General features: G+C 57.5%; 61 protein-coding genes and 1 riboswitch (1 of these 62 cut by a window edge). Of the genes, 26 read left to right on the forward strand and 35 right to left on the reverse strand.

All coding sequences use genetic code 11. From position 1 onward, the window contains the following. Together ACEN2J_RS12720 and ACEN2J_RS12725 are read right to left on the reverse strand one after the other, a co-directional pair. A partial coding sequence (locus ACEN2J_RS12720) for a GTP-binding protein (protein WP_442106338.1) occupies positions 1-501 on the reverse strand: 501 nt, incomplete at its 3' end. Between the two features lie 89 nt (positions 502-590). After that, positions 591-1,160: a hypothetical protein gene (locus tag ACEN2J_RS12725; protein WP_442106340.1), complete on the reverse strand. Its 570-nt coding sequence runs from the start codon at positions 1,158-1,160 to the stop codon at positions 591-593. Positions 1,161-1,289: 129 nt separating this feature from the next. Here ACEN2J_RS12725 and ACEN2J_RS12730 point away from each other — a divergent pair, with 129 nt between their 5' ends. The 4 genes from ACEN2J_RS12730 to ACEN2J_RS12745 all read left to right on the forward strand — a co-directional run bounded on the left by ACEN2J_RS12730 (position 1,290) and on the right by ACEN2J_RS12745 (position 5,470). Beyond that, the gene (locus ACEN2J_RS12730; protein ID WP_442106342.1) at positions 1,290-2,669 is read left to right on the forward strand and encodes a cytochrome P450; all 1,380 of its coding nucleotides are present in this window, start codon (positions 1,290-1,292) and stop codon (positions 2,667-2,669) included. Between the two features lie 179 nt (positions 2,670-2,848). After that, entirely contained in the window at positions 2,849-3,739 is an 891-nt protein-coding gene (gene purU / locus ACEN2J_RS12735) for a formyltetrahydrofolate deformylase (protein ID WP_442106344.1), read from the forward strand. Between the two features lie 269 nt (positions 3,740-4,008). Then, positions 4,009-4,809 carry a hypothetical protein gene (locus ACEN2J_RS12740; RefSeq protein WP_442106345.1) on the forward strand — a complete coding sequence of 267 codons (801 nt, stop codon included), beginning with the start codon at positions 4,009-4,011 and terminating at the stop codon, positions 4,807-4,809. 1 nt (position 4,810) lies between these two features. Continuing rightward, positions 4,811-5,470, forward strand: coding sequence for a Fe2+-dependent dioxygenase (locus ACEN2J_RS12745; RefSeq protein WP_442106347.1), 660 nt, complete (start codon positions 4,811-4,813; stop codon positions 5,468-5,470). Between the two features lie 24 nt (positions 5,471-5,494). Here the strand turns inward: ACEN2J_RS12745 and ACEN2J_RS12750 are convergent, their stop codons facing one another. Beyond that, entirely contained in the window at positions 5,495-7,798 is a 2,304-nt protein-coding gene (locus ACEN2J_RS12750; protein WP_442106348.1) for a DNA topoisomerase IV subunit A, read from the reverse strand. Between the two features lie 185 nt (positions 7,799-7,983). On the opposite strand from ACEN2J_RS12750, the gene ACEN2J_RS12755 reads away from it, so the two are divergent. From ACEN2J_RS12755 to ACEN2J_RS12780, 6 genes are all read left to right on the forward strand, one after another. Next, positions 7,984-8,520: an SH3 domain-containing protein gene (locus ACEN2J_RS12755; RefSeq protein WP_442106350.1), complete on the forward strand. Its 537-nt coding sequence runs from the start codon at positions 7,984-7,986 to the stop codon at positions 8,518-8,520. A 53-nt stretch (positions 8,521-8,573) separates the two neighbouring features. Continuing rightward, entirely contained in the window at positions 8,574-9,410 is an 837-nt protein-coding gene (locus ACEN2J_RS12760) for an SDR family NAD(P)-dependent oxidoreductase (RefSeq protein WP_442106352.1), read from the forward strand. Between the two features lie 66 nt (positions 9,411-9,476). Next, positions 9,477-9,686 (forward strand): twin transmembrane helix small protein, encoded by a 210-nt coding sequence (locus ACEN2J_RS12765; protein ID WP_442106353.1) that lies wholly within the window; start codon positions 9,477-9,479, stop codon positions 9,684-9,686. Continuing rightward, the gene (locus ACEN2J_RS12770) at positions 9,686-10,258 is read left to right on the forward strand and encodes a cob(I)yrinic acid a,c-diamide adenosyltransferase (protein WP_442106355.1); all 573 of its coding nucleotides are present in this window, start codon (positions 9,686-9,688) and stop codon (positions 10,256-10,258) included. Before ACEN2J_RS12765 ends, ACEN2J_RS12770 begins: the two co-directional genes overlap by 1 nt. Positions 10,259-10,429: 171 nt before the next feature. Beyond that, entirely contained in the window at positions 10,430-11,191 is a 762-nt protein-coding gene (locus ACEN2J_RS12775) for an electron transfer flavoprotein subunit beta/FixA family protein (RefSeq protein ID WP_442106356.1), read from the forward strand. Next, positions 11,191-12,117, forward strand: a complete 927-nt coding sequence (locus ACEN2J_RS12780; RefSeq protein ID WP_442106357.1) for an electron transfer flavoprotein subunit alpha/FixB family protein — start codon at positions 11,191-11,193, stop codon at positions 12,115-12,117. The genes ACEN2J_RS12775 and ACEN2J_RS12780 overlap by 1 nt, the downstream gene beginning before the upstream one ends. A 50-nt stretch (positions 12,118-12,167) precedes the next feature. Here the strand turns inward: ACEN2J_RS12780 and ACEN2J_RS12785 are convergent, their stop codons facing one another. Continuing rightward, positions 12,168-13,001, reverse strand: a complete 834-nt coding sequence (locus ACEN2J_RS12785) for a DUF6473 family protein (protein WP_442106359.1) — start codon at positions 12,999-13,001, stop codon at positions 12,168-12,170. A 188-nt stretch (positions 13,002-13,189) separates the two neighbouring features. Between ACEN2J_RS12785 and ACEN2J_RS12790 the strand changes: the two genes are divergently transcribed. Next, positions 13,190-14,065 carry a 3-hydroxybutyryl-CoA dehydrogenase gene (locus ACEN2J_RS12790; RefSeq protein WP_442106361.1) on the forward strand — a complete coding sequence of 292 codons (876 nt, stop codon included), beginning with the start codon at positions 13,190-13,192 and terminating at the stop codon, positions 14,063-14,065. 1 nt (position 14,066) lies between these two features. Here ACEN2J_RS12790 and ACEN2J_RS12795 read toward each other — a convergent pair whose 3' ends face one another. From ACEN2J_RS12795 to ACEN2J_RS12820, 6 genes are read right to left on the reverse strand one after another with little or no spacing between them, the layout of a single operon-like run. After that, the gene (locus ACEN2J_RS12795) at positions 14,067-14,336 is read right to left on the reverse strand and encodes an HPr family phosphocarrier protein (RefSeq protein WP_442106362.1); all 270 of its coding nucleotides are present in this window, start codon (positions 14,334-14,336) and stop codon (positions 14,067-14,069) included. Next, entirely contained in the window at positions 14,317-14,736 is a 420-nt protein-coding gene (locus ACEN2J_RS12800; protein ID WP_442106363.1) for a PTS sugar transporter subunit IIA, read from the reverse strand. Before ACEN2J_RS12800 ends, ACEN2J_RS12795 begins: the two co-directional genes overlap by 20 nt. Before the next feature lie 6 nt (positions 14,737-14,742). Continuing rightward, positions 14,743-15,648 carry an RNase adapter RapZ gene (rapZ, locus tag ACEN2J_RS12805; RefSeq protein ID WP_442106365.1) on the reverse strand — a complete coding sequence of 302 codons (906 nt, stop codon included), beginning with the start codon at positions 15,646-15,648 and terminating at the stop codon, positions 14,743-14,745. A gap of 9 nt (positions 15,649-15,657) precedes the next feature. Further along, positions 15,658-16,092: an HPr kinase/phosphorylase gene (locus ACEN2J_RS12810; protein WP_442106367.1), complete on the reverse strand. Its 435-nt coding sequence runs from the start codon at positions 16,090-16,092 to the stop codon at positions 15,658-15,660. A gap of 30 nt (positions 16,093-16,122) precedes the next feature. Further along, positions 16,123-17,853 (reverse strand): sensor N-terminal transmembrane domain-containing protein, encoded by a 1,731-nt coding sequence (locus ACEN2J_RS12815; protein ID WP_442106368.1) that lies wholly within the window; start codon positions 17,851-17,853, stop codon positions 16,123-16,125. 9 nt (positions 17,854-17,862) lie between these two features. After that, positions 17,863-18,564 carry a response regulator transcription factor gene (locus ACEN2J_RS12820; RefSeq protein ID WP_442106369.1) on the reverse strand — a complete coding sequence of 234 codons (702 nt, stop codon included), beginning with the start codon at positions 18,562-18,564 and terminating at the stop codon, positions 17,863-17,865. A 394-nt stretch (positions 18,565-18,958) separates the two neighbouring features. On the opposite strand from ACEN2J_RS12820, the gene ACEN2J_RS12825 reads away from it, so the two are divergent. Next, positions 18,959-20,554, forward strand: coding sequence for a phosphoenolpyruvate carboxykinase (locus ACEN2J_RS12825; RefSeq protein ID WP_442106371.1), 1,596 nt, complete (start codon positions 18,959-18,961; stop codon positions 20,552-20,554). Between the two features lie 36 nt (positions 20,555-20,590). Here ACEN2J_RS12825 and ACEN2J_RS12830 read toward each other — a convergent pair whose 3' ends face one another. Continuing rightward, the gene (locus tag ACEN2J_RS12830; RefSeq protein ID WP_442106373.1) at positions 20,591-21,361 is read right to left on the reverse strand and encodes a sulfite exporter TauE/SafE family protein; all 771 of its coding nucleotides are present in this window, start codon (positions 21,359-21,361) and stop codon (positions 20,591-20,593) included. A 176-nt stretch (positions 21,362-21,537) separates the two neighbouring features. Between ACEN2J_RS12830 and ACEN2J_RS12835 the strand changes: the two genes are divergently transcribed. Further along, positions 21,538-23,208, forward strand: a complete 1,671-nt coding sequence (locus tag ACEN2J_RS12835; RefSeq protein WP_442106375.1) for an acyl-CoA dehydrogenase family protein — start codon at positions 21,538-21,540, stop codon at positions 23,206-23,208. Here the strand turns inward: ACEN2J_RS12835 and ACEN2J_RS12840 are convergent. From ACEN2J_RS12840 to folK, 13 genes are all read right to left on the reverse strand, one after another. Next, positions 23,205-24,440, reverse strand: a complete 1,236-nt coding sequence (locus ACEN2J_RS12840) for an MFS transporter (RefSeq protein WP_442106377.1) — start codon at positions 24,438-24,440, stop codon at positions 23,205-23,207. The two genes, ACEN2J_RS12835 and ACEN2J_RS12840, sit on opposite strands and share 4 nt — an antisense overlap. Positions 24,441-24,554: 114 nt before the next feature. Continuing rightward, positions 24,555-25,289 (reverse strand): DNA repair protein RecO, encoded by a 735-nt coding sequence (gene recO, locus ACEN2J_RS12845; RefSeq protein WP_442106379.1) that lies wholly within the window; start codon positions 25,287-25,289, stop codon positions 24,555-24,557. Positions 25,290-25,313: 24 nt separating this feature from the next. Further along, the gene (locus tag ACEN2J_RS12850) at positions 25,314-25,649 is read right to left on the reverse strand and encodes a DUF1491 family protein (RefSeq protein ID WP_442106381.1); all 336 of its coding nucleotides are present in this window, start codon (positions 25,647-25,649) and stop codon (positions 25,314-25,316) included. Between the two features lie 62 nt (positions 25,650-25,711). Then, on the reverse strand, positions 25,712-26,698 hold the full coding sequence (gene era, locus ACEN2J_RS12855; protein WP_442106383.1) for a GTPase Era: 987 nt from the start codon (positions 26,696-26,698) through the stop codon (positions 25,712-25,714). Beyond that, positions 26,695-27,381, reverse strand: a complete 687-nt coding sequence (gene rnc / locus ACEN2J_RS12860) for a ribonuclease III (protein WP_442106385.1) — start codon at positions 27,379-27,381, stop codon at positions 26,695-26,697. The genes era and rnc overlap by 4 nt, the downstream gene beginning before the upstream one ends. Then, the gene (locus ACEN2J_RS12865) at positions 27,378-27,578 is read right to left on the reverse strand and encodes a hypothetical protein (protein WP_442106387.1); all 201 of its coding nucleotides are present in this window, start codon (positions 27,576-27,578) and stop codon (positions 27,378-27,380) included. Before ACEN2J_RS12865 ends, rnc begins: the two co-directional genes overlap by 4 nt. Positions 27,579-27,599: 21 nt before the next feature. After that, positions 27,600-28,394: a signal peptidase I gene (lepB, locus tag ACEN2J_RS12870; protein ID WP_442106389.1), complete on the reverse strand. Its 795-nt coding sequence runs from the start codon at positions 28,392-28,394 to the stop codon at positions 27,600-27,602. Between the two features lie 55 nt (positions 28,395-28,449). After that, the gene (acpS, locus tag ACEN2J_RS12875; protein WP_442106391.1) at positions 28,450-28,872 is read right to left on the reverse strand and encodes a holo-ACP synthase; all 423 of its coding nucleotides are present in this window, start codon (positions 28,870-28,872) and stop codon (positions 28,450-28,452) included. Then, on the reverse strand, positions 28,869-29,630 hold the full coding sequence (locus tag ACEN2J_RS12880) for a pyridoxine 5'-phosphate synthase (protein ID WP_442106496.1): 762 nt from the start codon (positions 29,628-29,630) through the stop codon (positions 28,869-28,871). The genes acpS and ACEN2J_RS12880 overlap by 4 nt, the downstream gene beginning before the upstream one ends. Positions 29,631-29,660: 30 nt before the next feature. Next, positions 29,661-30,326, reverse strand: a complete 666-nt coding sequence (locus ACEN2J_RS12885; RefSeq protein ID WP_442106393.1) for a DUF2062 domain-containing protein — start codon at positions 30,324-30,326, stop codon at positions 29,661-29,663. A 27-nt stretch (positions 30,327-30,353) separates the two neighbouring features. Then, positions 30,354-32,471 (reverse strand): RelA/SpoT family protein, encoded by a 2,118-nt coding sequence (locus ACEN2J_RS12890; protein WP_442106395.1) that lies wholly within the window; start codon positions 32,469-32,471, stop codon positions 30,354-30,356. Positions 32,472-32,523: 52 nt separating this feature from the next. Beyond that, positions 32,524-32,877, reverse strand: a complete 354-nt coding sequence (gene rpoZ / locus ACEN2J_RS12895) for a DNA-directed RNA polymerase subunit omega (protein ID WP_442106397.1) — start codon at positions 32,875-32,877, stop codon at positions 32,524-32,526. 177 nt (positions 32,878-33,054) lie between these two features. Then, on the reverse strand, positions 33,055-33,630 hold the full coding sequence (folK, locus tag ACEN2J_RS12900) for a 2-amino-4-hydroxy-6-hydroxymethyldihydropteridine diphosphokinase (RefSeq protein WP_442106399.1): 576 nt from the start codon (positions 33,628-33,630) through the stop codon (positions 33,055-33,057). 149 nt (positions 33,631-33,779) lie between these two features. On the opposite strand from folK, the gene ACEN2J_RS12905 reads away from it, so the two are divergent. The 5 genes from ACEN2J_RS12905 to ACEN2J_RS12925 all read left to right on the forward strand — a co-directional run bounded on the left by ACEN2J_RS12905 (position 33,780) and on the right by ACEN2J_RS12925 (position 37,228). Further along, positions 33,780-34,364: a LabA-like NYN domain-containing protein gene (locus ACEN2J_RS12905; protein ID WP_442106401.1), complete on the forward strand. Its 585-nt coding sequence runs from the start codon at positions 33,780-33,782 to the stop codon at positions 34,362-34,364. Positions 34,365-34,496: 132 nt separating this feature from the next. Beyond that, complete coding sequence (locus ACEN2J_RS12910) at positions 34,497-34,934, forward strand: YqaA family protein (RefSeq protein ID WP_442106403.1); 438 nt, start codon at positions 34,497-34,499, stop codon at positions 34,932-34,934. Between the two features lie 130 nt (positions 34,935-35,064). Further along, the gene (ispH, locus tag ACEN2J_RS12915; protein WP_442106405.1) at positions 35,065-36,012 is read left to right on the forward strand and encodes a 4-hydroxy-3-methylbut-2-enyl diphosphate reductase; all 948 of its coding nucleotides are present in this window, start codon (positions 35,065-35,067) and stop codon (positions 36,010-36,012) included. Positions 36,013-36,116: 104 nt separating this feature from the next. Next, complete coding sequence (gene rnhA / locus ACEN2J_RS12920; protein WP_442106407.1) at positions 36,117-36,590, forward strand: ribonuclease HI; 474 nt, start codon at positions 36,117-36,119, stop codon at positions 36,588-36,590. Then, positions 36,587-37,228 (forward strand): trimeric intracellular cation channel family protein, encoded by a 642-nt coding sequence (locus ACEN2J_RS12925; protein ID WP_442106409.1) that lies wholly within the window; start codon positions 36,587-36,589, stop codon positions 37,226-37,228. Before rnhA ends, ACEN2J_RS12925 begins: the two co-directional genes overlap by 4 nt. A gap of 86 nt (positions 37,229-37,314) precedes the next feature. Here ACEN2J_RS12925 and trmB read toward each other — a convergent pair whose 3' ends face one another. Then, positions 37,315-38,022 carry a tRNA (guanine(46)-N(7))-methyltransferase TrmB gene (gene trmB, locus ACEN2J_RS12930; RefSeq protein WP_442106411.1) on the reverse strand — a complete coding sequence of 236 codons (708 nt, stop codon included), beginning with the start codon at positions 38,020-38,022 and terminating at the stop codon, positions 37,315-37,317. Between the two features lie 149 nt (positions 38,023-38,171). Between trmB and aroQ the strand changes: the two genes are divergently transcribed. Continuing rightward, entirely contained in the window at positions 38,172-38,609 is a 438-nt protein-coding gene (aroQ, locus tag ACEN2J_RS12935) for a type II 3-dehydroquinate dehydratase (protein ID WP_442106498.1), read from the forward strand. On the opposite strand, the gene ACEN2J_RS12940 is transcribed toward aroQ, so the two are convergent. Both ACEN2J_RS12940 and irr read right to left on the reverse strand, forming a co-directional pair. Next, a complete protein-coding gene (locus ACEN2J_RS12940) occupies positions 38,598-39,260 on the reverse strand; it encodes a DUF2161 domain-containing phosphodiesterase (protein ID WP_442106413.1) in 663 nt (220 codons plus the stop codon). The genes aroQ and ACEN2J_RS12940 overlap by 12 nt on opposite strands. A gap of 7 nt (positions 39,261-39,267) precedes the next feature. Then, positions 39,268-39,684, reverse strand: coding sequence for a Fur family transcriptional regulator Irr (irr, locus tag ACEN2J_RS12945; RefSeq protein WP_442106415.1), 417 nt, complete (start codon positions 39,682-39,684; stop codon positions 39,268-39,270). 153 nt (positions 39,685-39,837) lie between these two features. On the opposite strand from irr, the gene fabA reads away from it, so the two are divergent. The 3 genes from fabA to ACEN2J_RS12960 are packed head-to-tail and all read left to right on the forward strand — an operon-like array spanning position 39,838 to position 42,417. Continuing rightward, positions 39,838-40,347: a bifunctional 3-hydroxydecanoyl-ACP dehydratase/trans-2-decenoyl-ACP isomerase gene (gene fabA / locus ACEN2J_RS12950; RefSeq protein WP_442106417.1), complete on the forward strand. Its 510-nt coding sequence runs from the start codon at positions 39,838-39,840 to the stop codon at positions 40,345-40,347. 48 nt (positions 40,348-40,395) lie between these two features. After that, the gene (fabB, locus tag ACEN2J_RS12955) at positions 40,396-41,622 is read left to right on the forward strand and encodes a beta-ketoacyl-ACP synthase I (RefSeq protein WP_442106419.1); all 1,227 of its coding nucleotides are present in this window, start codon (positions 40,396-40,398) and stop codon (positions 41,620-41,622) included. A 3-nt stretch (positions 41,623-41,625) separates the two neighbouring features. Beyond that, positions 41,626-42,417 carry an enoyl-ACP reductase FabI gene (locus tag ACEN2J_RS12960; RefSeq protein WP_442106421.1) on the forward strand — a complete coding sequence of 264 codons (792 nt, stop codon included), beginning with the start codon at positions 41,626-41,628 and terminating at the stop codon, positions 42,415-42,417. Positions 42,418-42,522: 105 nt separating this feature from the next. On the opposite strand, the gene galE is transcribed toward ACEN2J_RS12960, so the two are convergent. After that, on the reverse strand, positions 42,523-43,509 hold the full coding sequence (gene galE / locus ACEN2J_RS12965) for a UDP-glucose 4-epimerase GalE (protein ID WP_442106423.1): 987 nt from the start codon (positions 43,507-43,509) through the stop codon (positions 42,523-42,525). Between the two features lie 204 nt (positions 43,510-43,713). Here galE and ACEN2J_RS12970 point away from each other — a divergent pair, with 204 nt between their 5' ends. Together ACEN2J_RS12970 and ACEN2J_RS12975 are read left to right on the forward strand one after the other, a co-directional pair. After that, positions 43,714-44,676, forward strand: a complete 963-nt coding sequence (locus tag ACEN2J_RS12970; protein ID WP_442106425.1) for a KpsF/GutQ family sugar-phosphate isomerase — start codon at positions 43,714-43,716, stop codon at positions 44,674-44,676. A gap of 9 nt (positions 44,677-44,685) precedes the next feature. Continuing rightward, a complete protein-coding gene (locus ACEN2J_RS12975; protein WP_442106427.1) occupies positions 44,686-45,468 on the forward strand; it encodes a 3-deoxy-manno-octulosonate cytidylyltransferase in 783 nt (260 codons plus the stop codon). Positions 45,469-45,489: 21 nt separating this feature from the next. Here ACEN2J_RS12975 and ACEN2J_RS12980 read toward each other — a convergent pair whose 3' ends face one another. Genes ACEN2J_RS12980 through ACEN2J_RS12990 form a run of 3 tightly spaced genes read right to left on the reverse strand, consistent with a single transcriptional unit; the run spans position 45,490 to position 47,431 of the window. Then, entirely contained in the window at positions 45,490-46,389 is a 900-nt protein-coding gene (locus ACEN2J_RS12980) for a DMT family transporter (RefSeq protein ID WP_442106429.1), read from the reverse strand. 42 nt (positions 46,390-46,431) lie between these two features. Continuing rightward, positions 46,432-47,034 carry a LysE/ArgO family amino acid transporter gene (locus ACEN2J_RS12985; RefSeq protein ID WP_442106431.1) on the reverse strand — a complete coding sequence of 201 codons (603 nt, stop codon included), beginning with the start codon at positions 47,032-47,034 and terminating at the stop codon, positions 46,432-46,434. Then, positions 47,027-47,431, reverse strand: coding sequence for an ACT domain-containing protein (locus tag ACEN2J_RS12990; RefSeq protein WP_442106433.1), 405 nt, complete (start codon positions 47,429-47,431; stop codon positions 47,027-47,029). Before ACEN2J_RS12990 ends, ACEN2J_RS12985 begins: the two co-directional genes overlap by 8 nt. 87 nt (positions 47,432-47,518) lie before the next feature. Between ACEN2J_RS12990 and ACEN2J_RS12995 the strand changes: the two genes are divergently transcribed. Continuing rightward, a complete protein-coding gene (locus ACEN2J_RS12995; protein ID WP_442106435.1) occupies positions 47,519-48,388 on the forward strand; it encodes a LysR family transcriptional regulator ArgP in 870 nt (289 codons plus the stop codon). 91 nt (positions 48,389-48,479) lie between these two features. After that, on the forward strand, positions 48,480-49,616 hold the full coding sequence (locus ACEN2J_RS13000) for an MFS transporter (protein WP_442106437.1): 1,137 nt from the start codon (positions 48,480-48,482) through the stop codon (positions 49,614-49,616). A gap of 114 nt (positions 49,617-49,730) precedes the next feature. Here the strand turns inward: ACEN2J_RS13000 and ACEN2J_RS13005 are convergent, their stop codons facing one another. The 4 genes from ACEN2J_RS13005 to metK all read right to left on the reverse strand — a co-directional run bounded on the left by ACEN2J_RS13005 (position 49,731) and on the right by metK (position 54,526). Beyond that, entirely contained in the window at positions 49,731-50,477 is a 747-nt protein-coding gene (locus ACEN2J_RS13005; RefSeq protein ID WP_442106439.1) for a YebC/PmpR family DNA-binding transcriptional regulator, read from the reverse strand. A gap of 83 nt (positions 50,478-50,560) precedes the next feature. Further along, positions 50,561-52,339, reverse strand: a complete 1,779-nt coding sequence (locus tag ACEN2J_RS13010; protein ID WP_442106441.1) for an SLC13 family permease — start codon at positions 52,337-52,339, stop codon at positions 50,561-50,563. 94 nt (positions 52,340-52,433) lie between these two features. Next, positions 52,434-53,246, reverse strand: a complete 813-nt coding sequence (locus ACEN2J_RS13015; protein ID WP_442106443.1) for a TIGR00282 family metallophosphoesterase — start codon at positions 53,244-53,246, stop codon at positions 52,434-52,436. A 113-nt stretch (positions 53,247-53,359) separates the two neighbouring features. After that, a complete protein-coding gene (gene metK, locus ACEN2J_RS13020) occupies positions 53,360-54,526 on the reverse strand; it encodes a methionine adenosyltransferase (protein WP_442106445.1) in 1,167 nt (388 codons plus the stop codon). Between the two features lie 7 nt (positions 54,527-54,533). Beyond that, positions 54,534-54,568: riboswitch (SAM-SAH riboswitch) on the reverse strand (it continues 14 nt past the right edge of the window).

Raw genomic sequence — 54,568 nt, forward strand, 5'->3', positions numbered from 1 at the left:
ACGGATGATCGGAATATCGTCGCCTGGGTAGTCGTACGAAGACAGAAGCTCGCGGATTTCCATTTCCACCAGTTCCAACAACTCTTCGTCGTCTACTTGGTCAACCTTGTTCATGTACACGACCATGTAAGGGATACCAACCTGGCGACCCAACAAGATGTGCTCACGGGTTTGTGGCATCGGGCCGTCAGCCGCGTTCACAACCAGAATCGCGCCGTCCATCTGTGCCGCACCGGTGATCATGTTTTTCACATAGTCAGCGTGGCCGGGGCAGTCGACGTGTGCGTAGTGACGTGCTTCGGATTCGTACTCAACGTGCGCGGTCGAGATCGTGATCCCGCGGGCTTTTTCCTCTGGCGCGCCATCGATCTGGTCATACGCGCGGAATTCGCCAAAATATTTCGTGATCGCAGCCGTCAACGTCGTTTTGCCGTGGTCAACGTGACCAATCGTGCCGATGTTTACGTGCGGTTTGTTACGTTCAAACTTTGCCTTAGCCATCGCGGAATGCCTCAAACATTGGGGGGGACCACAATGGACCCCGTTCTACATCGAGCGCGAGATAGCCATTTTAGACTGAAAAATCAAGGTCACTTTGTGGATTCTACAACCGGTTTCGGCTTTGGTGGCAAGCCAAACCATTCTGGGTTGTCCGAAAGCCACTGCTCAATACGTTTGGCGGCGTTAAAGCTTAGAACATCCATCTGCTGCTCGGGGGTGCGGGTCAGGCCAGACCCGATCAATGTATCGCCGTCAATGCCCTCAAAAACAGTGAACTGCGCACCCTTTTCATTCAATTTTGTACCGGCAGCATCGTCCCACAGCGTGGCGGTCACAACCAACGCAGATTTGGGCGACAACACCAAAGGAATACCAGGAGGGGCCAGCGCATAGGCATCGACCGAAACGCCAAGGTTATAGAACTTGTCACCGTCATACCGCCCCAGCCGCTCTTGCAGCGCTTTGGTCAGACTATCGTCCAAATCCTGCGGCTTTGCCTCACGCGAGATTGGAACCTTTTGCGGGTTGTCAGCCACGACGATGTTAAGGCCCATTTTGAAATCGCCCAGCTCAACCGGGGCTTCAACAACATTTTGCTTGGCACAGGCTGTAAGCAAGCCAGCAATCAGTATCAGGGCGGACAGTCGGGCGATGATCATGCGGCGTTCCTTTGGCAAACAACCCTTAACGCATAGCTGTTGCCAAGGCACTGCGCAACCATGCCGCCTTTCAATAGCGGCAAAGAGGCCTATAGTTTCAAAAGTGACGCGTAAAGATTGGAGCCTAAGATGCCAACGTCAAAAGCCGCCCCACTGACTATGCTCGAAAAGGTTCCGGTTCGGGTGCCGCTTCATAACACGCCACTAGGCATTCTTGCCTCGGCGCGGGCGGGGCAACGGAATGTACTGGAACTGATCCCCGAAATCGCGACACGGCAACCGATGCTTTCAGGGCGGACGGGCAAGCGCTGGCATATGATTATGGACCCCGAGGCGTTGAAGCGCGTGCTGCGCGACCGCGTCGAGGACTATCCGAAATCGACCGTGACCAAGCTGATCCTTGAGCAGGCGATCGGCGACAGCATGTTTGTGGCCGAGGGCGCGGAATGGCTGTGGCAACGGCGCACGGCGGCGCCGGTTTTCAGCCATCGCAATGTGGCGGCGCTGGCCCCCGTGATGACGGCGGCGGCCGAGCGGTCTAGCGCACGGATTGCGGCCTCGCACGGGCGGGCGGCGGATATGTTTACCGAAATGGTCGCCGCGACATTTGAGGTGATCTCGGACGTCACATTTTCAGGCGGTGAGGGGTTTGACCGAAGCGCGGTGCAACACGCGATAGAGGATTATATTTCCCACGCGGCCAAAGTCTCGGTTCTGGATTTGCTGGGCGTGCCCGGCTGGGTGCCGCGTCCGGGGCGGATATTGGCAGGCGCGGCCATGCGCGAGATGAAGCGCATCGCAGATGAGGCCATTGAAAGCCGCCGCAAAGATGGGCGCTGCACCGTGCCGGATTTGCTGGACCTTTTGTTAGAAGGCGAAGACCCGAAAACGGGGCGAAAAATGTCGACTTCCGAGCTGCGCGATAACTTGCTGACATTCATCGTGGCAGGCCATGAGACGACTGCTTTAACGCTGTCTTGGGCCTTGTATTTATGCGCCTTCGATCAAGGCGTGCAACAGGCGGCACGCACGGAGGCACAGGCCGTTTTGGGCGGCAATGCGGCCACGCAAGCCGATATTGCAAACCTTCCACTGGTGCGGCAGATCATTGACGAGGCGCTGCGCTTGTATCCACCAGCCGCGTTTTTATCCCGCACCGCGCAGGTCGCGGACGAGCTGTGCGGACGCGAGATCAAAGCCGGTGACACCGTGGTTTTGCCGATTTACGCGCTCCATCGGCACCATATGCTGTGGGATAACCCCGATCAATTCGACCCCGCCAGATTTGCCGACCCCAAAGCGATAGAGCGGTTTTCCTATCTGCCGTTCGGTGACGGGCCGCGGGTGTGCATCGGCGCGAATTTTGCGCTGCAAGAGGCGGTGATTATCTTGGCGACCCTACTGGCGCGGCATCGGTTTTCAGCGGTTGAAGGAAAGGACCCGAAACCCGTGATGATCCTGACATTGCGGCCCGAAGGCGGGGTTTGGCTAAAGGTGGATGCGGCCTGACCGCTGCCCTAATTCGGGGCCGAAACGGGAAAATGTGTAATATAGGAAACGACGCGTCGTTTTCGGTCCATCTGCACGCCAACAAAGGCGGCACAAAGGGGCCACACAGCTTGACAGGCCAATCGGCCTGCGAAACACATCCCGAACGCAAACCACACCAGACTTTGACAGGACCCACCATGCGCAAATACGCCCTAACCGTTACCTGCAGTTCGACCCGCGGGATTGTTGCTGCCATCGCCAATTACCTTGCGGATAGCGGCTGCAATATCACGGACAGCTCGCAGTTTGACGACAAGGAAACCGGCAATTTCTTTATGCGCGTCAGCTTTGAAGCCGATGACGAAGGTGCGGTTGATCTGCCCAAAATCACCGATGGGTTCGTTGCGACGGCCAAGCAGTTCAACATGAACTACGAGTTCCACGACGAGACCCAAAAGATGAAGGTTATCATCATGGTGTCGCGCTTTGGCCATTGCTTGAACGACCTGCTGTATCGCTGGCGCATCGGCGCGTTGCCGATTGATATTGTCGGCGTGATTTCGAACCACATGGATTACCAAAAGGTTGTCGTAAACTACGACATCCCGTTTCACTGCATCAAAGTGACCCCTGCCAACAAACCCGATGCCGAGGCGCGGATTATGGCGGTGGTAGAAGACGCGGGCGCCGATTTGATCGTGCTGGCGCGCTATATGCAGATTTTGTCAGACCAGATGTGCCAAAAAATGTCGGGGCGGATTATCAACATCCACCACTCGTTCCTACCCAGCTTTAAAGGCGCGAACCCCTACAAGCAGGCGTTTCAACGCGGGGTAAAGCTGATCGGCGCGACATCGCATTATGTAACCGCCGATTTGGACGAAGGCCCGATTATCGAGCAAGACACAGTGCGCGTCACACATGCACAATCGCCCGACGATTACGTATCACTGGGCCGCGATGTGGAAAGCCAGGTTCTGGCGCGCGCAATCCATGCGCATATTCACCGCCGCGTGTTTTTGAACGGCAATAAAACGGTGGTTTTCCCTGCATCGCCAGGGTCTTATGCCTCCGAGCGGATGGGCTAATCCGCCCTTAAAAATCATCTTAAGCGCCTACCTCGGCATTGGTGAAAACCGGTGTCGGGGCCGCCTGCCCTGCGGGAATACCGCGGGTGCGGGCTTAAATGCTTTGAAAAAAACTGCCTGCGCTGACCTCATCCAGACTGCCGCGATCAGACTCACCTTGTGATCGACGACGATCGCCCCCCATATCCCGATTATTTTACTAGGTTTATATTGACGCCCCCCTTGCTGGCCGCTATTTCCAGATTATTGCCATTGCAACGAGGACCACCATGACAAAAATCAGAGCTGTTACAGCCCGCAAATGGACCGGGCTTTTGCTGGCCACTACGGCACTTGGTGCAGGCGTAGCCGAGGCGCGAATGGCACCGCTTGCAATGCCGCAGGAGGAGACAGTTTGGCTGGCCCAAGCCGAAGGTGGCGAGGGCGGCGAGGCCGGTGCAGTGGCCGGAGTTGATGTGGACACAGCCTATCTTGTGCGCTTGGCGATTGTTCAAGGGCATCTGATTGCCGCCGAGGCCTTGTACGAAAAGGGCCTGACAGATGAAGCGATTGGACTGTCCTATCACCCCGAGGCCGAGATGATGGACGACGTGCGCCAATCGCTTGCAGCCCATGGGCAAGAAGATTTCACCCCCGCAATGCAGGTATTTTCCGAGTTCATGGAAAGCGGCGCGCCGGCGACCGAGGTGCATGCGGCACTGATCGCGTTTCAGGCAGCGGTTGACGGTGTAATCAACGCAGCGGTACCCGACGCGAAACAGCGTTTTGCCGTAGCGGTGGCGATTTTGAAAGCAGCAGCGGCGGAATATACGGGCAGCATTGAGGGCGGCGCAGTGACGGATATTTTGGCCTATAACGAGGCACAGGCCTTTATTGATGTGGCGCGTGAAATGGTCGGGCAAGCGGGCGGTGATGCCAAGCTGGACGCGCTGGTCGTGCGGGCACTGGCCGCGATGGACCCTTCGGCAGAGGCGTTTGGCATGGCCGACGGCACGTTCACGGCCAATGACCCCGCGATTTTGCTGGGCGTGGCGGCGCGGGTCGAACTCATCGGCTCTCAGGTGCGCTAAGATGTTCTTGGCGATTGAAGGGCTCATCGACCCCGCGACCGTGGCCGTGCTGCGCGAAGAGTCGGCGGCGCTGGCGTTTGAAGACGGCGCAAAAACGGCGGGGCGTTTTGCCCGCGAGGTAAAGGCGAATGACCAAGCAGCTGCCAGCCCTGCCCGCGATGCAGTGCTAGAGGTGGTGACGCGGGCCTTGCAGGCCAACCCGCTGTTTGCGGCGGCAGCGCGGCCAAAGGCCATGACGCCGCTGATTTTATCGCGCTACCGTATGGGGCAAACTTACGGCCTGCATGTTGATGATGCGGTGATGGGCGGCGTGCGGACGGATATTTTCTTTACGCTGTTTTTGTCCGAGCCGGACAGCTATGACGGCGGCGCGCTGATTATTGAGGACAGTCTGGAATCGCGGGCGGTAAAGCTGGCGGCGGGGTCGGTGTTTTTATACCCTTCGACAACGCTGCACAGGGTAGAGCCGGTGACGGCAGGTGAACGTCTGGTTGTTGTAGGATGGGTGCAAAGCCGCATCCGTAGCGCCGAAAAACGTGAGATTTTGTTCGATTTAGACAGGTCGATTGCAGAGCTGCACGCCAGTGCGGGCAAATCAGCGGTGTTTGATACGCTGTGCAAGACACGGTCAAACCTGTTGCGGATGTGGGCCGAAGCGTAGAATGCCTCGCCCCACGTCAGGGTCTTAGTTGAACTTATTATCGCGCGGAAAGCCACGCGGCGCCATGCGACCTGCCGCTGCACGCTTGGCAACCCAATCGTCCAGATTATTCTCAACACGGGTGCGACCGGCTGGGTCTTTCCAGCTGAGCCCCTCGGTCAGGGTAAAGGTGGTGGCATCAGACAGCCCGCCATCCTTGTACTTTTGCAACCTTACACCCTTGCCTTTGGCCATTTCCGGCAGCTCATCCAGTGCAAAAACCAACACTTTGCGGTTTTCACCGACGACGGCAATATGGTCGCCGACCACCGGTTTGCAGACGGCGGTTTTCGCCTCACCGCGCAGGGTCAGCACTTGCTTGCCTGCACGCGTTTGGGCCAGCACCTCATCCGACGGGCAGATAAAGCCATCGCCATCGGTAGAGGCGACAAGCAGTTTGATGCCCGGTTTGTGGATAATCAGGTCGGAAATCTCGGCCTCATTCGGCAAGTCGACCATCAGGCGCACGGGTTCGCCCATGCCACGGCCACCGGGAAGGTTGGCACCCAGAAGGGTATAAAACCGCCCGTTGCTGCCGACCAGAATAAGACGGTCCGTGGTTTCGGCATGGAACATAAAGCGGGCTTCATCGCCGTCTTTGAACTTGATCTCGCCGTCCAATGCCGCGTGGCCTTTCATCGCCCTGATCCAGCCCATATTGGAACAGATCACCGTAATCGGCTCACGCTCGATCATCGCGTCATAAGGCACGTCTTCGACCTCGCCCGCATCGGCAAAGGTGGTGCGACGGGTGCCTTTGGCCCAAGAATGACCAAAGGTTTTTTGCACGTCTTTCAGGTCGGCACTGATGCGAACCCACTGCAAGCGCGGGTTGGCAAGTAGGTCTTCTAGGTCGGCGCGTTCTTTCATCAGGGCGTCACGCTCGGCCATCAACTCCAGTTCCTCAAGCTTGCGCAAGCTGCGCAGACGCATGTTGAGGATGGCTTCGGTTTGCACTTCAGTCAGCTCGCCCTCGGCCTCGGGGGGCGAGACGTAGTCTTTTTCAGACATCGCGCGGGGATGTTTCAGGCCCCAGTTTTCCGACATCAACGCGCGCTTTGGATCGACGTCATAGCGGATGATATCGATCACGCGGTCAAGATTCAGGAAGGCGGTGATAAAGCCCTCAAGCACCTCCAGCCGGTGGTCGATTTTATCCATCCGGTGCTGGCTGCGGCGCAGCAAAACATTGCGGCGATGGTCAAGGAACGCGCGCAGAACTTCTTTCAGGCTGCACACTTTGGGAGTGCGGCCATCAATCAGCGTGTTCATGTTCAGGCTGAAACGCAGCTCTAGATCCGAGTTCTTGAACAGCATACCCATCAGCATCTCAGGGTCTACGGTGCGGACCTTCGGCTCAATAATCAGGCGGATATCATCCGCAGATTCGTCGCGGACATCGCCGAAAATCGGGATTTTCTTGGTAAAAATCAGCTCGGCCAACTTTTCGATCAGCTTGGATTTCTGCACCTGATAGGGAATTTCGGTGACGACGATTTGCCACTGACCACGGCCCAGATCCTCAACCTCCCACCGCGCGCGCAGCCGGAAAGAGCCGCGGCCAGTGCGGTAGGCGTCAAGGATATTGGCACGGGGTTCGACAATAATACCACCCGTCGGAAAATCCGGGCCGGGAACAAATTCGACCAGCGCATCATCGGATATCTCGGGGGTTTCGATCATCGCTTGGCAAGCGTCGATCAATTCATGCAGGTTATGCGGCGGAATATTTGTCGCCATACCCACGGCAATACCAGACGAGCCATTCGCCAGAAGATGCGGGAATGCGGCTGGCATAACAACGGGTTCTTCGAGCGTGCCATCATAATTAGGGCGGTAATCGACCGCGTTTTCGGTCAACCCTTCCATCAGCTTTTCGGCAATCGCGGTCAGACGCGCCTCGGTATAACGGCTGGCCGCAGGGTTATCGCCGTCGATGTTGCCAAAGTTGCCCTGACCTTCAACCAGCGGGTAACGAACGTTGAAATCCTGCGCCAGACGAGCCATCGCATCATAAATCGCCATGTCGCCATGCGGGTGATAGTTGCCCATCACATCGCCCGAAATCTTGGCCGATTTACGGAAGCCGCCAGTTGGCGACAGCTTTAGCTCACGCATCGCATAAAGAATGCGGCGGTGAACGGGTTTTAACCCGTCGCGCGCATCGGGCAGCGCGCGGTGCATGATCGTGGACAGCGCATAGGTCAAATACCGTTCGCCAATGGCGCGGCGCAACGGTTCCGACGTGGTCATCGGCTGAGAGTCTGGGTCATTTGGCGATTTTGTCATGGGCGTTATGTAGTCGGGCGGCGTGGCACGGTCTAGCGGAAAAAACCGGAGTCGGGCGGCGTGGGATTAACGAAATACGACATTGAGGACGTTTCTCGTTTTTTCCCATGGGGAAAAGTGACATAGTGTTGGATAGTAAGATATCGCAGCAGGTCTGCGTATTTATGAATTTGGGTGGGGTTACCATGTTGAAGCTTTTGTCACTTTTGGCAGCGGGTATGTTTTTGACCTTTTTGATCGGGGGAAAAGACTATGGCCAGATGCGGCAAGGCTTGGTCGGGGTGTCGCAAAACCCGGCAGAGCGCCCTGTGTTGCGCCAAGCCAAAGCGGTACCCGCAGCGCCGGCAAAACCAGCCCCCAAAGCTAATGTTAAACTGGCAAGCTCTGCGCCCGCAAAAGCACAACAACCTGCCAAGGCGACATCGACAATCGCAGGCGACTTTGTTCTGAGCGCGCCGGAAAAGGTTGCCGCCGTGAAAGCAGCGCCTGCGCCCGCAGTGCCAGAGACGGCCCCGATTATGTATATCAGCAGCCGCTCGGTGAATGTGCGCCAAGGCCCATCAACCGATTATGAGGTTGTGGGGCGGTTGGTGCGTGCCGAGGCTGTTTCAGTCATCTCCCCGGAGGAAAACGGCTGGGTACGGATCGCGATTGAAGGCGACGGGCTGGAAGGATATATCGCGGCACGCCTATTGTCGGATACAGACCCAAGCGGCAATTGAGCCGCCCGTGGCTTGCCGCTAATGCTATGAAATTCAAATAAAAGAACATCAGAATGACTGCAAAATCCATTCTCATCACCGGTTGTTCATCGGGCATCGGGCTTGATGCGGCGCGAACCTTAAAGACGCGCGGTTGGCGGGTTTTCGCGACCTGCCGCAATGAGGCAGATTGCGAGCGTCTGCGCGGTGAAGGGCTGGAAAGTTTCCGGCTGGATTATGACGATGTAGCCAGCCTAGAAAGCGCCGTCGCCGAAGTTGTGGCGCGGACGGGGGGCAAGTTGGATGCGCTGTTTAACAACGGCGCCTTTGCCATTCCCTGCGCCTATGAAGACCTGCCGCGCGATGCGTTTCGGGCGATTCTAGAGACCAATCTGATTGGCTATCACGACCTGACCTGCCGTGTTTTGCCGATTATGCGGGCGCAAGGGCATGGGCGAATCGTTAACAATTCGTCGATTCTGGGGATGGTCGGCTATCGCTGGCGTACCGCCTATGTGGCGACAAAATTTGCGCTGGAAGGCATCACCGATGTGCTGCGGCTGGAATTGCGCGGCACGGGAATCTACCCGATTCTGATTGAACCAGGCCCGATCACGACGAAATTTCGCGACAATTCAGCCATTCAGTTCAAACGTTGGATAAAGTGGGAAACCTCGCCCCGCCGTGCCGAATATGCCGAGGTGATTGCGCGGTTTGAAAATACCACAGGGCCGGATAGGTTTGAGCTGCCTGCAAGCGCGGTGACGGACAAGCTGATCCATGCGCTGGAAAGCCCGCGACCAAAAGCCCGCTATTATGTGACGCTGCCAACCCATATTATGGGGATCGCGCGGCGGATTTTGCCGGTTTGGGCGCTGGACCGGTTGCTGGCAGGCGGAAAACGGGCCTAGGCGTCTTTTCCTTTGCTTTTCCGGCGCGCGCGCTTAGATGCGCTAGAAACCTAAAGGGGCTTTGCCATGCTGAACGATCCGCTTTTTATCATCGCCGCGATTGCCTGCCTTGTTGTTCTTGTCATCTTGATGCTGGGAATCGGCAGCTTTGGCAAAGGCGGTGAAGGCGCTGCAAAACGGTCAAACAAACTGATGCGCTACCGTATCTATGCGCAGGCGGCGGCCGTGGCACTGATTGTGCTGTTTGTCTGGTTGCGTAATATGGGAGCGCAGTGATGGTCGTTTTATCAAAAATATATACCCGCACGGGCGACAAGGGCGAAACCGCATTGGGCAACGGCGACCGCGTCGCTAAGCACAGCCTGCGCGTTGCGGCCTATGGCACGGTTGATGAAACCAACGCCACGATTGGGCTGGCGCGGTTGCACAGCACGGGCGATATGGATGCAGCCCTTGCGCGGGTGTCAAATGACATGTTCGATTTAGGGGCCGATCTTTGCACGCCTGACCGCGAAAATGACTCAAGCGCCGAATATCCCCGCTTGCGGATCATTGATGCGCAGGTAAACCGGCTTGAGGCCGAGATTGACGCAATGAACGCCAATCTGACCACGCTGCGCAGCTTTATTTTGCCCGGTGGCACGGCACTGGCCGCGCAGTTGCACCTGTGCCGGACGGTATGCCGACGCGCCGAGCGCCTGACGGTAGAGCTGGCGGGCGTTGAAGATGTGAACCCGGCGGCAGTGAAATACCTGAACCGTTTGTCAGATTGGTTTTTCGTGGCGGGGCGCATTGCCAACAATGACGGCAAGGATGACGTGCTATGGGTGCCGGGGCTGACGCGGTAAATTGCCGCGCCGTGCCAAATTCGTGCAGGTTTTGGCAGCAATCGAGAAACGCGGCGTCTGTTGTCGCTAACATGACGATTTTGGCCTGTTTTTCCGCGACGCAAGATTATATCAAAACAAGGTAAGTTTACGGGGCTTGCCGCCCCCCACCCAACCAAGGAGTCCGCGCCAATGAAGGTTCTTGTGCCTGTCAAACGTGTGATCGACTATAACGTGAAAGTTCGTGTGAAAGCGGATGGCAGCGGTGTTGATCTTGCCAATGTCAAAATGTCGATGAACCCGTTTGACGAGATTGCCGTTGAACAGGCGATCCGCTTGAAAGAAGCGGGGACCGTTGACGAGATTATCGTCGTCTCAATCGGCGTAAAGCAAGCGCAAGAAACGCTGCGCACGGCGCTGGCGATGGGGGCGGACCGCGCGATTTTGATCGTGGCGTCCGACGACGTACATAACGATATCGAACCGCTGGCCGTGGCAAAGCTGTTGAAAGCCGTTGTCGATGCCGAAGCGCCGGGCTTGGTGCTCTGCGGCAAGCAAGCGATCGACAATGACATGAACGCAACAGGCCAGATGTTGGCGGCGTTGCTGGGCTGGTCGCAGGCGACTTTTGCATCCGAGTTGGCGATTGAAGGCGATAAGGCCGTGGTCACCCGCGAAGTCGACGGCGGTTTGCAGACGATCACCGTGGCAATGCCAACGGTGGTGACAGTGGACCTGCGTTTGAACGAACCACGCTATGCCTCTTTGCCTAACATCATGAAAGCAAAGAAAAAACCTATGGACGAAAAAACGGCTGCGGATTACGGCGTAGACGTGACGCCGCGCCTGACCGTGCTGAAAACCGTGGAACCTGCGGGCCGCAAAGCCGGTATCAAAGTGGCATCGGTCGATGAGCTGATTGCGAAACTTAAAGACGAAGCGGGGGTTATCTGATGGCTGTTCTTCTTCTAGGTGAAGTCACCGATGGCGCGTTGAACGTGGATGCGACCGCCAAGGCGGTAAAAGCGGCTGGTGTTTTGGGCGACATAACAGTGCTCTGCGCGGGGGCCTCGGCTGCCGCAGCGGCAGCAGAAGCTGCAAAAATATCGGGTGTTTCCAAGGTGCTCTGCGCTGAGGATGCGTCCTTGGGCCACCGTTTGGCAGAACCAACGGCGGCGCTTATCGTGTCTTTGGCGGGTGATTATAGCCATATTTTGGCACCTGCGACGACCGATGCGAAAAACGTGCTGCCACGCGTCGCGGCGTTGTTGGATGTGATGGTCATTTCCGACGTTACCGCGATTATCGATGCCGATACTTTTGAACGCCCGATCTATGCGGGCAATGCCGTCCAAACCTTGAAATCATTGGACAAAATCAAGGTGGGTTCGATCCGGACTGCAAGCTTTGACGCAGCCGAAATGGGCGGCGCTGCCGCGGTGGAAACTATTGGTGCGACGGCTGACCCAGCGCTGTCGTCTTGGGTTGAAGACAAGGTGGCGACATCTGACCGGCCAGAGCTTACAAGCGCAGGCATCGTTGTGTCTGGCGGCCGTGGCGTAGGCTCGCAAGCCGACTTCGCGCTGATCGAAAAGCTGGCAGACAAGCTGGGCGCAGCCGTTGGTGCGTCACGCGCAGCCGTTGACAGCGGTTACGCGCCGAACGATTGGCAAGTCGGCCAAACCGGTAAGGTTGTCGCACCTGATCTGTATGTTGCCATCGGGATTTCTGGCGCAATTCAACACCTTGCAGGCATGAAAGACAGCAAAATCATCGTCGCCATCAACAAAGATGAAGAGGCGCCGATTTTTCAAGTTGCTGATTATGGGCTGGTTGCCGATCTGTTTACGGCAGTGCCTGAACTGGTTGAAAAGCTGTAAATCTGTCCAAGTGGCTAGGAAAAGGGCACCCCAATCGGGTGCCCTTTTTGTTAAGCGCTTGTCAGCCTTGGAAGCGCATTGGCGATCGCAATCGCGACCTCCCGATGCGCAATTGGACCAGGTACGTTGGCCGCGCAAATGCGTTCCATAGGGCCAAAGGACATATTTCCAACCCCTTCGGCAATAGCATCATGGCTTAGCACCACCTCAAGATAAGCAGTGACCTGACTGCGCAACGCCTCAATCATCCCTGCGTTGACCAAGACCGTTGCATCATAGGGTGAGACAGCTACAGCGGCCTGCTTTGGCGGCGAGTCGCCCATCCACAGCAGCAACGTTGGGCTCTTCACCGCGCGTAGCAATTGCGCCATGCGCTGCGCCCATGTGGCTTGCAACGCGGCAGCCACCTTCACAAACCGATGCGGCGATGCTTGAAACAGGCTTTGCAGCATGTGTCGCGTAAAATGAAACTCTGAAAAATCCACCTCAGGATATAGGTTTTGCAACTCCGGGCTAGCCCGTAAAAACCGGTCATTTCGCCGCGGATGCACAGTGTAATAGCGATTGGACAGGTTCTGCGCACCAACCACCTGCACCACGGTCAACACAGCCCCCGAGGCAATTTCCAACACCTCGGGCGCGTTCAAAAACACGTCCGGCCCCGCATTCATTAGGCCAAGGTTCACGACTCCGCGCCCCCCAATCTCTTCTAAAACCTTGGCAAAAGGGTTTTGAACAAATTTCCCATAGGTCTCGGTACCGCCAATGGCAGCTATATATGGCCTCGCAAACCCTTTTTTGGGCCCACGAAACACGAGTTTTGACGCACCATATTGGCACGGATAATAGTCGAGCGACCCCTCGCCCGAATAAGCATAGGTCATTGCACCCACCCCATTTTTTAACACCCGAGATTGAGATTGGCGGATATATCTTACGAAACTGCTAAATTCGGCATTTGCATTGAATTGTCGGCAGTCTTAGGAATTTCCGCGAAAACAGTGCTTGGTCTTGCGCCTTCCCCCAGTGCGGGCATATGGTTTGCCCAATTCAGATGCAGGAGAATGGGCGCATGGAAATCAAGTCGGTTGGGATCGTTGGTGCGGGCCAAATGGGCAGCGGGATTGCGCATGTCTTTGCTTTGGCGGGCTATGACGTGTTGATGACCGACATCAGCCAAGACAGCCTAAACAAAGCCTTGGCGCTGATTGACCGCAACATCGAACGGCAAGTGACCAAAGGCAAAACCTCGGCTGCCGATAAGGCGGCGGCGATGGGGCGGATCAAGACCACCCTGAAACTGGCCGATTTGGGGCCACTGGACCTGATTATTGAAGCGGCAACCGAACGTGAGACAGTTAAACAGGCGATTTTCGACGACCTGCTGCCACATCTGAAGCCGCATACGATTTTGACGTCGAACACGTCATCCATTTCGATCACGCGGCTGGCCAGTCGCACCGACCGACCGGAAAAGTTTATGGGGTTTCACTTTATGAACCCGGTGCCAGTGATGCAGCTGGTGGAATTGATTCGGGGCATCGCGACCGATCGTCCGACCTATGACACGCTGATGGCTGTCGTTGAAAAACTAGGTAAAACTGCCGCCAGCGCCGAGGATTTTCCAGCCTTCATCGTGAACCGCATCTTGATGCCGATGATAAATGAAGCCGTTTATACCCTGTACGAGGGCGTGGGCTCGGTCAAATCGATCGACGAATCGCTGAAACTGGGCGCAAATCACCCGATGGGGCCGCTTGAATTGGCCGATTTCATCGGGCTTGATACCTGCTTGGCCATTATGAACGTGCTGCATGACGGGCTGGCCGACACGAAATATCGGCCCTGTCCGCTGTTGACCAAATATGTTGAGGCGGGCTGGCTGGGCCGCAAAACCCAACGCGGTTTTTATGATTATCGCGGCGAGGTGCCGGTTCCGACGCGCTAGATTAGAAGTCTTCGCCGAACAGGTTTTGAACCAACTGGTCCAAGGCCTCTAGCAAAGCATCGGCCTGCGCGCCCGAGGTTTTTACCAAAATCTCGGACCCGCGCGCGGCCCCCAGCATCAGCAAACCCATAATCGAATCGCCTGACACTGACATCCCGTCTTTGGATACCTCGGCCGTGGCGTCAAACGCCTCGGCCACCTCGACAAACTTTGCAGAGGCGCGGGCGTGAAGCCCTTTTTCGTTAATGATTTTAAGGCGTCGTTCGGTCATAGCCATTTCCCCCATCGCCTAAATCAAAGCAATTTATATATTTCCGACCAGCATCCAATGCCAAAGCCACAGCGTCTTCGACTGCCAATTGCCGAGATTTGGCCAGCTTTATCAGCAGCGGAAGATTGGCACCAAACAAAATGCGGCGATTGCGCCCACAACAGGCCATTAGTGACAAATTAGAGGGCGAACCACCGAACATATCGGTCACAACAACAACGCCGCCCCCGGTATCAACCTTGTCAGCGGCGTCGCAAATTTCGGCCTGTTTTTCGGCGCGATCATGATCTTCCTCAATCGCCACAGCGATCATGTCTTGTTGCTTTCCGACGACGTGTTCAACCGCCGCAAGATATTCGCGCGCCAGCCCCCCATGGGCCACGATGACAATACCGATCACCCGTTTTCACCCTGCCCCATTTGCCGACAGCACAGCCGCCTTGCGTTCCATTTCCCGATGTCGTTTTGCCACTGGCCAGCCAGCCTCTGCAAGCCTGACTGCGATAATTTCCGTAATGGCAACCGAACGGTGTTGCCCGCCCGTACAGCCAAAGCCGATCGCGAGGTGGGTTTTACCCTCATCCAGCTGTGCCGGCAGCAGAAAAAGGATCAAATCTGTTACCTTGCCAAGAAATTCAGAAAAACGTGGGTCTTCGGCGATGTAATCGACCACTGCGGCGTCACGGCCATCCATTTCGCGTAGACCAGCATCCCAATGCGGATTGCGCAAAAAGCGGCAATCAAAAACCATATCAATACCGCGCGGCACCCCTCGCTTGTACGAAAATGACTGCAATGAAACCGCAAGTTTGGCATCCTGAGCCGAGCCGAACCACTGCGCAATTTCGGCGCGCAGGTCATGCGGCGACATTTCGGTCGTCTCAATCAAGTGATCCGCGCGCACTTTGATCGGGGCCAACAGGTCCACCTCACGCGCAATCCCGATGAGCGGCGTGCCATCGGGGGCCAAAGGATGCCTGCGACGGGTTTGCGAAAAGCGACGGATCAACTCATCCTCGGCGCAATCCAGATAAATCACGTTCAGCGATACACGCGGATCAACGGTGAGTTTGTCAATCAGCGCAATCAAGGCGGTGGCGTTGAAATCACGGTTGCGCGCGTCAAGACCCAAGGCGATCGGGCGACCCAGATTGTCGCCTTCAATCAAGCGCGGCACGAGCGACAAAGGGATGTTGTCGATAACTTCATAGCCCATATCTTCAAGCGCGTTTATCGCCGTGCTGCGGCCAGCCCCAGACGGGCCGGTAACCAGCACTATGCGATGCTCAAAGATCTGATTGGTTTTGGTCATATGAAGCCGTCAATCCACCCGTTTTGTTCGCAGAAACTGCAATATCCCAAAAGGAAAGTGGCGGGATGTGGAGCCGAATACAAGGTCAATCGGCACACCCAGCAGATCAAGTTGCCGTTTTGGCGGCAACCGCTCGGTTTCGGTTTGGCTTAGGTCAACAATCAGGATGATTGGTGCGAAGTCCTGTCGCGTTGCCGCCAGAATACCAATACCGCGCGCCTCAATCTTGCCAGCAATTTGCGCGGGACAACTTGCCACCAAGTCATTGCCTTGCCTGACAAGATGCGTTCGATCATCCGCGACCAAAAGGGCACCATAGGCCATCAGCTCCAGCCCAAGCGCAGATTTCCCCGCGCCAGACGGCCCAAGAATCAGCAGGCCGCGCCCTTGTAGGGCCACACATGTGCCATGCACGATTTGCGGTGGCACTGCGCTAGCCGTCATCCGTGGCTCCAATTGGGTCTGGTTGCAATTTTAGATTGGCAAGCCAACGACAAAACGCGCACCCAATGGTTCAGACGTGGCATCGGCAGAGGTGGGATGAATGTTTTCAGCCCAAATCACACCACCATGCGCCTCGACGATCTGCTTAGAGATGGCGAGGCCTAGCCCAGAATGATCGCCAAATTGCGCGACAGGGCGTTCCGAATAAAAGCGCTTGAAGACCTTGGTCAGCGCCTGTTCGGGAATGCCGGGGCCAGTATCTTCGACCACCACAAGCACACGGTTTTCACGCCGCCGCGCCCAAACACGCACCGCATCGCCCTCGTCACAAAAGGATACCGCATTGGTGATAAGGTTCACAAAGACCTGTGCCAACCGCCCCTCTAGCCCAGCAATCACAATCGGATCTGCGGGCAAATCAATGATAAAATCGACACCTTTTTTCTTGGCCTGTTCGCCAAGATAGTCGGACAAATTTCGCAGTGTTTTGATAAGGTTGAACTCTTCTTCTTCTTCTTTCACCAGTTCACTATCAAGACGCGAGGCGTTGGAAATATCGCTGACCAATCGGTCTAGCCTGCGGACATCATGCTCAATCACATCAAGCAGCTTTTCGCGCTGATCCTCACGTTTTGCCACCCGCATCGTACCCACAGCCGAGCGAAGGCTGGCCAGCGGGTTTTTGATTTCATGGCTGACATCGGCTGCAAATTGTTCATTCGCGTCGATCCGGTCATACAGGGCTGCAACCATGCCGCGCATCGCGACGGAAAGGCGGCCAATTTCGTCTGGGCGCGCAGCAAGATCGGGAATACGCACACGGCCCGGCGCCATTTTGCGGGCATCGCGGTCACGGCCCAATTCGGCAGCGGCTGCCAGATCGGACAACGGGTTAGCGATGGTCGAGGCAAGCACGAGACTGAGGCCGATCGATACCAACAATGCAATGACGAACATCTGCAACACTTGCTCTCGCTCATGCCGGACAAGGCGGTCGATCTCACCTTCGGCCGAGGTCAAGGCAACCACGCCCAGAACCTCGCCCGCATTCCAGATCGGCGTGGCGACAGAAAACAAGGTGCCCCCAGCAGAGTCTTTGGCCATGTTCGAGCTGGTATTCCCAGCCAAAGCTGCTTGGAAGCCGCTAAGAGCGAGGCTTTCAGAATTTACCTTGACCTGCCCTAGTTCGGGGCCAGACAGCACACCGGAAACAAGGTCCCAAACCGAATTCAGAAACCCCGTGATAAGCGTCGAATCCGGCCTGGAACTGCCTTGCGGAAGGGCGCGGCCCTTACCCTCTTGGGCTGCGATCACCTGACCGTTTTTGTCAAACACAAACGCATCGACCCCCGGCCCGATGGTGACATTGGCGAGCGTTTTCGCAACATCAATGCCCGCCGGGTCGTTCAACGATGCCGCCGCAAGGTTGGGAAGTTGCGTTTCAAACACATCCGCAACCAGCTCGGCCTCGGTCACCAAACCTTGCTCGCGCTGGGTGACCAAACTATCGCGAAACGGGTTCATAAACAGAACGCCTGCCACCAAAATCACCAAGGCCATCATATTGAAAATTATGATCTTTCTGGCCAAAGGTGACTTGTTCAGCGCGACAATACCACGCCGTCCGCGAAAGCCCCGCAGCTCTGGTTCGACCAGATCTTCGGGGGCAGTCCAATCTTCGCCCAGAAGCACGTCACCGCTATTACGGTTTTTGACGGGCGGGCGGGCAATATTTTTTGTGATTTGCGGCGCTGTTGTCATGGCAAGGCGTCACTCTTCATTATAGCGATAGCCGATGCCATACAGTGTTTCGATGGCCGAAAAGTCATCATCTGCCGTCCGCATTTTCTTGCGCAAGCGTTTGATATGGCTGTCGATTGTGCGATCGTCTACATAAACTTGGTCGTCATATGCCACATCCATCAACTGATCGCGGCTTTTCACAAAACCAGGGCGTTGCGCCAGCGCTTGGAGAAGCAAAAACTCGGTCACAGTCAGCGAGACTTCGTTGCCCTTCCAGGCCACGGCATGGCGCAATGGGTCCATCCGCAGATTGCCGCGTTCCATCACTTTGGTTTCTTCGGTGACGGCCACTTCCTCGGTGGTAATCGCCTCTTGCCGACGCAAAAGCGCGCGGATGCGTTCGACCAAAAGCCGCTGCGAAAACGGCTTTTTCACATAGTCGTCGGCGCCCATCCGCAGGCCCAAAACTTCGTCAATCTCATCATCTTTAGAGGTCAGAAAGATGACCGGCATCGCCGATTTTTGGCGCAAACGCTGCAACAAATCCATGCCATCCATGCGTGGCATTTTAATATCCAGAACGGCCATATCGGGCAGCCTGCGGTTGAAGGCATCCAGCGCGGATTGGCCATCATTGTAGGTTTCAACTTCGAAACCCTCTGCCTCCAGAGTCATCGAAACCGACGTCAGAATGTTTCTGTCGTCGTCCACAAGGGCGATCCTTGACATGGGTATTTTCCCTATACTGCTCATTATATTTTTTCCTATTTGCACTTTTTTGCGCCAAAGAATCAACTGCAATCTGCGAATCACCCGTCAAGACCCCTTCAGATGACAACAAAAAGCCGAATGAATGACTAATTTGCCTCAGTAAGGTCACAGAGCGGCCGCAGGAGGGGGTATCGCTAAGTCACCCCAAAGATGCGGAGGGCGATTTGGTTGCGCTAACGTTCAACTGGTTGCGCTAACTGTGCTAATGCGACCTATTCCAATCCTAAAACGCCGTGCTATAGCCGAATTGTCGGCCTCGGCTCCGGGGGCGACCAGAGTGCGGTTTGAGGGTCGCACCCTGCATAATAAACCCAAAACTTGTCGCATCATCGGCATCGGGAGCTTGCACTAGATGAACACAGGACGCGTTAACCCAAGCCATACGCTTGAAAATCAAGGCATTACCGGGCTGGGAACAGTTCATTATAACCTGATCGAACCCGCATTGATTGAGGCCGCCATTGCCGGCGGCGAAGGTAAGCTAGGTATAGGCGGGGCATTCCTCGTTTCAACCGGGCAGTTTACAGGCCGTTCGCCCAAGGACAAATTTGTAGTCCGCACCCCTTCGGTTGAAAACACGATTTGGTGGGAAAACAATGCGCCGATGGCGCCAGCGGCGTTTGACCTGCTGCGTGCCGATATGCTGGCGCATATGAAGGGCCGCGATTATCACGTGCAGGATTTGTACGCAGGCGCCGACCCAGAGCACCGTTTGGACGTGCGCGTGGTGGCCGAGCTGGCATGGCACGGGCTGTTCATCCGCCATTTGCTGCGCCGCCCTGACCGCGCCGAGCTTGACAGCTTTGTGCCGGAATGGACGATCATCAACTGCCCGACGTTCAAGGCTGATCCTGCGCGCCACGGCTGCCGCAGCGAAACCGTAATCGCGATGAACTTTGACGCAAAAGAAATTCTGATCGCCAACACCGAATACGCGGGCGAGAATAAGAAGTCTGTCTTTACCTTGCTGAACTATCTTCTGCCCGAAAAGGGTGTGATGGCGATGCACTGCTCGGCCAACCACGCGGTTGATGACCCTGATGATGCGGCCGTGTTTTTCGGCCTGTCGGGTACGGGCAAGACCACCCTGTCGGCCGACCCTGCCCGCACGCTGATTGGCGATGACGAACATGGATGGTCGGACAAAGGCACCTTCAACTTTGAGGGTGGCTGCTACGCCAAGACTATCAACCTGAGCGCCGAGGCAGAGCCGGAAATCTTTGCGACCACGCACCGTTTTGGCACTGTTGTCGAAAACATGGTCTATGATCCCGAAACGCTGGAGCTGGATTTTGAAGATGACAGCCTGACGGCGAACATGCGTTGCGCCTATCCGCTGGAAGCGATCTCAAACGCCTCGGCAACAGGGTTGGGTGGGCATCCGAAAAACATCATCATGCTGACCTGTGATGCGTTTGGCGTGCTGCCACCGATTTCCAAGCTGACGCCAGCGCAGGCGATGTATCACTTCCTGTCGGGCTTTACGTCGAAAGTTGCTGGCACAGAACGTGGCGTGACCGAGCCAACACCGACATTTTCAACATGTTTCGGTGCGCCATTCATGCCACGCCGCCCCGAGGTTTACGGCAAGCTGTTGCAAGCCCAGATCGCACAGCATGGCGCGACATGCTGGCTGGTGAACACCGGCTGGACTGGTGGCGCCTATGGCACGGGGTCGCGTATGCCGATCCGCGCAACGCGGGCTCTGCTGACGGCAGCACTTGACGGGTCACTGGCCCAAGGCGAATTCCGCCGCGACCCGAACTTTGGGTTTGAAGTGCCCGTGTCGGCCGATGGTGTGGCCGATGTGTTGCTGGACCCACGCCGCACATGGTGTGACACGGCGGCCTATGATGCCCAAGCGGCCAAGCTGGTGCAGATGTTTGCCGATAACTTTGGCCAATATGTGCCTTATATCGACGAAGATGTGAAAGCTGCGGCGATCTAAAAACTCTGGGGGGCTGCTTGGCCCCCCATCTGGTGCCTAAAGACCAATTGCGCGGCGTATCAAATTCAGCCCCGCCAACACCAGCAACACTTGGGTACAGCGGCGAAACAGCACCTGATCCAAGCGGTTGCCAACCTGCATCCCAATTACCATTCCTGCAACGGCCGGCATCACCAGAAACGCCGAAAACGCCGTAGTGCTGGCCGTCAGCACGCCCGAATTCAGATGCGCCGACAGCAGCATCACCGAGCCCAGCAAAAAAATCACCCCCTGCACCCGCAGCATTTCCACCTTTTCGACGCCGATCGACATCAGATACACAATCAGCGGCGGCCCCCAAACGCCTGACACCCCGCCATAAAGCCCGGCAACAATGCCCAAGCCACATTCGGCGCGGCCCTGATGTTCAAGCTTGATCGCAAGGTTGCGGCCCATCAGTTGCAGCGCTGCATAAGCTGTGATTGGCACCCCAAGCAGCAGCAAAAACACAGGCTGCGGGATGTCGCGCACAAATTGCGCCGAAACGGCGATGAACAGCACCGTTGCCACCAAAAAGCGCCAGTATTTGCAGACCGAGCCCCAAAAAGCAGCAGGTCCTTGGCGGAAGGCTTGGCTTAAATTGGTCACCAAGGTGGGCAAAATAAGGCCCGAGAGCGCGAGTTCAGGCGACAGGAAAGATGAAAACGCCGAGATCATAATCATCGGCATCGCGAAACCGACAGCGCCTTTGACAAATCCCGCAAAAAGCGTAACGCCGACGACAAGCCAAAACACGGGCTCTGACAGCCCAGCCATTACAAATTCCATCACGTTTTCCTTGTGTTTTCTTCGCTATAGCCGCATTTCAGAGCCCCTGCAGCAAAAACTCACCCGCGACACAATCGGTCGAATTAAACCTAAATATTGAAATCTTGTTGCGCTGCAGGTGCAAAGGCTTTAAAACCTTCGCAAGTGCAGCAATTAGCCGAAAGAGGGATTCCGCCATGGCCCATGATGGACAAGTTTTTGCCGAAACCGACAACCCTATCCTAACCGATCTGTTGGGCCTGACCGAGGGTGTTTTGCCCGAAGTGACCGGCCTTTTTGAACAAGGCCGCGAGGCATTGCGCGGTTTGGTCACTGTCAACGGCAAGGTTTCCGCCGCCGCGATGGAGGCGAACCAGTTTTCGGCGCATGTGCTCAGCTGGCTTGCGACCTATTCAGAAAGCCTAGTGCAGCTGCACGCTTGGGCGGCCAAACTGAGCCAGTCGGGTGCTTTTGGCGATATGGAACGCCTGTTGCTGCAAATCGGCTTTGGTGAATATCTATCGCAGCTTTCGGGCGGCATTCCGATGTCTCAAGGTGAAATTGCGCGGCTTGCCGATTTGGGCTTGTCGTGGGTGCCGGGGGATGCGGCGGCGCGCCTTATCGCGCATGGCAACACGCAGGCGGCGCGCACGCGGTTGGTGGCCTTAATGCAAGACAACCACGGCCGCGCGACCTTTGGCGCCACCGGTTTGGACGAAGAGCTGGAGATGATCCGCGACCAGTTCCGCCGTTTTGCCGATGAGGAAGTCGTGCCGCACGCGCATGGCTGGCACATGCGCGATGAGCTGATCCCGATGGATATCATCGAAAAGCTGGCCGAAATGGGCGTGTTTGGCCTAACAATTCCCGAAAATCTGGGCGGGTTCGGGCTGTCTAAGGCATCGATGGTCGTGGTCAGTGAAGAACTTTCGCGCGGCTACATCGGCGTGGGATCGCTGGCGACACGGACGGAAATTGCGGCCGAGTTGATTTTGTGCGGCGGTACCGATGCGCAAAAAGAACAATGGCTGCCCAAGCTGGCCAGCGGTGAGATTTTGCCTACAGCCGTGTTCACCGAACCTAACACAGGGTCGGATTTGGGCTCTTTGCGCACGCGGGCGGTAAAGGATGGCGACGATTGGTCTGTGACAGGTAATAAGACATGGATCACCCATGCCGCCCGCACCCAAGTGATGACCCTGCTGGCGCGGACCGACCCAGACACCACCGATTATCGCGGGCTGTCGATGTTTCTTGCCGAAAAAGAGCCAGGAACCGATGCCGTGCCCTTTCCCACCCCCGGCATGACGGGCGGTGAGATTGAGGTGCTGGGCTATCGCGGCATGAAAGAATACGAGCTGGCCTTTGACGGCTTTGCGGTAAAGGGCGAAAACCTGCTGGGCGGCGTGCCGGGCCAAGGGTTCAAGCAACTGATGCAGACTTTCGAGTCTGCCCGCATCCAAACCGCCGCACGCGCCATCGGGGTGGCACAGAATGCGTTAGAGGTCGGTATGCAATACGCCATTGACCGCAAGCAGTTTGGCAAATCGCTGATCGCATTCCCGCGCGTTTCGGGTAAGCTGGCGATGATGGCGGTTGAAGTGATGATCGCCCGGCAGCTCACCTATTATTCCGCGTGGCAAAAAGACCATGACAAACGCTGCGACCTAGAGGCTGGCATGGCCAAGCTGCTGGGCGCACGGGTGGCATGGGCTGCGGCCGATAACGCCTTGCAAATCCATGGCGGCAACGGCTTTGCGCTGGAATATCAGATCAGCCGCATTCTGTGTGACGCACGGATTTTGAACATTTTTGAAGGCGCCGCCGAAATTCAGGCGCAGGTCATCGCGCGGCGTTTGCTCGACTAGCGGTCCTCTGGCAGCAGCCGCCCGTGTGAGGGGCGGCTGCTGCCCAAGCGTGGGTGCATTTTGCCTGCAACACCCATGCAGCCCACCATTGCCAGCCCTGCCACGGCGAACACGCCCGGCAGCGGTGCCACCAGCAGCACAAGCCATGCCGCGCCGGGCGTCAGTATCCCCGAGACATCGCGAAAACTGGAGTAAATGGCGGCCATCTCGGTGCGCTCGGACGGTTTCACGGCCATCAGAAACGGCAGCCCGCCGACGACATCCAACACCACAAGCATCACCGACCCGGCCATCATAAAACCGACGGCGGCCCAAGGCAAAGACGAAGCAACAAGCGCCGAGGCGATGAAGGCCGCAGCGCAAAGCGCAAACGCCCCTTGGACCGAACGGCGCACGGACAGCCGTGTGGCAACGCGCAGCATCAAGGGCGTAACGAATAGCAAGGCATTGGACAGCGACAACGCGATCCCACCAACCTTATCGCCCAAACCTGCCTCGATACAAAAGATTGGCAGATAGACCACATAGACCCACCAACCGCAGGACCGGATAACGGCAAACATCCACCCTGCGATCAGCCGAGGCTGAGCGAAAAACCGGCCCAGAAAGGCCAAGGGGTTGGTGGCAGGGCGGCGGGCGCGGCTGATTTGCTTGCCATTGCCCAGCCGCAAAACCCAAAACGTCGTTAGCAATACCAATGCAAGCCCGCCTGCCGCCAAAAACGGCAACGGCGCCCACACCTCACGCAGCCACACCCCCAGCAAGGGGCCAATCGCCCAAGGTGCTGCTGCAAAGACCATGTTCATCGACTGCGCCTTACCAAGGTTTGATCGGTCGATATAATCCAGCACATAGGCATTGAAACACACAAACGTGGTCGCCGTCGCCCCCGCGTTCGCCATCAGTGCCAGCGGCACCGTGACAGCACTGCCATGAACCGCCAGCGCGGCTCCAAGAATATACAGCAGCGTCCCCAGCGTATACATCCAACGGCGCGGAATATAGCGGGTGCCCCAAGGCACCATCAGCCCAAGGCACAGCGATGCCAGCCCTGCGATGAAATACACTTGGCTGACCGATTCCGCACTGCCCAAAGCATCGTATACTGTCAGCGGCATGGCCGAGATCAGCATCCCCCGCACCGATGCATCCAACCCCGCCAGCAGCGCAAAATGCTGCACCTTCGGCACTGGGCTGTGGCGCAGCAGAACCGGAATATACTTGTTCGCCATAGGTGCACAGGTCCTTTGTCTTTGGCCCTTACTGCGCCTGTTAGGGCTGCGGCGTCTTTACTCTACGCGACAGTTCACGTCGAAAACGACACACGGTGGCGCAAATGGTGTTTGTTAGCGCTGTTGGTCCGGGGTCCGGGCGGCAAGCAGCCCAAGCAGGCGGATCCGCGCCTCGGGCAAAGGGCGGTCATTTAGACCAGCCAATTCTCGGCCAAGGAAATGGCCGGTGATGGCAAGGCCTTGGGCAATCTCGGGGCGCGAGGCAGGCCCCTGCCCCATCAGGCATTGCGGCAAAGGCAACAGCCGGTCGGCCCAATCGCCCGCACCATCACGGCTAACCGCGCGTCCGGTTTTAGGGCTAACATAGGCCAGATCATCACGGTTGCCGGTAACCGCACAACGCGACAGGTCAAGACCAAAGCCCAATTCCTCTAGCAAGGTCATTTCCCAGCGCAGATAGATCGCGGGCCAGTCGGGGTCATATTCAACGGCGGCCAACAGCGCCATTGTGGCACGCCACAAGGCTTGATGCGCCACACGTTCAGGCAAAGCCACCCGCAGCATCGCGCAAATCGCATTCAGGCCGGCAAGGCCAAGCCGATCCCCCAACAGGCCTGCACGGCTTTGCAAAGGTTCAACAGAGTAGCTGCCGATATGGTCCTCAAGCCGCGCACGCCATGTCACGGCAAGCTGCGTTCCGGGCTGCATCGTGGCGGCCTGTTTGCGCGAGGCACCACCGCGTACCACGCCTGCGTGGCGGCCATGATGGGCGGTAAACACCTCTATGATCGCGGACGCCTCACCATGCGGGCGCATGGCAATCAGCACCCCTTCATCTTGCCAATCCATTAGCTGATTATTGCAAGCGCGGCACTAGTCCGCCAGCCCTTCTTCTTCCAACAAATGCCGCCCCGCGCGGTCCTCGACCTCGATCACCCACAGATCAGGGTCAAACTGGCGCTGGCGGGCAATGGCGGCGTCAACGTCCGGCTCGACCCCCTCAGCCAAAACCACCCAAGCCCGCGCCCCCGACAACAGATCAAAGCTACGCTGATACGCACCGGCTGTGCCATCAAGCGGCGCTTGTTTCACCAAAACAGCCCCCGCAGTCGCGTCGCCATGCGCGGTGATAAAGGCAGGAATACCGGCCAACTCTAGCCGCCGCAGATACGCCTTGACCCAAAAATCTGCTGTCAGCCGCGCGCCCATGCCCCACCTATCATCTGTTCAAAAATATCCTCGCCGAAGGCATGGCCCTTGCCAAGGGCCAATCAGTTTCCGTCTTTGAACTCCAGCCCCATTTCGGAATAGCGCTCCGGTTCTTCCAACCAGTTCGGACGCACTTTAACCTGAAGGAACAGGTGCACAGGGCGGCCCAAAAACTCCATGAGATCGACCCGCGCCGCTTGGCCAACCGATTTGATGGTTTCGCCCTTATTGCCCAGAACGATGCCTTTGTGACCATCGCGTGCGACATAGACAAGCTGGTCAATGCGGGTCGAGCCATCCTTGCGGTCTTCCCATTTCTCGGTTTCCACGGTCAGCTGATAGGGCAACTCTTCGTGCAAACGCAGGGTCAGCTTTTCGCGCGTGATTTCGGCGGCGATCATGCGCATCGGCAGGTCGGCAATTTGATCTTCGGGATAGAACCACGGACCTTCTGGCAACTCACCCGCCAGCCATTCGCGCAGCTTATCAACGCCGTACCCTTTTTCAGCCGAGATCATAAAGGTTTCGGCAAAAGGAAACGCCTCGTTCAGCTTTTGCGACAGCGCCAGCAGAACCTCGGCTTTGACGCGGTCGATTTTGTTGATCGCCAGCGCCACTTTTTGGCCCTGAGGAATGCGGTCGCGCATGGTGTCAATGATAGCTTTGGTGCCTTCGGTCATACCGCGATGGGCCTCAACCAACAACACGATCAAATCGGCATCGGCAGCCCCGCCCCACGCGGCAGCAATCATCGCGCGGTCAAGGCGGCGGCGCGGGCGGAACAGGCCGGGGGTATCAACAAACACAATCTGCGCGCGGTCTTGCATCGCGATACCGCGAATACGGGCGCGGGTGGTTTGCACCTTATGTGTCACGATCGACACTTTTGACCCGACCATGCGATTGAGCAGCGTCGACTTGCCAGCGTTCGGTTCGCCAATCAAGGCAACAAAACCTGCGCGGGTGTTACCTTCGCCCCCCACGGGGCCGGTTTCTTGGGTCGTGCCCGGACCAGTGGGGGCGCTGGTTGGTTTTGTATCATCGGTCATGTGTCTTGCTCCATCCGGGCCAAAAGGGCGCGGGCTGCGGCCTGTTCGGCGGCGCGTTTCGTTCCGGCGGATGCCGATTCGGATTCGTCATTGTCCAGCCGCACCGCAACCGTAAACACGGGCTGATGGTCGGGGCCAGAGCGGGCTTTTTCAGTATAGGTTGGTGGCGTCATGCCACGGGCTTGCGCCCATTCTTGCAACGCGGTTTTAGGGTCGCGCGCATCTTGTTTAACAGTTGCGATGCGGCCTGCCCAAAGGCGGGTGATAAGCGCCTGTGCGGCAACAAACCCGCCATCCAGATAGACGGCGGCAATCACCGCCTCTAGGGCGTCGCCCAGCAGCGCCTCTTTGCGCCGCCCGCCAGACATCATTTCAGACCGCCCCAGTTTCAGCACATCGCCGAGGCCAATATCGCGCGCCACATCGGCGCAGGTTTCCTTGCGCACCATGGCATTGAAACGCGGGGCAAGCAGGCCCTCGGCGGCGCCCATATCGGCGGTTAGCAACGCCTCGGCCATCACAAGTCCCAACACTCGGTCGCCCAGAAATTCAAGCCGTTGATTGTCGGGGCGCGTGGGTGACGAGATCGACGCATGGGTGACAGACCGCACCAACAACTCGGGGTCGCGGAAACTGTGGCCCAAACGGGATTCAAATGCGCGAAGATCGGCGGCGAGTTTCATTCGACGGCCCTCCAATAGCGGCCAGAGCGCCACGCGCCCAGATCAAGCATCGACGTGCCTGCCGAAGGCAACAAAATGCGCGAGACGCTGTCAATGATGCCCGCGAGTGTAGCTGCGAAAACCAACCAGCCCCGCTTGCGCGAGGCTGTGCCATTCATATCAACGAATGAGAAAGGCAGATATTGGGTTTGCGTCATGCGCAAGTCACTCCACGCCCCTTATTCCACAGCTTTGAAAAAGCGGTCGGGACGCCATGTCCAGAAATAGAACAGCGACTTGCCAGCGGATGAGAACATGATGCGATCGGCGCGGCCAATCAGGTCTTCGGCAGGCACAAAGCCAACGCCGCCAACCGCTTGGCCATAGCGGCTGTCTTGGGAATTGTCGCGGTTGTCGCCCATAAAGAAGTAATTGCCAGCAGGTACTGTGAACACGTCGGTATTATCGGCAAAGCCGTTGGTATCAATGTTCAGAACGTCATGAGTCCGGCCGCCCGGCAAAGTCTCGATCGAGCGGGATTTGGTGCAATCTGCCCCTATCCCAACAGCGCCGGCCGAGTTTTCGCAGCGCGGCAAATTGCCCATCGGGCCTTGGTGGTCATAAACTTCGGTGAACTGACCATCTGGCACCTGTGGCACCTCGGTCCCGTTCAGGATAATCTTGCCATCCCGCATCTGTACCGTATCACCCGGCAAACCGATCAGGCGTTTGATGAAATCCGAGCCGTTGACGGGGTGGTGAAACACCACAACATCGCCGCGCTCGGGTTCGGAAAACAGGATCCGGCCTGTGATCGGGCACATCGAGAACGGGCAGGAATGCTTGGAATAGCCATAAGCCATTTTATTGACGAAAAGAAAATCGCCAATCAGCAGCGTATCTTTCATCGAGCCAGACGGAATCCAGAACGGCTGAAAGAAAATCGTGCGGAAAATGCCTGCGATCAGCAACGCATAGACTATGGTTTTGATCGTCTCGACGATGCCGCCTTCAGAGTTTGCCTTGCTGGCCATGGGAAATTGCCTTTTGCTGCTTTGCGGCGGTTCATGCGCGTGGGGGCGCGGGGAGTCAAGCGGACAGTGCGGAATTGGGCGAAATCGGCCGTGCCTCAATCACGACAAAGGCCTGCGCCCAAGGGTGATCGTCGGTCAGGGTGACATGGACAACCGCCTCATGCCCTGCGGGCGTCATATCGGCGAGTCGCGCAGCTGCCCATCCGGTCAGTTGCATTTGCGGTTGGCCGCTGTGCAAGTTTGACACGGCCATATCTTTCCACGCGATGCCCATGCGCAAACCGGTACCCAACGCTTTTGAGCAGGCCTCTTTGGCAGCCCAACGCTTGGCGTAGGTAGCAGGGGCATGCGGGCGGCTATCGGCTTTGCGCTGTTCGCGCTCCGTGAAAACGCGGTTGCGAAACCGGTCGCCGAAACGGGCCAAGGTGGCCTCAATCCGTTCGATATTCGCCAAATCAGACCCGATGCCGAGGATCATGCTTTGGCAGTTGCGCGCGCGGCATCTATGCGGCGGCGCATTTCCTCGATTGCCGGGCCAAGGCCGCGAAACACCGCCTCGCCTATCAAGAAATGGCCGATGTTCAGCTCGGCCACCTCGGGGAAAACGGCGACATCTGAAGCGGTCTCAAAATCGAGGCCGTGGCCCATATGCACCTCTAGGCCGAGGGCATGTGCGCGAATGGCCCCAAGGCGCAAGGCTTCCAGCTCGGCACAGGCCGCACCGGTTTCGCCTCCGGCGATCAGGTCGCAATAACGGCCAGTGTGCAACTCGACCACGGCAGCGCCGATCTTGGCTGACGCCTCAATTTGCCCAGCCTCATGCCCGATGAACATTGACACACGACAGCCCGCATCGCGCAGGGGCGCGATAAAACCGGCAAGGCGGGTTGCATCGCCAGCCACGTCCAGCCCGCCCTCGGTCGTGCGTTCTTCGCGCTTTTCGGGCACAAGGCAAATGGCATGGGGTTTATGCCGCAAGGCAATGGCCTGCATTTCATCGGTCGCGGCGCATTCAAAATTCAGCGGCACAGAAATGCCCGCCATCAACGCCTCGATATCGGCATCGCGAATATGGCGACGGTCTTCGCGCAGATGGGCGGTGATGCCATCGGCACCTGCAGCCTCGGCCAGCAAGGCCGCGCGCAAAGGGTCGGGCAAGGCACCGCCACGCGCGTTGCGTACCGTCGCAACATGATCGATATTGATACCCAGCCGTAGCCGCGCCAAAGGTTTCATCATCCCGTCCTTCTATTTTGCACGCCAAGTCTAGCCTTTTGGCTGACCCGCATCCTCCTTGATGTGTGGCCCGCTCTCACGCTGGGCAATACGCTTCTCCAAGCGATCGCGCAGTTTTTTCTTGCGGCGGTGCTGATAGGCAAGAATTAACGGTAAGCTGACATAATAGCTTGCAATCCCGCCAATGAGCCCCAGCAGAACACCCCCCAAAAGATAGGGCAAATAGACCCGAAAGAAAAAGCGGTGCAGTCGGTCCCAATGCGCGGGCTCGCCTGAAAACAGCGACATGATGTTTTGCCAAAACTCGGCCCCCGCCTGCCCGAAATCAGAAAAGATTTCCAAAGGCGACATCACGCCGGGATGGCCAAGCATCCAATTCCCAAGCTCTACCCCAAAGGCCGCGATAAAGGGAAAGGTTATCGGGTTGCCAACAAAGGTTGCCATCAAGGATGCGAGGATATTGCCACGCATCACCCAAGCCAAGAACGCCGCCGCGCCGAAATGCAGCCCGAACAAGGGCGAGAATGAGATAAAAACGCCAGCAAAAATGCCGCGCGCAATGCGGTGCGGTGCATCGGGCAAGCGGCGCAAACGGTGTTTCATGTAATGCGCGGCGCGGGTCCAGCCTCCACGCGGCCACAACGCCTCGGCGACTGTCCGTCCCCATGACCGTTTGTTCCGCCGCTTAAATACCATACCCTGTGGTCTTCCTTGATTGCGCGATCAGGGCTTTCGCCGAGCGTCACGATAGCGGCTCACTTCGGCCACATCCGTCTCGGCCTCGAGTGCTGTCATGATCATATGCAGATGCTCGACGTCCCGCAAGTCAACGTCCATAAGCAAACGGTAAAAATCTGGTTTACGGTCAACGAATTGCAAGTCAGAGATATTGGCTTTTTGCTGGCCAATCAGGGTACAAATACGTCCCAAAACGCCCGCATCGTTGGAAATGGTCAGATCAAGGCTAACCGTGTTTACGGGCGCGTGACGCCCCGCCTGCCAGTTCAGATCCACCCAGCGTTCGGGCTGGTCCTCGACCTCCTCTAGCGCGGGGCAATCAATGGCGTGAACGACAACCCCTTGGCCGCGATAGGTGATGCCGACGATCCGTTCGCCCGGCACCGGCTGGCAGCACGCGGCACGTTTAAAGGTTTGATCCGAATTCAGACCGATCACGGGGCGTGTGGCATCAACCACCTCGCCCTTGGCCTGCGTCAGTTCGGGATACAGGGTTTCCAACACCCGCCGCGCAGTCAGTTCCGCCGAGCCAAGCCGCGCCAAAAGCTCGGTTTCGTCTTCCAGCGCCAACATGCGTGCGGCGGTGCGCAGGGCCTTGTCGGTGGCTTTGCGGCCAACATGATCAAAAGCGGCCCGCGCCAATTCGCGCCCGAGTTTGACAAACCGCCCACGGTCTTCTTCGCGCAGGCTGCGGCGGATGGCCGCTTTGGCGCGGCCCGTGGTGACGATTTCAATCCAGCTGGCCTGCGGGCGCTGGCCCTCGGCGGTGATAATTTCAACCGATTGGCCGTTTTTCAGACGCGTCCACAGCGGCACGCGGATGCCATCAACCTTGGCCGAAACGGTGGAATTGCCGATACGGGTGTGGATGGAATAAGCGTAATCCAGCGGTGTGGCCCCGCGCGGCAGCTGCACCACATCGCCTTTGGGCGTAAAGCAAAACACCTGATCGGTGTACATTTCCAGCTTAACATTTTCGAGAAAATCGTCGTGATCTTCCTCGTTCATGTTTTCGGTCAGCTTGGCCACCCATTTCACCGGATCAACGGCAAAGGGGTTATTGGCGCGGACCCCTTCGCGGTAGGACCAATGCGCCGCCACGCCTGCCTCGGCCACCTCGTGCATTTGACGGGTGCGGATTTGCACCTCCACCCGCTTGCCATCACGGCCCGAAACCGTGGTGTGAATAGAGCGGTAGCCGTTGTTTTTCGGCTGGCTGATATAATCTTTGAACCGGCCCGGCACAGCGCGCCAACGCTGATGGATCACACCCAAAACGCGGTAACAATCGGCCTCGCTTTGCGTGATGATGCGAAAGCCATAGATGTCAGACAGCCGCGAAAACGACAGGTCTTTTTCCTGCATTTTGCGCCAAACCGAATACGGTTTTTTCGCGCGGCCAAACACATCGGCGTCAATGTTGGCGCGGTCCAACTCGGTGCGGATATCGGCGGTGATTTTATACACCACATCGCCCGCTTCACGTTGCAGCGTGATGAAACGGCGGATGATCGAATTGCGCGCCTCGGGGTTGAGCACGCGAAATGACAGATCCTCTAGCTCTTCGCGCATCCATTGCATCCCCATACGGCCCGCAAGCGGCGCATAGATCTCCATGGTTTCGCGGGCTTTTTGGCCCTGTTTTTCTGGGCGCATCGATTTGATCGTGCGCATGTTGTGCAAACGGTCGGCCAGTTTGACCAAGATCACCCGCAAATCCTTGGACATCGCCATGAACAGCTTGCGAAAATTTTCGGCCTGCTTTGATTGTGTCGAAGAGAGCTGAAGATTGGTCAGCTTGGTCACGCCATCAACTAACTCGGCAACCTCTTCGCCAAATTGCGCGGCCACATCACTGTAGGTGGCTTTGGTATCCTCAATCGTGTCGTGCAACAGGGCGGTGATGATGGTGGCATCATCCAGCCGTTGCTCGGTCAAGATCGCTGCGACGGCAACAGGATGGGAAAAGTAAGGTTCGCCCGAGTGGCGCATCTGACCTTCGTGGACGCGCATGCCGTAAGCATATGCTTTGCGGATCAGGTCGGCGTTGGCGCGGGGGTTATAGTTGTGGACGAGGGCGACCAGGTCTTCGACGTCGATCATCCTCGCCACATCCTATTTCGGCGCTAGTCTTTGGGGCCAATTTGGCGCCAAATCAGTTGGCGCCTTGGGCTTCCATCAATGCGCGCAGCAGGCGCTCTTCTGACATGTCGTCGGTTGCGGGGCGGTCAACTTCGCCACCCATCAACAAAGACATTTTGTCTTCTTCCGGCTCATCAACCTCAATCTGGGTTTGATAGCTTTCGATCATCCGTTCGCGCAGGCTGTCAGCCAGCTGCGTTTCATCCGCAATTTCGCGCAGCGACACGACGGGGTTTTTATCGTTATCACGATCAACCGTCAGCGCCGAGCCAGCCTGGATTTCACGAGCGCGGTGCGCGGCAAGCATTACCAGCTCAAACCGGTTCGGAACTTTGTCTACGCAATCTTCAACCGTTACGCGGGCCATGGGAGACACCCTTTCAGATTTGAGTTTAGAAAGGGTCTGTTTAAGGCGTGGCCAATGCCTTGACAAGGACATTATACCCTACCCCTCGCCAAGAAACGCGACAATTCGCCGTGATTTGGCTTTGTTTGCCGCCTTCTTGCGATCCGGGCTCGCGGTTGGGGCTTCGAATCGGTTCTGTTATGCCAAGGGCTGCACCGCGTCTAAATCAGCTTGCGGCAGCGCATCCCGCAGTTCAACCACGGTTTTGCCAAGGATCGGGTGGCGCCAATCGGGGGCCACATCGGCCAAAGGCACCAAAACAAAAGCACGCTCGGATAGCCGTGGGTGCGGCAAAATGAGCTGGTCGGGTGTGCGGGTAAGCTGCTCTGACAGCGGCAAATCGCGCCAAAACTGATGCGTTTGCGCATCGGGGGCCACAATATCATCCACAGCCAAAAGATCGATATCGAGGGTACGGCTGGCCCAACGGCCCTGACGCGTGCGCCCGTGCTGCGCCTCAACGTGATGAAGCAGCGCCAATATATCCTCGGGGGATCGGCTTTGACCCATACCAAACACAGCGGCAGCGTTCACATAATCAGGCCCCGCCCCTTTGGGAAAGCATGGCGTGCGATAGAATCGGCTTTCAGCAACCAAAGAAAGCCCCTGACCGACCAAGTCGTCTAAAGCCGCGCGCAGAGTTTCGGCACTGGACCGCCTATCTGACGTAACGTCACTAGGCAAGTTTGCACCCAAAGCAACGAGTATTAGCATTTTATTAAGAATTTCCCCTAGGTTATACGCTATAGTTAGCCTTGCACTTTTGCATCAAACACCGATATTGGCGACATTCGCAAACAGCTTTTTTCGATGCAAATTATTTTCAAGAAAAACGTGTGCGATTTTTTTTGAGGGGACACTAAATGTTTTACAAGGACGAACGGCTTGCTCTGTTTATCGACGGATCAAACCTTTACACGGCGGCAAAGTCGCTTGGGTTTGATATCGATTACAAGCTTTTACGCCATGAATTCATGCGCCGCGGCAAGATGCTGCGCGCATTTTACTATACCGCCCTGCTGGAGAATGACGACTATTCGCCCATTCGGCCGCTGGTCGATTGGCTGCACTACAACGGCTATTCAATGGTAACCAAAACCGCCAAAGAATACACCGACAGCCAGGGCCGCCGCAAAGTCAAAGGCAATATGGATATCGAACTGGCCGTTGACGCAATGGAACTTGCGCCGCGCATCGACCATGCCGTGATCTTTTCCGGTGACGGCGATTTCCGCCCGCTTGTCGAAAGCTTGCAACGTCAGGGCGTACGGGTTTCGGTTGTGTCAACGGTGCGCAGCCAGCCGCCAATGATCGCCGATGAATTGCGCCGCCAAGCCGATAACTTTATCGAATTGGACGATCTGCGTGACGTGATCGGCCGCCCACCGCGTGAACCACGGTTCGAAGACGGCGACGACGCTGTAAGAGCGCCCGAAACCGTTAAGTGATCTTATTTGCGGCAGCCTAGTGGGGACCGGGCTGCCGCAAACCCCGACCAAAAAAATACCGCGCCATTTAAAGGCGCAAACCGGCAGAGTTTTGACTTTGCATCCTGTGTGATTTTGCGGCATGGGCATGAAATGGTGATTTTATCTTCATTGCTGGGTTTGTTTTTTGCGGCCTTTGTCGCAGCAACACTCGTTCCCTTTCAATCCGAGGTCATTTTTGTCGCCCTGCAAGTCGCGGGGCGTGTTCCCGTGCTTTGGTTGATTGTCGTGGCCAGCATTGGCAACACATTGGGCGCGTTGGTGAATTACTACATCGGCTATGGCATCACCCGGTTTGAGGGTAAAAGCTGGTTTCCGGCCACGCCCGAACAAATGGCCCGCATGGAGCGTTGGTTTGAACGGTGGGGCGTGTGGGTCTTGCTGGTCAGCTGGTTGCCTGCTGGCGATGTGATGACAGTGATGGCGGGGGTTATGCGCACGCGGCTTTGGCTGTTTGTGCTGTTGGTCGGCATTGCGAAAACCACGCGCTATGTTGGCTTGGCGCTGATCACGGCGGGGCTGATCGGGTAGCGGGGGCGCTGCCCCCCTGCGCCTGACGGCGCATTCACCCCGGGATATTTTTGCCGAAAAGAAAACGCTTGGGCTGGACCTGCAGTAACGCGGGATTTACCTATAGACAAAACGGATTTGGAGACATGCCATGACACGCCAGCCTTTGACTCTTTATCTAGCCGCCCCGCGCGGATTTTGCGCAGGCGTAGACCGTGCAATCAAGATTGTAGAGCTGGCTTTGCAAAAATGGGGCGCACCGGTCTATGTGCGCCACGAGATTGTACATAACAAGTTTGTCGTCGATGATCTGCGCGCCAAAGGGGCCGTGTTTGTTGAGGAATTGGAGGATTGCCCCGATGATCGTCCGGTAATCTTCTCGGCGCATGGCGTGCCAAAGTCGGTGCCTGCGGCGGCGCAGGCGCGGGCGATGATTGCGGTTGATGCCACCTGCCCTTTGGTGACCAAAGTGCATAATGAGGCAGCGCGCCATTCGGCTGACGGGTTGCAGATGGTAATGATCGGCCACGAGGGCCACCCAGAAACCGTGGGCACCATGGGCCAACTGCCCGAGGGTGAGGTTTTGCTCGTCGAAACCGAGGCGGATGTTGCCGGCTTGCAGGTGCGTGACGCGGACAAGCTGGCGTTTATCACGCAGACCACATTGTCTGTGGATGATACCGCGGACATCGTCGCCGCGTTGCAGGCGCGGTTTCCGGCAATTGTCGGCCCGCATAAGGAAGATATTTGTTACGCCACCACCAACCGGCAGGCGGCGGTCAAGGCGATTGCGCCCAAGATTGATGCGCTTTTGGTCATTGGCGCGCCCAATTCCAGCAACTCTAAACGTTTGGTTGAGGTGGGTCGCGCCGCCGGCTGTGCCTATGCGCAACTGGTACAGCGCGCCACTGATATTGATTGGCGGGCGCTAGAGGGTATTCGCGCGGTAGGTATTACCGCTGGGGCCTCGGCACCTGAGGTGCTGGTGAATGAGGTGATCGACGCCTTTGCCGCGCGGTATGACACGGTGGTGGAACTGGTGGAAACTGCGCAGGAAAATGTGGAATTCAAGGTGCCGAGGGTGTTGCGTGAGGTTTAGGGCGGATGCCTGCGGCGCAGGTATTTTGGCCAAGATGAAGTTGGCGGGCGCTCTGGACCTTTGACGCGTGGCTGCTTAGACCGTGCCGCAAAGAGGAGATGCAGATGCCCGAGCTTTACGCCTATACTGATGGAGCCTGTTCGGGCAATCCTGGCCCCGGCGGTTGGGGCGTGTTGATGCTGGCGCGTGACGGCGATGCCGTAGTCAAAGAGCGCACGTTGAACGGCGGTGAGGCTGACACCACCAACAACCGGATGGAGCTTATGGCGGCTATTTCGGCGCTAGAGGCGCTGGCGCGGCCCTCGACCATTATTGTGGTGACAGATAGCGCCTATGTGAAAAACGGCATAACCGAGTGGTTGGCAGGTTGGAAGCGCAAGAACTGGCGCACGGCGGCGGGGTCTGCGGTGAAAAATGTAGATTTGTGGCAACGGCTGGATGAGGCCAGGCTGCGGCATTCGGTTGAGTGGCGCTGGATCAAGGGCCATGCGGGCCATGCCGAGAATGAGCGCGCGGATGAGTTGGCACGTGCGGGCATGGCCCCGTTTAAGCCCGCGAAGTCTGAGGCTGCAAAGTGACGGCGCTGGTCGCGCTCGATTTTGCATCGGTTGCGGTGTTCGCGCTGACCGGTGCATTGGTCGCGTCGCGCAGTCAGTTGGACCTTGTGGGGTTTATTTTCATTGCTTGTTTGACGGCAGTGGGCGGCGGCACGATCCGCGACGTGTTGCTGAACCGTGAAGTGGTGTTTTGGGTTGCCGACCCGACGATCTTGTTAGCGGCTGTCGCGGCGGCGATTGTAGTGTTTTTCGGCGCGCATTTGCTGGAAAGCCGATATCGCGCGATTGTGTGGCTGGATGCCTTTGCCTTGGCAATTGCTGTGCCTGCGGGTGTTGGCGTGGCGATGGGCCTCGGGCAGCATTGGGCGATTGTCATGGTGATGGGCGTGGCGACGGGCTGTTTTGGCGGTTTGATGCGCGATGTCGTGTGCAATGAGGTGCCTTTGGTGCTGAAACAAGGCGAGATTTACGCCACCGCCGCCTTTGCCGGTGCGGGTGCTGCGGTACTGGCGGTGATGATTGGGCAGCCGACAGGCTATGCGCTGCTGGCATGTGCCGTGGTTACCTTTGTATTGCGCGCGGGCAGCATTGCGTTTGGCTGGGGTCTGCCGGTGTACCGCGCCAAGCCGCCCCGCCCTGAAAGCCCTAAACAAAACTAGAAATATCGCGGCACGTGTGCCGCTTGGCCCAACCTTGAGGCGATGTGGCCGCAAGGCCACATCAACGAATGGCGGGAGTGGCCCCTTTAATCGTTACGCTGAAAGGTCAGGTAATGCTGCGGGCGGCCTTCGCGGATGGCTTTTTGCTCATAGCGCGTGGAAATCCAATCGTCCCAAGGGGTTGCGGATTGGTTTATCAGGGTAAAGCCTGCAACCGGCACTTCCTCTAGCGTTTGGCGCACGTAGTCGTCGATATCGGTTGCCACGCGCAGTTCGGCCCCGGGGATCATCACCCGCGCCAAGGGCTGCAAGTGGTCTTGGGTCACAAAGCGCCTGCGGTGGTGGCGGGCCTTTGGCCAAGGGTCGGGATAATTCAGAAAGGTTTTGGCGATGCAGGCATCGGGCAAAATATCAAACAAAACGCGCACATCCTCGGGGTGGACACGCAGGTTTGTCACCTCGGCGGCGCGGATTTTACCCAGCAGCATGGCGACGCCGTTCACAAATGGCTCGCACCCGACAATCCCGACATCGGGGTAGCGCGCGGCCATATGGACCAAATGCTCGCCCCCGCCAAAGCCGATTTCCAGCCAGAGCGCCCGTTCGTCGCCGAAAAAGCTGTTGGGGTCCACGACCGTGCGATCGGGGTTGTCTTCGTGGCTGGTGCCAACGGGGCGCAACGGCTCTAGGTCTTCGGCCAGATAGGCCTTTTGGCTGGGCCGCAGGGTTTTACCATGATGGCGACCGTAAAAATTACGGCGCTCGGGTGTGGCTTTGGTCTCATTATCCGGCATGGTGGCCCCTTTGGCTGACGCGGGGTGGGGGGTAGCCTGTGGCTGGCGGCACGTCAAGCAGTTGGATATTGCGCGATTGTAGCTGCGCGGCGTTGCAATTTGCCCTAGGCAAAGCGAAGCTGAGCCAAATGCGACACCGGAGCACGCCCCTGATGAAAACGATCTATCTGTTGAACGGCCCGAACCTGAACCTGTTAGGCAAACGCCAGCCCGAGATTTACGGGCATGAGACGCTTGCCGATGTTGAACAGGGCTGCACCGCTTTGGCGAAAGATTTGGGGCTAGGGCTGGTGGCGTTTCAGTCGAACCATGAAGGCGCGATCATCGACAAGATCCATGAGGCGCGCGACAAAGCTGCAGCAATTGTGATCAACCCTGGCGCGTTCACCCATACCTCCATCGCGATTTTGGATGCGCTGAACGCGTTTGACGGCGTGGTGATTGAGGTTCACATCTCAAACGTTCACAAGCGTGAGGCGTTTCGCCATCATTCCTATGTCTCCTTGCGGGCCGAAGGTGTGATCGCGGGTTTGGGCACCGAAGGGTATAAGGCTGCAGTGCGGCGCATCGCACAGTTAGTCGCTTAGGCTGGCTGTCGCCTCGGCGTATTCCACCAGTGCGGCCACGCCTTTGGGCGTTAGCGCGTAAATCCCGCGCTCGACCCTCTCAAACCAGCCGTAGTGATCGTCACGCATCAAGGGGGCTGCGCGTTTCACGCCCGTTGCCCCCGCCACAATCGCGGCTTTGCACGGCCCCGCCTGCAAATGCAGCGCACAGCGCAGGGCGTCTTGGCGGTACACGGTCATCTTTTTCACGCCGGTGATGCCGCCCAAATTCGGGTCGCCAACGCGGCGGTCAAATTCACGCAGCAGCCGCGCGGCGGGTTTGGTTTTCAGCTTGGGCGCATAGGGCGCAGGGTCTAGATGCGCCTCAACCCCATTCGGGCCAACGGCCAGCAGGCCAAGTGACAGGCGGCGGCACAGCGCAATAATATCACGGTAGCGCAGTTTCCAGCCTTTGTTCAGCGGCACAGCCAGATAGACCTGCGGAAACATACCTTGCCGTTCAACGCCTTGCATCACCAGTTGCAGCGAAAACGTCAGCTTCATTTCCACAACGACAGGCGGCTCATCGCCACGCCGCGCCATGATATCGCAATCGCCAATTTCGGCTTTCACCTCATAGCCTTGCGCCTGCAAATAGGTTTTCAGAGGGGCGTAGAGATCGGCCTCACGCATCGCGTGCCTAGACACGGCGCAGACGGATCACAACATCAACCTTTGAAATCTCTGTCCCTGCGGGCAGGTCGGGCAAGCGCGTGATTTCCAGCTGGTCAGCGCGGGCATCGGTCAGCTCGGCCGTGTCTTCCCAGTAAAAATGCGGATGGTCATCCATGCGCGTGTCAAAATAGCTTTTTGACCCGTCGACCACGACCTCTTGCATCAACCCCGCCTCACAAAAGGCGCGCAGGGTGTTATAAACGGTGGCAAGGCTAACGCCCTCGCCCGTGTCATTCGACGCGGCAAACAGGCTTTCGGCGGTGACATGGCGGTCAATGCCATCACCGACCAGTAGCCCTGCCAAAACCACGCGTTGCCGCGTTGGCCGCAGCCCGCCTTTGGCAAGCCAATCGGTTCCACGTTGCAAAGCCTGATCCAGCATTCGTTATCCGCCTTTTATACCTTACCCCTATATAGGGCCGAATATGTTGGTTTTTCAACCCGAATGCGCAGTGCAAATGCCACCGCACTTGCCAGTGTATAAAGCGGGGTGTTAATGGAGAAGAAAGAGCAGCGAAAGAAGGGGCTTTGCCGTATGTCACAGTATCCAACCAGTTTTGACAAAGAGGGTTTGTTGAAATGCGCACGCGGCGAGCTGTTTGGCCCCGGCAACGCGCAACTGCCTGCCCCGCCAATGCTGATGATGGATCGCATCACCGAGGTCTCATCCGATGGCGGCTTGCATGGCAAAGGCCATATCAAAGCCGAGTTTGATATCACCCCCGACCTGTGGTTTTTCGATTGCCACTTTCCGGGCAACCCGATCATGCCAGGCTGTCTTGGCCTTGACGGCTTGTGGCAGTTGACCGGATTTAACCTTGGCTGGCGTGGCTGGCTGGGGCGCGGTTATGCGCTGGGTGTGGGTGAGGTTAAACTGACCGGCATGGTGCGGCCCGACCGTAAGATGCTGACCTATAAGGTTGATTTCACCAAGGCTATCCAAACGCGCCGCCTGACCATGGGTGTTGCCGATGGGATTGTCGAGGCTGACGGCGAAGTGATCTATATCGTTAAAGATATGAAGGTCGCACTGTCCGAAAGCTGACCTGTTACGTTTAAGACTCAAAGATCTGTCTACGAAAGGAATGCGCCCATGCGTCGCGTCGTTATCACCGGTATCGGTATTGTCTCATCCATCGGCAACACTGCCGCCGAAGTAGAGGCCAGCCTGCGCGCAGGCAAATCGGGCATTGTCGCCGCCCCGCAATACGTTGAACACGGCTTTCGCAGCCAGATCCACGGCATGCCGCAGATCACGCTAGAGGACCATATCGACAAGCGCGACCTGCGGTTTATGGGCCCCGGTGCGGCCTATAACTTTATCGCGATGGAACAGGCGATTGCCGATGCGGGGCTAGACCCTTCGGATGTGTCGAATGAGCGGTCTGGCCTGATTATGGGCTCTGGCGGGCCGTCGACGTCAAATTTCTTTGCAGCGCATAAAACTGTCATCGAAAAAGGCGCGCCCAAACGCATGGGTCCGTTCATGGTAACCCGCTGCATGTCGTCCACCAACTCGGCCTGCCTTGCCACACCGTTTAAAATCAAAGGCGTGAATTATTCGATCACCTCGGCCTGTTCCACCTCGGCACATTGCATCGGCAACGGCACAGAATTGATCCAGATGGGCAAGCAAGACATTGTTTTTGCTGGCGGTGGTGAGGAACTCGATTGGACATTGTCGTGCCTGTTTGATGCGATGGGTGCGATGTCCAGCAAATACAATGACACCCCCGAACTGGCTGCACGCGCCTTTGATGCCACCCGTGACGGGTTCGTCATCGCAGGCGGCGGCGGTGTTGTCGTGCTTGAGGAATTGAACCACGCCCTTGCGCGCGGCGCCAAAATTTACGGCGAAGTGACCGGCTATGGCGCTACATCTGACGGTGCCGATATGGTTGCCCCATCGGGTGAAGGCGGTGAGCGGTCGATGAAACTGGCGATGTCCACCCTGCCCGAAGGGCGCAAAGTGACCTATATCAACGCGCATGGCACCTCTACCCCTGCGGGCGATGTGACCGAGGTAAAGGCCATTCGGCGCGTCTTTGGCGAAAACTCCGTACCGCCGATTTCGTCAACCAAGTCGCTGACGGGCCACAGCTTGGGGGCCACCGGCGTGCATGAGGCGATTTACAGCCTGTTGATGATGCAGAGCGGTTTCATCACGGCTTCTGCCAACATCACGCAACTTGACCCTGAAATTAAGCCCGAAGAAATCGCGACCGAATTCCGCGAGATCGAGCATGACAGCATTCTGTCCAACTCTTTCGGCTTTGGCGGCACGAATGCCACGCTGCTGATGTCGAAATACAAAGGATAACCCATGGCCGATCTGATGAAGGGCAAGCGGGGCCTTGTGATGGGCGTCGCGAATGAGCGGTCTATCGCATGGGGCTGTGCACGCGCCCTGGCGGCCGAAGGGGCCGAGCTTGCCTTTACCTATCAAGGTGAGGCGTTCGGCAAACGGCTGGCACCTCTGGCTGCGACCGTTGGCTCCGACCTGATGGTCGATGTCGATGTGACCGATGATGCGTCGCTGGATGCCGCCTTTGCGCGGATTAAGGACGAATGGGGCAGCATCGACTTTCTTGTCCATGCAATCGCGTTTTCCGATAAGAATGAACTGACTGGCCGGATCAGCAATACCAGTCGTTCTAATTTTAAAAACACCATGGATATTAGCTGCTTCAGCTTTATCGACGTAGCGCGCCGTGCCGCTGACTTGATGCCAGATGGCGGCAGTTTGATGACGATGACCTATGGCGGGTCAAACCGCGTGACGCCGAATTACAATGTGATGGGCGTGGCAAAGGCGGCGCTGGAATCGGCTGTCCGCTATTTAGCGGATGATCTGGGCAACCAAAAAATCCGCGTCAACGCCATTTCGCCCGGCCCGATGAAAACACTGGCCGGTGCAGCAATTGGCGGCGCGCGCGTAACCTATCGCCACACCGAACAAAACGCCCCGCTGCGCACCAACGCCAGCCTCGAATCGGTCGGCGGCACGGCCGTCTACCTTGCGTCAGACTACGGGATGCATACCACAGGCGAAATTATTCGCGTCGACGGTGGCTACCATGTGATGGGCATGCCACGGGCCGAACAGATCGGTTGATCAAAATACTATTCGGCGCAGTCTTTGACAAAAAGACTGCGCCGAATAACCCAAAAGGGCATAGGCACGAAAAGCGACACGGTCAAATTGTGCCTCTCTCAGCACTCACTTGTTATAGTGGCCATTTTCGTGCCAGCGCCATGCATCCGAAATCATTTGCTGCATGGAAGACCGTGACGGCGCCCAGCCAAGTTCTTTGACCGCGCGGGCCGAGCCCGAGACCAAGCTCACCGCATCGCCCGGGCGGCGTGGCCCGATGTTCATCGGCACATCTTGGTTTGTAACAGCGCGGGCCTCACTTACCACTTCACGCACCGAAAAACCGGCCCCCGTGCCAAGGCAGAACACGCGACTGCCCTTGCCATCCTCAAGCCAGCGCAGGCCAAGCACATGCGCATCAACCAAATCGGAAACATGGACATAGTCGCGAACGCATGTGCCATCGGGCGTCGGGTAATCCGTACCAAATAGGGTAAGCGCCGGGCGCTTGCCGCTGACCACATCCAGCATCAGCGGGATAAGATGCGTCTCAGGCTGGTGGAATTCGCCCACCTCACCCGCAGGGTCGGCGCCGGCCACGTTAAAATAGCGGTAAATCACATGGCGCAGCCCATGGGCCACACCAAAATCGCGCAGCATTTCTTCAATCGCGCGCTTGGATGACCCATAGGGATTGCTCGGGGTTTGCTGGGTGTTCTCATCCAGAACCACGCCGTCTTGGTCACCATAGGTGGCGCAAGTCGAGGAAAACACGAAATCCAAACAGCCCGCAGCGATAGCCGCCTCAATCAGGTTCAGCGAGCCGCCGACATTCACCCGCCAATAGCGCCCGGGTTCGGCCACGGCCTCGCCCACTTGGCTTAGAGCTGCGAAATGCATCACGGCGATGGGGTTCCACTTGGCAAACACCTCATCCAGACGTGCGCGGTCCAGCAGGTCGCCCCGCTCAAAGGGACCAAATTTGACAGCCTCTTCCCAACCTGTTTCCAAGTTATCAAAGGTAACAGGCACATAGCCCGCAGCCTTTAACGCTTTACACGCATGCGAGCCAATATAGCCCGCCCCGCCAGTCACCAAAACATACTTTTGCATTCGTACCGCCGCAATCCAATTTTCGAGGTGCGTCATACACCTAAAGGGTAAAAAGGCCAAAATCGACCAATAACGCTTATAAAGTCAAGGCAGCTTGTTCGCGCGATTTGGCCGATGCCGTGGTTGCACCTTTCACGGCAAACTGTTTCGCGGTAAGAGCATGATGAGCAATATCACTTGCGCGAACGACCGACCGAGGACCCAATGACCGAAACCCCGAATGCATCGCTTACCGCAGCCGCCCGCGTTTTGAAGATTGAGGGTGAGGCGCTGTTGGCTTTGGCCGAGACGCTGCCTGCCGATTTTTCTGCTGCGGTTGAGCAATTGATGGCCTGCCAAGGCCGGGTCATCCTGTCGGGCATCGGCAAATCCGGCCATATCGCCCGCAAGATTGCCGCAACATTTTCATCGACCGGCACACCCGCCTATTTCGTCCACGCGGCCGAGGCCTCGCATGGCGATTTGGGTACGATTACACCCGCCGATGTTGTCATCGCCCTGTCCAATTCGGGCGAGACGACCGAGCTGGGCGACCTGATCGCCCACACCCGCCGCTTTACCATTCCGCTGATAGCGATTTCGTCACGCGCGGGCAGCACGCTGGCACTGGCGGCTGACCTTAACCTGACATTGCCCCTCGCCCCCGAGGCTTGCCCCCTCGGCCTAGCCCCGACGACATCGACGACGATGGCGCTGGCCTTGGGCGATGCGCTGGCCGTGGCCCTGATGGAACGACGCGGGTTTGAGCCCGAGCATTTCCGCACATTCCACCCCGGTGGCCGCCTTGGCGCACGTTTGGCACGCGTTGGCCAATTGATGCGCGGGTCGAAAGATTTGCCTTTGGTCCCAACCGATTTTCCAATGGCAGATACGCTGCTGGTGATGACGCAAAAAGGATTTGGCACCGCAGGTGTCGTTGAAAACGGCTGCCTTGTTGGCGTGATTACCGATGGCGATTTGCGGCGCAACATGGGCGGGTTGATGGAAAAAACCGCCATCGATGTTGCCACCCGTACGCCCCTGACGGCCCCGCCCGAAATGATGGCGGTAGAGGCGGTTGCACTGATGAACCAAAACAAAATCACCATGCTGTTTGTCACCGATGCCGATGCGCAACCGCTTGGCATTTTGCACATCCACGATTGCCTGCGCGCAGGCGTTCAATAAAGGCCCCCCATGAAAACCGTCATTATCATCCCCGCCCGCTATGCCTCGACCCGCTATCCGGGCAAACCTTTGGTCGGCCTGCGCGGCCCTGACGGCATCACAAAACCCCTGATTCAGCGCAGCTGGGAGGCGGCTATGGCAGCCCGTGGCATTGCCGAGGTTTACGTCGCCACTGATGATAACCGCATCGCCGATGCCGCGCGCGATTTCGGGGCAAAAGTGATTATGACGTCATCCGAGGCCGAAAACGGCACCATGCGCTGCGCCGAGGCTGTGGCCAACGCAGGGATTACCGCCGATCTGGTGATCAACCTGCAAGGCGATGCGCCCCTGACGCCGCCGTGGTTTGTCGAGGCTTTGGCCGAGGCGATGAAGACAAGCCCCGCGCAATGCGCCACGCCCGTGATCCGCTGTGACGCCGAAACCGTCAGCCATTTCCGCGAAGACCGCCGCCATGGCCGCGTTGGCGGCACGACGGCGGTGTTTGATGTGAACATGCGCGCGCTGTATTTTTCCAAAGAGGTAATCCCTTACACGCCCGAGGGTGAGCACAGCCCAATTCCAGTGTTCCACCACGTCGGCATCTACGCCTACCGACCTGCCGCGCTTGCTGCCTATCAAGGCTGGAAAATGGGCACTTTGGAACGGATGGAAGGGTTAGAGCAGCTGCGTTTTCTTGAAAACGGCATGGAAATGGCTTGTGTCGAGGTCGATGGCAAAGGCCGCGTGTTTTGGGAGTTAAACAACCCCGTCGATGTAGAACGCATCGAAAGCGTGCTGGCCAAGGGATAACAGGGGCTAAAGGGCAGGCCCTTACAGCTTGCCCGCGCCCACACCCGGCGTCACCGCGCGGCGCTTTAGCTGCGCCTCGCGCCATGTGATATAGCTGACCGCGCCAATAATCACGCCGCCGCCCAGCAACACAAACGGATCGACCCGCTCGCCAAAGGCGAAATAGCCCAGCATACTAGCCCAGACCAGTTGCAAAAACGTCACCGGCTGCGTCACCGAAATAGGCGCCACGGCAAAGGCCCGCGTCATGCAATAATGCCCCGAGGTCGCGGCCAGTGCCACCACGGCCAGCCACGCCAGCTGCACCATACTTACCGGCACCCAAACCCAAATCGCAAAGGGCAGCAGCCCCAGCGTTACCGTCACCGACATAATCCCCACGACAGCGCCGGCAGACATCTTGCCGCTCAAACTCTTGGCAAAGAGATACGACCCTGCAAAACACACGGCCGCGCCAAGCTGCGCCCAATGCCCCGGTTCAACCACCCGCACGCCCGGGCGCAGCACGATCAGCGCACCCAATAATGCCACGCCAATCGCAACCAAGCGCCGCACGGCCAGCTTTTCGCCAAACAACAGCGCCGCCCCCAGCGTCACGCAGACCGGATTCAAGTAACCAATGGCCGTAACCTCGGCCATCGTGATCCGCGCCATTGCGAAAAACCACAGCGTCACCGCAACGGTATGCACTGCCCCGCGCAGCACAATCACCCGCGCCAAACCCGCCGGAATTCCTGTGCGCGCCAGCGTTACCAACGCGGGCAACAAAAACACCACACCCCAGCCAAAGCGTAAAAATGCCGATTGCACCGCAGGCAGGTCCGTTCCCAAATAGCGCACAACGCCCGTCACTACGACGAATGACAGCCCCGAGGCCAGCATCCACGCAATTCCGATCACAGGTTTAGAAGATTCGCTCATTCCCCCACAAAGCCGCAACCACAAGCCAAGCGCAAGACCCGTTCAACCAAAGGCCAGCGCCGCTGCAATCACCCACATCGTCAGCCCCACAAACACCTCAAGGATCACCCAAGACCGGGGCCGCGCCATCACCGGTGCCAGCAACCGTGCGCCATAGCCCAACGCCGTGAAAAAGCTGGCAGAAGCTGCCGAAGCGCCAATGCCAAAGGCCAAACCATGCGGCGCATATTGTGCCGAAATCGCGCCTATCAGCACCACTGTATCCAAATAAACATGCGGGTTCGCCCATGTCAGCAGCAGCACGGTCATAATAACCCGCTGCAATGCAACGGGGCTTGCCGATGCCGCCACCAACGCCTCGCCCCCCAGCCACGCCGCACGAAACCGCAGCGCGCCATAGACCAGCAGAAACGCAACCCCAACCCACAGCATCGCATCGCCCAGCCACGGAACAGTTTGCGACACCGCCCCAAAGCCTGCAACACCCGCCGCAATCAGCAGCGCATCCGAAGCCGCACACACCAAAACAACCCAGCCAACATGCTCGCGCCGAATACCTTGGCGCAAGACAAAAGCATTTTGTGCCCCAATCGCCGCAATCAAACTGATCGCCACAAAATAGCCAGCTACAGCCGCCTCAAACATCGGCCAAGCCTGCAAAAACCTGCATCGCGTCAAACCGCCGTGCCCATTGCACAAAGAAATGGTCGTGGTGATAGCCCGCAATCACATTGGCGCTAATCCCTTGCGCGGTCAGTGCTGTTGAAATGGCTGCCGTCAAGCCCACGGCCTGCAAATCCGAATGCACCTTAAGGCTAATCCGCGCCCAGCCCGCCTGATGATCTATCCCCTGCGCCAGCAAGACGGCTTCGGTGGCCACAACGGTCACACCTTCGGCCTCAATCATCATCGCAAAGGCGTGGGGTACCCAAACATTCGGGGCGCCGCCATCGCTGCGCATCAACCCGAAACCATAGGGCGCATCATGCAACTCTGGCACCATCCCGCGCAACAAGTCGTTCAAATCCGTAAGCCCTGCCATTTCCGCCCCCATTGCTTTGGCCTTGACATAAAGCGACCACACCGCTCCAATCAAATTAATCTTTATTAGTTAAAGTAAGTATTGCTAATGCTGGACTACAATCAACTTGCAGCACTTACCGCCATCCACCGCCGTGGTTCGTTCGATCTGGCCGCAGCATCGCTATCGGTTACCCCTTCGGCCATTTCTCAACGCCTTAAGGCGCTAGAGGAACACATGGGCACGCTCCTCATCTGCCGCGGCCAACCCTGTACCGCCACCCCGCCGGGCCTGCGTCTTATCCGGCACTTTGAAGAGGTGATGTTGCTAGAAGCCACCCTCGCCAGTGATCTGCCGCAAGGGCCAGCGCCGATGACCATCCGCATCGCGGTGAACGCCGACAGCCTTGCCACTTGGGTCTTGCCCGCTTTGGCAGCCACGCATAACATGCTGTTTGATCTGGTGATTGATGACCAAGACCACAGCCAGGACTGGCTGCGCCGGGGCGAGGTTTCCGCCGCAATCACCAGCCACCCCGGCCCGCTGCAAGGCTGCGATACGCTGCCCTTGGGCGCGTTACGCTATCGCGCCACAGCCTCGCCCGATTTCATGGTGCGCTGGATGCCAGAGGGCATTTCCCGCAGCAGCCTTGCGCGCGCCCCCGCGCTGACGTTTTCCGACAAAGACCGCCTGCAACGCGATTGGATCGCGGCACAGATCGGCCCCGGGCTTGTTTTTCCCACCCACCGCATCGCGTCGTCGCAAGGTTTTGTCGATGCCGCCCTGCTTGGCCTCGGCTGGGGCATGAACCCAGACCCTTTGATTACTCACCACCTAACCGCTGGCCGGTTGGTTGAAATCGCGCCCGATACCCCGCTGGATGTACCGCTGTACTGGCAATTCGCCCGCCTTACCGCTGCGGCCATAGCCCCCCTCACCCACGCCATCCGTCAGTCTAGCGAAAAATTCCTTTTGTAACCCCCTTTGGGTTACAAAGCGTCACAAACTGTTACTGTACGCGGCCCCCAGACTTGGGCACTCCCCTCCAAGCAAAACACAAAGGACCAAGATGCAGCTTCGCACCCCAAGACTTGCCGTCATCGCCATGTTCGTCCTGAATGGCGCACTCTTGGGCTTTTGGGCCTCTCGCATCCCAGCCATCGCAGCCAGCCACAGCCTGACGCCAAACCTCTTGGGCCTTTTGCTGTTATGCCTCGCCGCAGGCGCGATTGTCTCGTTTCCTTTGGCGGGCAGCATGGCCGATAATTACGGCGCAGCCCCCGTTACACGCGCGATAGCGGTGGCCTATTGTGCGGCCTTGATCGCTCTCGCGCTCGCGCCCTCGCTGCTATTACTTGCCTTCGCCCTATTCCTGTTCGGCATGGCCCATGGCGCGATGGATGTCACGATGAACACATGGGCCGCCGAAGTCGAACGCGCCGCAGGCAAGCCCATGATGGCCTCGTTCCACGCCATGTTCAGCCTTGGCGCGGGTGCGGCCGCCGCTTTGGGCTACCTCGCCATCAAAACCGGCACCAGCGTGCCGCTGCACTTCACAGCCGCAAGCCTGACCTTTGGCACCATTACCCTCGCCTTTGCCGCGACCCCGTGGCAATCCCCGCGCAGTACTGCACAAAAAACCAGCCTCTTTGCCTTCCCCAAAGGTGCCTTGGCGCTTGTCGGCCTCATCGCATTTGCATCCGCAATGGGCGAAGGCGCCGTCGCCGATTGGGGCGCGGTTTTCCTACACAGCACCGTCGGCACGACCGAGGCCCAAGCCACATTGGGCTACTCTGCCTTTTCCATCGCCATCTTTGCCATGCGCCTCGCCGCAGACCACCTGATCCGCAAAGTCGGCCCCATCCGCACGGCCCGCACATCGGGTGCTCTCGCCTGTATCGGAGTACTGACGGTCGCAAGTGCCCAAGGCCTGCCCCAAGCCCTGCTCGGCTTCGGCCTCATGGGGCTTGGCTATGCGGTCCTCTTCCCGCTCGCGTTTTCCCGCGCTGCCGCCGACACAAACACCACCCCCGGCCGCGCCATCGCCTCGGTGGCGACTTTGGGCTATGGCGGGCTGCTGCTCGGCCCGCCCGTGATCGGCTTTATCGCGCAATATACATCGCTCCGCCTTGCGCTGCTTATCCTCGCAGCACTTGCCCTGCTGGTCATCGCCTTTGCACAACACCTGCAAAAGCCCCAAGCCTGACCCCCGCATTCTTTCCGGTCCAAATATCCAAATCCCGCCCCCAAACAAAAAGACCCCCGGCTTGAAAACCGGGGGCCTGATTTTTCGTAGAAAAATCGTGGTGCGAAACGCGGATTACGCGTCCAGCTGCGCCGCAACATCCTCGGGGATGTCAAAGTTATGCGTCACATCCTGCACGTCATCATCTTCTTCCAACAGGTCGATCAGCTTCATCAACTTCTGTGCGGTTTCCAGATCAACTTCGGTCAAAACCTGCGGTTTCCAGATTAGCTTGGATTCGCTCGACTCGCCCAATGACTTTTCCAAAGCATCCGACACATCGTTCAACTGCTCCATCGCGCAGTAAATCCAGTGGCCATCTTCAGTGGACTCAACATCATCCGCGCCAGCATCCAAGGCCGCCATCATCACCGTATCGGCATCACCTGCCTCAACCGGATAAGATATTTCCCCCACACGATCAAACCCGTGGCTAACCGAGCCGCTTTGCCCCAAGTTGCCACCGCTTTTGGTGAAATAGCTGCGCACGTTGCTGGCGGTACGGTTCAGGTTATCGGTCATCGCCTCAACGATAATCGCAATCCCGTTCGCGCCATAACCTTCGTACCGGATTTCGGTATAATCCGCCGCATCGCCCGTTTGCGATTTCTTGATCGCACGATCAATTACGTCTTTGGGCATCGACAGCGACTTCGCCGCCTTTACCGCAAGCCGCAAACGCGGGTTTTTATCCGGGTCCGGCTCACCCATCTTGGCTGCCACGGTAATTTCCTTGGACAGTTTGGAAAACATCTTCGAGCGCAATTTGTCCTGCTTACCCTTACGGTGCTGGATATTCGCCCATTTTGAATGGCCTGCCATTAGCCCGATCTCCGCTTTGTAAAATAAATCGCTGTTACCGCCCTATACACAAACGCAAGGCCAATCCGCAACCCCGCCCTATATCAGAACGGAAAGAACCACGGGATCATCGCGCTCATCACTACCATCATCAGCAGGTTCAACGGCACACCGATGCGCAAAAAGTCGGTGAACTTGTACCCCCCCGGCCCGTAAACCAGCGTGTTGGTCTGATACCCAATCGGCGTGGAAAAGCTGGCCGAGGCCCCGAACATCACCGCCACCACCAAAGGCCGCGGGTCCACACCCAAAGACGATGCCAGCCCAATCGCAATCGGCGTCAAAATCACGGCCACAGCGTTGTTAGAAACCATCTCGGTCAGCACGGACGCCAAACCATACACCGCAAACACCAGAATATAAGGCGGCAAGTCCAGCATAAACGGTGAAATCGCATCGACAATCAGCTTAACCGCGCCCGAATGATCCAGCCCCAAACCGACGGCCAACATTGCAAAAACCAGCGCCAACAACCGCCCCTCGATAAAGCCGAACGCTTCATCCGCATCAATGCAGCGTGTCACCAGAACAATCGCCACACCAATCAGTGATAAAATCACAATCGGCGCCATGTTAAAGGCCGAAAGCCCGACCACTGCCACCAAAACGGCCAATACAATCGGAGCATGTTTGCGGCGAAACGCGCGCTCCGATGGATGGGCGATATCGACAAGGTCCATATCCAACGCAAGCCGCTGAATGTCGGCGGCGGCCCCTTCTAGTAGCAACGTATCGCCCACCTGCACAATCAAGTCGTCCAACTGGCGCCCGATGTTCTGGTTTCTGCGATGTGCTGCCAATGTATAGACGCCATAGCGCCGCCGTAGCCGCAATGATCCCAAAGACCGCCCGACCATCAAGCAACCCGGCGTAATCAACACCTCGACCGTTTCAGTCTGAACCGAAGACAGCTTGTCGACCTGCCGCAAATCCTTGCTGCTTTGCAGGGCAAGTACCTCTGACATTGGTGTGCGCAACACCACACGGTCGCCAGCCTCCAACTCTACGCCCGCAAGGGCCCGGCGCAAACTGGCATCGCCGCGCAGCACATCCACAACCCGCATAGAATCGCGTTTAAACAGATCGACATCCATAACTTTTTGGCCGATCAGGCCGGAATCCTCGGGCAGTGCCACCTCGGTAAAAAACTTCATTTTGGACCTGTCACCCAGCAACATCCCAAGACTGTCACGGTTGGGCAGCAGTTTGCGGGCGAACAAAAACAGGTACAAAACGCCTACGGTCGCCATCACAATCCCCAAAGGCGCGATGTCAAAAATGCCAAACGGGGCCATGCCCATTTGCCGTGCAACACCGTCAACCAACAGGTTGGTCGATGTACCGATCAACGTGATCGTACCACCAAAAATCGCCAGAAAAGACAGCGGTATCATGACTTTGGATGGTGAAAGCTTCATTTTCTTGGCCAGTTGCATAAAGACCGGAATCATCACAACCACAATCGGCGTATTGTTCAAAAACGCCGACATCGCCACAATTGCCAAGGTCAGCGCGGCCAAAGTCGCGGCGGGGCGCGCCTCGACATTGCGCACCGCCAACCGCGTCACCCAATCCAAGCCGCCCGTGCGCACCAACGCCCCCACCAGCACAAACATCGCGGCAATCGTCCAAGGTGCGTGGTTCGACAATACCGCCAACGCATCATCCTGCGGCAAGATCCCCAGCACCAGCATCACAGCCGCTCCGGCCAGCGCCGTCACCTCAACCGGAAAGGTTTCGCGGATAAACAGCACCAACATGCCCAGCAGAATGGCAATCGCCACCCAAGCTTGCATCGTTTCAGAAAGGTCCAAGCCAAACATACGCGCGTTTTCGCCTCTTAAAAGTTCATGCCCCGTCTAGAGCAGTCTAGCGCAGGCGCGGGCAGCAAAAACAGCCCCTATTAGGGCCAAACGATTAAGGCCGCGCCTCTTGCAGACGACCGCCGTTACGGATCATCGCCACGCGCGTCGCTTTGCCTGTTTTATCGTCGGTTTCCACATAGACGCCCGACAAAGTGGCATCGCCATTCGCAGGCTCAAACCGTGCCTTGGGCATGCCAGTGATAAACCGCCGCATCGGTTCCAGCTTTTCCATACCAATGACCGAATCGTAATCGCCACACATGCCAGCATCGGTCAAATACGCACAGCCTTGCTGCAAAATCTGCGCATCAGCGGTTGGAATATGGGTATGAGTGCCCACGCACAGGCTGGCGCGGCCATCACACCAATGGCCCATCGCCATTTTTTCAGACGTGGCCTCGCAATGCATATCGACAATAGACGCGCTGACCATACCGCCCAGCGGGTGCGCCTTTAACACCGCCTCAACTGCGGAAAACGGGTCGTCAAACGGGCGTTTCATAAAGACCTGACCCAAGGCTTGCGCAACCAAAACCTTGCGCCCGCCCCGCGCCTCAAACACCCGCGCGCCTTTACCCGGCGCACCTTTGGCATAGTTCAAAGGCCGGATAATCCGCGGCTCGGTTTCAATGAATTGCAGCATGTCTTTTTGGTCAAAAGCATGGTCGCCCAGCGTCACACAATCGGCGCCGGCATCCAAAATGCCCTTGGCATGTGCGCCCGTCAGGCCCATGCCGCCACTGGCATTCTCGCCGTTCACCACGACAAAATCGAGTTTCCATTCGTCGCGCAGCTTCGGCAACCGCTCGGTAATCGCGGCCCGGCCTGAACGCCCCATAACATCGCCAAGAAAGAGTATTTTCATAAATCTGGCATAGGCGGCGCTGCTGCCAAGAGCAAGCGAAAATACCTATATACCAGTGGCCAAAAACGCAAAAAGCCCCGCTATCGCGGGGCTTTTGTTAGAATATTGTCAGATCAGAACGGCTTTTTCAGCACATCAACCAAATCGGTCTTTTCCCAGCTAAAACCGCCATCCGCCTCGGGAGCCCGGCCAAAGTGGCCATAGGCCGAGGTGCGCGAATAGATAGGCTTGTTCAGGTCCAAATGCGTGCGAATGCCGCGCGGCGTCAGGTCCATCGCTGACCAGATCACCTTTTCCAACTCGGCATCGGGCACGTTGCCGGTGCCATGCGTATCGACGTAAATTGACATCGGCTTGGCCACGCCAATCGCATAAGACACCTGAATGGTGCAGCGATCCGCAAGCCCAGCGGCCACAACGTTTTTCGCCAGGTAGCGCGCGGCATAGGCGGCAGAACGGTCAACCTTGGTCGGGTCTTTACCCGAAAATGCGCCGCCACCGTGGGGGGCCGCACCGCCGTAGGTATCAACGATAATCTTGCGGCCCGTCAAACCGGCATCACCATCCGGGCCGCCGATCACAAACGTACCGGTAGGGTTCACCCACCATTCGGTGTTGGGCGTGATCCAAGATGCAGGCAGAACCTCACGAATATAGGGCTCTACAATCGCGCGGATATCATGGCTGGTTTGCTTTTTATGCTCATGCTGCGTCGACAGCACGATAGAGGTCACTTCAACCGGCTTACCATCTTCATACCGCAAGGAAATCTGGCTTTTAGCGTCAGGGCGCAGGGTGCTTTCCTGACCTGATTTACGCACCTCGGCGAGGCGCCGCAAAATCGCGTGGCTGTACTGAATAGGGGCAGGCATCAAAGCGTCGGTTTCCGTGCAGGCATAGCCGAACATGATCCCCTGGTCGCCGGCGCCATCCTTATCAACGCCTTGCGCGATATGGGCGGACTGTTCGTGCAGGTAATTGTGAACCTTAACGGTTTCCCAATGGAATTTCTTTTGCTCATAGCCGATGTCACGAATGCAATCGCGTACGATGCCTTCGACATTGCCCATCATTTCCTTCAGCTTTGCAGGGTCGGACAACCCAACCTCGCCACCAACGACAACGCGCTTTGTGGTCGCAAAGGTTTCACAGGCAACGCGGGCGTTTGGCTCAATCGCGATGAAGGCATCAAGAACCGCATCCGAAATGCGGTCACAGACCTTATCGGGATGCCCCTCTGACACAGATTCAGAGGTGAAAACATAATTATTTCGTGACATGGGGAACTGCTCCGTTTGGTTTTACCAATCACGCCAGGAAGC

It is taken from the genome of Pseudorhodobacter sp. W20_MBD10_FR17 (assembly GCF_052119765.1).
In the GTDB taxonomy this organism is placed as follows: Bacteria; Pseudomonadota; Alphaproteobacteria; order Rhodobacterales; family Rhodobacteraceae; genus Pseudorhodobacter.

Excerpts from the sequence above, each read along its gene's own strand:
- ACEN2J_RS12725 (WP_442106340.1), bottom strand. The coding sequence starts at position 1,160 with ATGATCATCGCCCGACTGTCCGCCCTGATACTGATTGCTGGCTTGCTT.
- ACEN2J_RS12730 (WP_442106342.1), top strand. The coding sequence starts at position 1,290 with ATGCCAACGTCAAAAGCCGCCCCACTGACTATGCTCGAAAAGGTTCCG.
- purU (WP_442106344.1), top strand. The coding sequence starts at position 2,849 with ATGCGCAAATACGCCCTAACCGTTACCTGCAGTTCGACCCGCGGGATT.
- ACEN2J_RS12740 (WP_442106345.1), top strand. The coding sequence starts at position 4,009 with ATGACAAAAATCAGAGCTGTTACAGCCCGCAAATGGACCGGGCTTTTG.
- ACEN2J_RS12745 (WP_442106347.1), top strand. The coding sequence starts at position 4,811 with ATGTTCTTGGCGATTGAAGGGCTCATCGACCCCGCGACCGTGGCCGTG.
- ACEN2J_RS12750 (WP_442106348.1), bottom strand. The coding sequence starts at position 7,798 with ATGACAAAATCGCCAAATGACCCAGACTCTCAGCCGATGACCACGTCG.
- ACEN2J_RS12755 (WP_442106350.1), top strand. The coding sequence starts at position 7,984 with ATGTTGAAGCTTTTGTCACTTTTGGCAGCGGGTATGTTTTTGACCTTT.
- ACEN2J_RS12760 (WP_442106352.1), top strand. The coding sequence starts at position 8,574 with ATGACTGCAAAATCCATTCTCATCACCGGTTGTTCATCGGGCATCGGG.
- ACEN2J_RS12765 (WP_442106353.1), top strand. The coding sequence starts at position 9,477 with ATGCTGAACGATCCGCTTTTTATCATCGCCGCGATTGCCTGCCTTGTT.
- ACEN2J_RS12770 (WP_442106355.1), top strand. The coding sequence starts at position 9,686 with ATGGTCGTTTTATCAAAAATATATACCCGCACGGGCGACAAGGGCGAA.
- ACEN2J_RS12775 (WP_442106356.1), top strand. The coding sequence starts at position 10,430 with ATGAAGGTTCTTGTGCCTGTCAAACGTGTGATCGACTATAACGTGAAA.
- ACEN2J_RS12780 (WP_442106357.1), top strand. The coding sequence starts at position 11,191 with ATGGCTGTTCTTCTTCTAGGTGAAGTCACCGATGGCGCGTTGAACGTG.
- ACEN2J_RS12785 (WP_442106359.1), bottom strand. The coding sequence starts at position 13,001 with ATGACCTATGCTTATTCGGGCGAGGGGTCGCTCGACTATTATCCGTGC.
- ACEN2J_RS12790 (WP_442106361.1), top strand. The coding sequence starts at position 13,190 with ATGGAAATCAAGTCGGTTGGGATCGTTGGTGCGGGCCAAATGGGCAGC.
- ACEN2J_RS12795 (WP_442106362.1), bottom strand. The coding sequence starts at position 14,336 with ATGACCGAACGACGCCTTAAAATCATTAACGAAAAAGGGCTTCACGCC.
- rapZ (WP_442106365.1), bottom strand. The coding sequence starts at position 15,648 with ATGACCAAAACCAATCAGATCTTTGAGCATCGCATAGTGCTGGTTACC.
- ACEN2J_RS12810 (WP_442106367.1), bottom strand. The coding sequence starts at position 16,092 with ATGACGGCTAGCGCAGTGCCACCGCAAATCGTGCATGGCACATGTGTG.
- ACEN2J_RS12815 (WP_442106368.1), bottom strand. The coding sequence starts at position 17,853 with ATGACAACAGCGCCGCAAATCACAAAAAATATTGCCCGCCCGCCCGTC.
- ACEN2J_RS12820 (WP_442106369.1), bottom strand. The coding sequence starts at position 18,564 with ATGTCAAGGATCGCCCTTGTGGACGACGACAGAAACATTCTGACGTCG.
- ACEN2J_RS12825 (WP_442106371.1), top strand. The coding sequence starts at position 18,959 with ATGAACACAGGACGCGTTAACCCAAGCCATACGCTTGAAAATCAAGGC.
- ACEN2J_RS12830 (WP_442106373.1), bottom strand. The coding sequence starts at position 21,361 with ATGGAATTTGTAATGGCTGGGCTGTCAGAGCCCGTGTTTTGGCTTGTC.
- ACEN2J_RS12835 (WP_442106375.1), top strand. The coding sequence starts at position 21,538 with ATGGCCCATGATGGACAAGTTTTTGCCGAAACCGACAACCCTATCCTA.
- ACEN2J_RS12840 (WP_442106377.1), bottom strand. The coding sequence starts at position 24,440 with ATGGCGAACAAGTATATTCCGGTTCTGCTGCGCCACAGCCCAGTGCCG.
- recO (WP_442106379.1), bottom strand. The coding sequence starts at position 25,289 with ATGGATTGGCAAGATGAAGGGGTGCTGATTGCCATGCGCCCGCATGGT.
- ACEN2J_RS12850 (WP_442106381.1), bottom strand. The coding sequence starts at position 25,649 with ATGGGCGCGCGGCTGACAGCAGATTTTTGGGTCAAGGCGTATCTGCGG.
- era (WP_442106383.1), bottom strand. The coding sequence starts at position 26,698 with ATGACCGATGATACAAAACCAACCAGCGCCCCCACTGGTCCGGGCACG.
- rnc (WP_442106385.1), bottom strand. The coding sequence starts at position 27,381 with ATGAAACTCGCCGCCGATCTTCGCGCATTTGAATCCCGTTTGGGCCAC.
- ACEN2J_RS12865 (WP_442106387.1), bottom strand. The coding sequence starts at position 27,578 with ATGACGCAAACCCAATATCTGCCTTTCTCATTCGTTGATATGAATGGC.
- lepB (WP_442106389.1), bottom strand. The coding sequence starts at position 28,394 with ATGGCCAGCAAGGCAAACTCTGAAGGCGGCATCGTCGAGACGATCAAA.
- acpS (WP_442106391.1), bottom strand. The coding sequence starts at position 28,872 with ATGATCCTCGGCATCGGGTCTGATTTGGCGAATATCGAACGGATTGAG.
- ACEN2J_RS12880 (WP_442106496.1), bottom strand. The coding sequence starts at position 29,630 with ATGAAACCTTTGGCGCGGCTACGGCTGGGTATCAATATCGATCATGTT.
- ACEN2J_RS12885 (WP_442106393.1), bottom strand. The coding sequence starts at position 30,326 with ATGGTATTTAAGCGGCGGAACAAACGGTCATGGGGACGGACAGTCGCC.
- ACEN2J_RS12890 (WP_442106395.1), bottom strand. The coding sequence starts at position 32,471 with ATGATCGACGTCGAAGACCTGGTCGCCCTCGTCCACAACTATAACCCC.
- rpoZ (WP_442106397.1), bottom strand. The coding sequence starts at position 32,877 with ATGGCCCGCGTAACGGTTGAAGATTGCGTAGACAAAGTTCCGAACCGG.
- folK (WP_442106399.1), bottom strand. The coding sequence starts at position 33,630 with ATGCTAATACTCGTTGCTTTGGGTGCAAACTTGCCTAGTGACGTTACG.
- ACEN2J_RS12905 (WP_442106401.1), top strand. The coding sequence starts at position 33,780 with ATGTTTTACAAGGACGAACGGCTTGCTCTGTTTATCGACGGATCAAAC.
- ACEN2J_RS12910 (WP_442106403.1), top strand. The coding sequence starts at position 34,497 with ATGGTGATTTTATCTTCATTGCTGGGTTTGTTTTTTGCGGCCTTTGTC.
- ispH (WP_442106405.1), top strand. The coding sequence starts at position 35,065 with ATGACACGCCAGCCTTTGACTCTTTATCTAGCCGCCCCGCGCGGATTT.
- rnhA (WP_442106407.1), top strand. The coding sequence starts at position 36,117 with ATGCCCGAGCTTTACGCCTATACTGATGGAGCCTGTTCGGGCAATCCT.
- trmB (WP_442106411.1), bottom strand. The coding sequence starts at position 38,022 with ATGCCGGATAATGAGACCAAAGCCACACCCGAGCGCCGTAATTTTTAC.
- ACEN2J_RS12940 (WP_442106413.1), bottom strand. The coding sequence starts at position 39,260 with ATGCGTGAGGCCGATCTCTACGCCCCTCTGAAAACCTATTTGCAGGCG.
- irr (WP_442106415.1), bottom strand. The coding sequence starts at position 39,684 with ATGCTGGATCAGGCTTTGCAACGTGGAACCGATTGGCTTGCCAAAGGC.
- fabA (WP_442106417.1), top strand. The coding sequence starts at position 39,838 with ATGTCACAGTATCCAACCAGTTTTGACAAAGAGGGTTTGTTGAAATGC.
- fabB (WP_442106419.1), top strand. The coding sequence starts at position 40,396 with ATGCGTCGCGTCGTTATCACCGGTATCGGTATTGTCTCATCCATCGGC.
- ACEN2J_RS12960 (WP_442106421.1), top strand. The coding sequence starts at position 41,626 with ATGGCCGATCTGATGAAGGGCAAGCGGGGCCTTGTGATGGGCGTCGCG.
- galE (WP_442106423.1), bottom strand. The coding sequence starts at position 43,509 with ATGCAAAAGTATGTTTTGGTGACTGGCGGGGCGGGCTATATTGGCTCG.
- ACEN2J_RS12970 (WP_442106425.1), top strand. The coding sequence starts at position 43,714 with ATGACCGAAACCCCGAATGCATCGCTTACCGCAGCCGCCCGCGTTTTG.
- ACEN2J_RS12975 (WP_442106427.1), top strand. The coding sequence starts at position 44,686 with ATGAAAACCGTCATTATCATCCCCGCCCGCTATGCCTCGACCCGCTAT.
- ACEN2J_RS12980 (WP_442106429.1), bottom strand. The coding sequence starts at position 46,389 with ATGAGCGAATCTTCTAAACCTGTGATCGGAATTGCGTGGATGCTGGCC.
- ACEN2J_RS12985 (WP_442106431.1), bottom strand. The coding sequence starts at position 47,034 with ATGTTTGAGGCGGCTGTAGCTGGCTATTTTGTGGCGATCAGTTTGATT.
- ACEN2J_RS12990 (WP_442106433.1), bottom strand. The coding sequence starts at position 47,431 with ATGGCAGGGCTTACGGATTTGAACGACTTGTTGCGCGGGATGGTGCCA.
- ACEN2J_RS12995 (WP_442106435.1), top strand. The coding sequence starts at position 47,519 with ATGCTGGACTACAATCAACTTGCAGCACTTACCGCCATCCACCGCCGT.
- ACEN2J_RS13000 (WP_442106437.1), top strand. The coding sequence starts at position 48,480 with ATGCAGCTTCGCACCCCAAGACTTGCCGTCATCGCCATGTTCGTCCTG.
- ACEN2J_RS13005 (WP_442106439.1), bottom strand. The coding sequence starts at position 50,477 with ATGGCAGGCCATTCAAAATGGGCGAATATCCAGCACCGTAAGGGTAAG.
- ACEN2J_RS13010 (WP_442106441.1), bottom strand. The coding sequence starts at position 52,339 with ATGTTTGGCTTGGACCTTTCTGAAACGATGCAAGCTTGGGTGGCGATT.
- ACEN2J_RS13015 (WP_442106443.1), bottom strand. The coding sequence starts at position 53,246 with ATGAAAATACTCTTTCTTGGCGATGTTATGGGGCGTTCAGGCCGGGCC.
- metK (WP_442106445.1), bottom strand. The coding sequence starts at position 54,526 with ATGTCACGAAATAATTATGTTTTCACCTCTGAATCTGTGTCAGAGGGG.